Here is a 57,671-nt window from a genome sequence, read left to right on the forward strand (position 1 = left end):
AGAAGTCCAAGTTTTAAGCATAAAATATTCCTCCTAAAAAATGTATTTTCAGGAGCATGACCGCAAATTTTTATACGTGTGTCAAGTATTTTATGCAAAAAAAATGGGGGAATTAATAAAAATTTTGATTAATAAAAGAGAGTAATCACAGGGGATAAAGAGTTTCCGTGAGAGCTCTATGAATGAAAGGGGGAAATAAGAATGCGCATTTCAAAAAAGATAGTTGTATTACTTGTTATAACTTTTATGACAGTAGGTGCAATGATCAGTATACTAGAGTGGAAGAAAGAAAAGGTTGATTTAAACATGGACACAAGATTGATCATTGAGGATCAGGAAATAGCTGGTTATGAAGAACCTTATGTGGATGATACGGGAATATATCTTCCTTATAATGTTGTAGTAGACCATTTATATCAAAACATGACGTTAGATAAAAAAAGTGAAAATATTTTTATCAACTTAGAGAATCAAGACATCCTATTAGAAGATCCTACATTGACAGATTTCATAAAAGATAATAAAATTGCTATCAATGTACCGACAAAAGTAAAAGATGGACAGGCTTATGTACCTGTAAGCTTATTAAATAAATTATTTGAGATAGATATTTGTTATGTGGATGATACGAAAGCTGTAATCATAGATCATTTTTCTTCTAAAATTATGGTTGGCGAGATCACAGAAAAGAAAGCAAAAATAAAATCAAAATCTTTCTCTTTAATCAATCCAAAGCTTAAAAAAGGAGATCAAGTACGTGTATATGGAGAAGAAGAAAATGATTATATCGTAAGAAGTGATGAAGGAATCATTGGAACTATTGAAAAAAAATATGTGCGTGTTATTGAGGAAGAAAGAAAAATAGACAAACAGCTAAATGAAAAAAGAGAGCTGTTTAATAGTAAAAACCAGAAGATTAATATTGTATGGGAATATGTGAATAAAAAATCACCCGATTTATCAAAGGAGATAAAAATAGAATCTTTAGATGTGATTGTGCCAACATGGTTTAGTATTGCAAATGATAAAGGAACTGTGATGAATAATGGAGATAGAAACTATGTTGAGGAAGCACATGAAAAGGGGTATAAGGTATGGGGGCTTGTAAATAATAGTTTCGATCCTGCGATTACTGCAAGTATATTAAAGGATGAAAAATTAAGAAAAAAAGTAATAGGACAATTAGTTATTTATGCGAGTTTATACGATTTAGATGGAATCAATATTGACTTTGAAAATGTATATTATGAAGATCAAAAAGCTTTGGTAAAGTTTGTTGAAGAAATAAAATATTATACGAAAAAACAAAATTTAGTACTTTCTATGGACATTACTGTACCATCTAGTAGTAAACAGTGGTCCAAGGTTTATGATCGAAGGGCGCTCGGCAAACTTGTAGATTATATGGCTGTGATGACGTATGATGAACATTGGGCATCTAGTCCTGTGAGTGGCTCTGTAGCATCCGTCGGATGGGTTGAAAAAGGCATTTTAAATACTTTAAAATCGATTCCGGAAGAAAAGATCTTATTAGGATTACCTTTTTATACAAGACGTTGGAAAGAATCTAAGGATGCATCTGGAAAAGTAAAGGTGGAATCAAAGGCGATTTCAATGACATGGGCAAAAAAAATCATTGATGAGAAAAATGCACCTGTTATTTGGAATGAAGAAGTAGGACAATATTATGCCCAGTACAATGAAGACGATGCAGTATACAAAATATGGTTAGAAGATCCGCGTTCTATTGCCCTCAAGGTAGATTTAGTAGAAAAACATAATCTTGCTGGTACAGCTGCATGGAGAAGAGGATATGAAGATGTACAGGTTTGGGCAGTTCTACAAAAAATTATAAAAAATGGAAAGACGTATACAGAATTAGGGTTTAATAATTAATAAAAAGGAGTTTTCTCTCATAATAAAACTAAGGAAGCTCCTTTTGTATTATGCATCCTATAAAAATAAAGAAAAGTAAGGTGATCGCGTGTACTTTGCCTATATGGTTAGGTGTAATGATAATTCTTTGTATAGTGGATATACAAAAGGCGATAGTCCAAGGAAGCGAGTAGACGCACACAACGGAGGAGCCGCTAGCAAATATACGAGGACTAGATTACCCGTTAAATTAGTGTATTATGAAGAATTTGAAAGTAAAAGTGAAGCGATGAAAAGGGAGTGTGCATTTAAAAAACTAAACAAAGCACAAAAAGAGAAATTAGTAGAAGCATTTGAAACATCTGACTAGATGAAGGTTGGATGTTGTTCCCGAAATATTCATAGCTTTAGATTTTAATAAGCATATTCCTAAATATAGAATTATAATCTAAAGCTTTTTTATTTTTGTGTTTGTATTTTGTAGTAGCATAGTATCAGTCTATTTTCCTATGATTATTTTCCAATATACTCCTTTATGCTTTAGAGTGTAAACTAGTCATCAAAATGACCTCCTATATTTGGATTGTTTTGTTTTGACACTTTACAATATTAGATTTGAGGCTATTTCCATATATTTTTCTATATGGGTTTGTTTATATTCTCTCTCAAGTAAGCATCGCTTTAAGTGGATACCATTTTAAGAAAAGTAGAAAGAATATAGGGGGGAAGTTATGAAAGTGTTAATTGTTACAGAAAGGTTAAATATTTGTTTAGCGAAAGAGCAAGACATTCATACGATCATTGAGATTGAGAATCATGATGATAATAAAAGGTTTATTTGGCAAGGTACATATCAAGAACACTTAGATGAAATTAATGATGATATGGCATTGTTACTTACATTTAGAGAAAAAGATGACAATAAAATTGTTGGCTATGCATTAGCTAAGATTAATTTTAAATTTGATGTTTTTGAATTACGTCGAATTGCAATTTCAAAAAAAGGTTGTGGTTATGGCAAGGAATCCATTTTAGGAATAATAAAATATAGCTTTGAGCAGTTAAACACAAACAGATTTTGGCTAGATGTATATCCTAATAATGAAATTGGGATTAACCTATATAAGGGTATTGGTATGCATCTAGATGGTATATTGCGTCAATCCTATAAAGATGAAAGAGGATATCTTGATCAAATGATTTTTTCAATTCTTAGAGAAGCGTATCTTGTAGATAAAAAATGTAATGCAGAAGAGTATATAGGCAATTATTAATATTAAATATTGATGATTTGTAATTAATGGGGGGCATTTGTAATAGATGTGTATAGAAGAAGAAAGGAGATTGAGTATGGTTACATTTGATGATTTTTTGAAGTTAGATATTAGGGTTGGAGAAATAGTCCAAGTTGAAGTTTTTAAAAAGGCAAAAAAGCCTGCATATAAATTATGGATTGATTTTGGAGATGAACTTGGTATAAAGAAATCTAGTGCTCAAATTACTGAATGTTATAGAATAGAAGAACTGATTGGCAAACAAGTTTTAGGGGTAGTAAATTTTCCTCCAAGGCAAATTGCTGATTTTATGTCAGAAGTATTGATATTGGGAATATATGCTGAACAAGGCGTTGTATTAATTCAACCAGAACAACCAGTAAGAAACGGAGACCGATTAGGATAATACGTTGTTGTAAGTTAAAAGATGAAAAACTACCCTACTTTTAATTATACGCATAATTAAAACACAGCTAAAGAATTAAATAAGCAATATAGTTCGTAATATTCTTATATTGTGGTGTGTGCTTTACGTAGGAGCAATACCTGGATAGGGTAAAAATGGCTTTAGAAAGTTAAGCCTCTTTATAGTATAAGATTATTTGTAAGTAAATTCTGCATTGGGATTACCTATCCAAAAATAATTGATAACAGGAGATAAGATGAAATGCTACTACAGATAACAAACAATTCATACTATCCTACAAAAATCGTGTAGGACACCGTGAACGATGAGACCGTTAGCTGAAATCAGACGCATGAATGCGCGAAGTAGTCTATACAGGGCGAAAATTATATAGTACAGTTTTCCAAAGGAGAAATGATAATCAATGAAAATTATTCGTAAAAAGGTATTATCTGTAGCAGTTATAATTATTCTTATACTGTTTATACCTTTGATTATTAATAGAATTAGTATTCTAATAAACTCCAAAATTATAGATGACTTGAGTGGAGAAATATATTATACAAAGAGGGTTGATGAGAGTTTGGCTTTATACAAATCAGATGCAAATATGAAAAATGAAAAGTTAATATATAATAATAAAGGAAATGGCAAGCTCAAATCTGGTGAAAGCAATGATAATATAGGAGATTTTGGATTTTTTCCTGAAATAGGAAAAATTGAATTTGAAGCGGTATACAATGGTAAATGGAGTATTCTTGGTATTAAAGAAGGTGAAACCAAGCCTATATATATTAGAGAATCAAAAGAAGTAAAAGTTCTAGATAATTATCGAGTAGTTGAAATTGATACAGATTATATTCGTTGTAAGAATGCCAATTTAGAGATATATGAGAAACAAGGGTCTCTGTATATGAAAAAAAATGGGCAAGAAAAATGCATCAAAAGGTTTATAGGTATGTATTCTGAAAAGTTTACAGGCTATAGACCCGTTGGATTGTCTCCTGATGGTAAATATCTAGTTTACAGCAATTTAGGTGCATTTTTAGGAACCATAATTCATGAAAAAAAACAATATATCATGGACTTAAAAACAGGGAAAAGTACTGAGTATATTAGTTTTTCTTCAGATATTCAATGGGTGCTGCAATGATATAACGTTTGCAATAAAAAATAATTATTTTTTAAATTATTTGAAGGAGCATACATTAGTAGCTAACATGCTAGTATTAAATGATTATGAAAACTTTAGGGAGAACCAACGACGACATCGAGTCCAAAAACGTTAGTGACGCCAAGAAAAGCTTGGTATTACTGGTGACAGTAAAGGTAAGATTCTGGAGGGGTCTGTAGGGGTCAAAGAATGTGGTATGTATAAAAAGTAATGTCAGGAACTTGAGAGGTCTCATTGCCACTTGAGAATAATAAACCGAAAAACAAGATGTTGTAAAGGCAGTGAGAATTTGAAAACAGATCCGTGTCCCTTATTTTGAAAAATATTTACCCCTACAGCCAAAAATTTTGCAATAGAGTAAAATATTGATTATAATAATAGAGATAGGAATATTTTTGTATGAAAAGTATGTATATTGTTAAAAATATCGAGCAAGTGACTTGCTCGATATTTTTACGAAAAGTAAATGTATTTGAATTGGAGTGTTAGGATGAGTAAAGCATTATTTATAACGGAGAAACCAAGTGTTGCAATAGAGTTTGCAAAAGTGTTAAATATTAAAGGCGGTAGTAAGCGGGATGGATTTATAGAATCAGAGAAGGCAGTTGTTACATGGTGTGTTGGACATTTAGTGAATATGAGCTATCCTGAAGTCTATGATCCTAAATATAAAAAATGGATATTAAACGATCTGCCGTTTTTGCCAAAAAAATATAAATATGAAGTCATAAAGAATGTAAAAAAACAATTTGATATTGTAAAAAAACAGATGAAAAGAGGAGATATATCTACGATATATGTATGTACAGACTCGGGGCGAGAAGGGGAGTATATCTACAGATTAGTAGATGAAATGGTTGATGTAAAAGATAAAATAAAAAAAAGAGTTTGGATTGATTCACAAACGGAAGAAGAAATCCGAAAAGGTGTAAAAAATGCAAAGCTATTGTCAGAATATGACCGTTTATCGGATTCCGCTTATTTAAGAGCAAAAGAAGATTACTTGATAGGGATCAATTTTTCAAGATTATTAACATTGAGTTATGGAAGAATGATTAGTAATGCATTAGGGAAAAAATATGTAGTGATTGCAGTAGGGCGTGTGATGACTTGTGTATTGGGTATGATCGTAGGGAGAGAACAAGAAATTAATAAATTTGTAAAAACCCCTTATTATAAAATTATTTCAACATTTCAGCTTGAAGAATCACTAGATTATGCTGGGGAATGGAAAGCTGTAGAGGGTTCTAATTATTATTTATCGAATTTATTATTTAAAGATATTGGATTTAAAGAAAAAGAAAAGGCACAAAAATTTATTGATGACTTAAAAAAAGATAATCCTGAAATGATAGCAACCATTGAAGAAGTAAGCAGAAAGAAAGAAAATAAAAATCCACCGCTATTATATAATCTAGCAGAGCTACAAAATGAATGTGCTAAAAAATTCAAATTAAGCCCAGATCAGACTTTAGAGATTGTGCAAGGCATGTATGAAAAGAAAATGCTTACATATCCTAGAACCGATGCAAGAGTACTATCAAAAGCTGTAACAAAAGAAATCCACAAAAATATAAAAGGACTTTCAAATATGAGTAAAATATGCAATTTGGACCAACAAGATCAAGCGATCGATGGTTTTGTTCAAAAAATTGTAGATGAGGGATTGTTTAAAGGCTTAGAAAAGACAAAGTATGTAAACGATAAAGCCATTACAGATCACTATGCCATTATTCCTACAGGCCAAGGGCTTGGGAGTTTTAATAAATTATCCGATGATGGCAAAAAAATATTTGTACTAATTGTAAGACGGTTTCTGGCAATTTTTTATCCGCCAGCTATTTTTAGTAAGTTATCGATTATCACAAAAATTGAATCAGAACCTTTTTTTACTTCTTCAAAAGTATGTGTCCAAGAAGGGTACTTGCGTGTACTGAATGATGGACAAAAGAATCAAGATACAAAAGAGACGGATGCAGAAATACTAAAGAAACTAAAAAAAGGTCAAAAATTAAAAATTCATCATTTGATTATCAAAGAAAGTGAAACAACACCACCGAAAAGGTATAATTCAGGGGCTATGATTTTAGCAATGGAGAATGCTGGGAAATTGATTGAAGATGAAGAACTAAGAGAACAAATTAAAGGTAGTGGTATTGGAACCAGCGCTACAAGGGCTGAAATATTAAAAAAACTACAAAAAATTGGGTATATCAAATTAAATAAAAAAACACAAATATTAACACCTGCGCCAATGGGAGAGATGATTTATGATGTAGTAAATAAGTCCGTTGCGTCCTTACTTAATCCAGCACTTACGGCTAGTTGGGAAAAAGGTTTAATGATGATTGCTAATGGAGAAATCAAAACAGATGAATATATGGAAAAATTAGAAGCATACATAAGAAAAAATACACAAAAAGTATTGAAACTAAACAATCATTCTAATTTAAGCAATACTTTTGCGCCTATTCCAAGTAGTAATGGGAATATAGAGAGAAACCAAGAAGAAGGAAAAAGAAAAGGGAATCATGCATTAGGAGTGTGCATTACTTGCAATTATGGAAAAATTTTGGAAAATAGGAAAGCTTTTTATTGTAGTAATTGGAAGAATGGATGTAAATTTACTGTTTGGAAAAATAGCTTAGATATGTATGGACAGAAAGTTACAGCAAAACTGATTGAGGAGCTTCTTGAAAAAGGGAGCATAAAAGATATGCAGATTATTTTACCACAGACACACGAGAAATGCAGTGCATCCCTTGAATTTAGAAATGATAAAAGTGGTGCCTTAGAATTGAAGAATGTTAAGCGTATCGAAGAAAAGGAATCAAAAGACGAACGAACGATTGATTAATAAATAGAGAGATCTTCAGATTTAAAAAGCAATTTCAAGGATAGAACAGAGAAAACGATTTCACAGCATTATATTGAAAAATCTGAAAATTGTAACATGACTTAAATTGTTATATACTATAATAGCATAGGTCATTAATTGTGCTTTCAAAGACAGGATGTGGCAATAATATTAAGGAGGGGAGAAAAAAATATGGAAAAAAGAGAAAATTGGGGATCGAAGATTGGCTTTATAATGGCTGCAGCTGGTTCTGCAGTAGGACTAGGAAATATATGGAAATTCCCGTTTACTGCAGGTGACAACGGGGGCGGGGCATTTGTTTTAGTTTATTTAATTTTTGTTGCACTTATTGGTTTTAGTGTTATGCTTACAGAATTTACAGTAGGTAGAAGAAAACAATTAGCTGCTGTTGGTGCGTTTAAATCAGTGGATAGGCGTTGGACATTTGCAGGAGTTTTGGGTGTTTTAAGTGGTTTTTTAATTATGGGATTTTATCCTGTAGTTGGAGGATGGGCGCTCGCATATGTATTTAAAGTAATGGGGGGATTGTTAAATAATCCTGCTACTATTGGGGATGCTTTTGGTACGTTTATTACAAATCCTACTATACCCCTTATTTGGATGGTATTATACCTTATTTTAAACATTGTAATTGTTGCAAAAGGTGTATCTTCCGGAATTGAAAAAGCCGGAAAAATATTAATGCCATTACTATTTTGTATTTTAATTGTTATTGCAATCAAGGGTTTAACACTACCTGGTGCAATGGAGGGTATGGAATTCTTATTTAAACCTGATTTTAGTAAAATCAATGGTAGTGTCGTGCTCGCAGCTTTAGGGCAAGCGTTTTTCTCATTATCATTAGGTATGGGATGTATGATTACTTATGGTTCATACCTATCTAAGAAAGAAAATCTAGTGCAAAATGCAGCGATCGTTACTGCAATGGATACAGCGGTTGCATTATTAGCTGGTATTGCAATGTTCCCAGCAATGTTTGCATTTGGTATGGAGCCAGCTGCAGGACCTGGATTAGTTTTCGTCGTTGTACCTACATTGTTCGCAGAGATGGGAGCTATGGGACCAATGTTTGCAGTTATGTTCTTTATAGCACTTACAGTAGCTGCTTTAACGTCATCCGTTTCATTATTAGAAGTGGTTGTTGCATTTTTAATAGATGAAAAGAAGTTTACTAGGAAGAAAGCTGTATTTTCTTCAGCATCAATTATGGCGTTACTTTGTGTGTTAGCTTCTTTATCACTAGGAGGTATAGGGCCAAAATTATTTGGAACAGGTGCATTTGATGTATTTGATTTATTAACAGATAAGATCTTCTTGGCAATCGGCGGAATGTTATTATGTATTTTTGCAGGTTGGAGATTAAAGAAAGAAGATTTATATGATGAAATTACAAGCAATGGCACAGTAAAGTTCAATTTGTTTGGGTTATGGTATGCATTGGTTAAATTTATTATTCCAATTACAATTTTGATTGTGGCTGTGAATGGAATTCGTCAAGGATTTGAAAGTGGTTCTGGCCCAGTTATGGTAGTAGGAATAGCTATAATTGCAATCTTTGCAGCGATATCTAAAAAGCTTTAGTATTGGTTAGAAAATAGGCTTTTGTCAAAGTTTGTTGGTGAAGCGTAAACCATAATATTAAATATAAAAACATCTTAAGGCAATCATGTCTTAAGCTGTTTTTATCTTGGGTCCAAGCAATGGTACAATCTAACGGTTGAAAGTTTCCTACGAAATAGCATAGATAATCCAAGTAGCTGTTTTGTAGTTGTATTGAAATTTATGTTGACATTTCGATATAAAGATGTTAATATTTTACTATAATTAAAAAGCGTTAGGTACCATTTTGGTTTAATAGGGAAGTACGGTAAAAATCCGTCACAGCCCCCGCTACTGTAAATGATGACGAAACCTCATAATGCCACTGTGAAAACGGGAAGGTAGAGGAAGTAGAGTGATTCATAAGTCAGGAGACCTGCCTATTGTTTGAGTGATTACTATCTTCGGTGGGAAGATCAGGCATAAATTAGTTTTATATTAAGCTAATAAACCCTGTCTTCGGACAGGGTTTTATTATATGTGTTTTCAAGAAAATCTATCTGTTAATTTTAGCAAAGGTCTAGTTAGATTTTTCGAAAATTTTTCCTCAATTCTTGAATCTCTCGGTAAAGAGAGATTCTTTTTTTTACTTTTTTTTTACCGGCCTACAAACATTTGTGTATACATTTTGCTATATTGACCCCCGTTTTTTATACCGATACCAATATGTGTAAAATTAGGATTTAAGATATTTTTTCTATGTCCTTCTGAATTCATGAGCGCTGTATGAGCGTCTTGTACAGATGGATTTCCTGCAATATTCTCACCTGCATAAATGTATTTGATATCAAACTTTTTCATCATGTCAAAAGGACTGCCGTAAGTAGGAGAATTATGACTAAAGTAGTTATTGTCAATCATATCTTGTGCTTTTAGTCTTGCTACCTTTGTGATTGCCATATCAACTTTTAACGGATTTAGTCCATTTTTTGACCGTTCGCCATTAAGGAGACGAAGCATATCTTCTTCATTTGGGGTAAGCTTTGCAACATTTTCTTCTTGAGTGTCTAATTTGGGTTTTTCAATGTATGGCTGGCTATCAGAAGGATTTACGCAGCCTACTTTGCCATCTTTTGTTTGTACTACGTATTGATCTCCAAGTTGACCTACCACGTCATACACATCATTTTTCGGCAACTGCTTGATTACAGCATCGTTTTGATTTTGACCTGCACGACATGTTGCATTGTCTTTTGTGATTTTAATTTGTTCTACTTTACCTTTTTCAAAAATGGATGACGCCTTAGGGCCTATTTTTGGCTTTTGTTGTGGCGTGGTACAAGCGGAACATAAAAACACTGCTAAAATTAATATAGATAATAATTTTTTCATCTATTCATCACCTCAGTAATATTATTGCCTATATAATCAAAATCATTTATGATAAAAGATGAGAAAGTAAAGTAAATACTGGAAAAATAAAAAAAATAAAAAATGTATAAAAGAATAAATAATGGGAAGAATTTTATATAGAAACAAATTCTTATTCCCACCCACAACGCATCATAAGAAAAAGGCAACTGGATAGTTGCCTTTTTCTTATTTTCAAATGTTTTCTTTGAACATGCACACATGTGAACATCACATAGTGTACTTGAAGCAATAATTGTAATAAAGCGAATTATATGGTACAATTTGATAAAAATATGCATTGTGGAGGTGCTTATATGAAAACGGATATACAAATCGCGCAAGATGCGAAAATGATGCCGATTCTAGAAATAGGAAAACAATTGGGATTAGAGGAAGATGATTTAGAGTTATATGGTAAATACAAAGGAAAAATCGCTTTAGATGTATATGATAAATTAAAGGATAAACCAGATGGAAAGCTTGTTTTAGTAACAGCAATCAATCCCACAGCAGCTGGAGAAGGAAAGACCACAACGAATGTTGGATTGAGTATGGGGTTAAATAAGATCGGGAAAAAAACCATTACAGCGCTCAGAGAACCTTCATTAGGACCATCATTTGGTGTAAAAGGAGGGGCAGCTGGTGGTGGATATGCACAAGTGGTGCCTATGGATGATATTAATCTTCATTTTACAGGAGATATCCATGCGATTACAACAGCAAATAATTTACTGGCAGCGCTCTTAGATAATCATCTTCAGCAGGGGAATCAATTAAATGTTGATCCTAGAAGAATTACATGGAAAAGATGTTTAGATATGAATGATCGTGCTTTAAGAAATGTTGTTGTAGGGCTTGGTGGTAGAGCTAATGGGGTTCCAAGAGAAGATGGATTTGATATTTCTGTAGCATCCGAGATTATGGCAATACTTTGTTTATCAAATGATATGAATGATTTAAAGAATAGATTGTCTAGGATGATCGTAGGATTTACATATGAAAATGAACCTGTAACAGCAGAACAATTAGAAGCAACGGGTGCTTTGGCATTATTGTTGAAGGATGCGATAAAGCCAAACTTGGTGCAAACCTTAGAGAATACACCTGCAATTATACATGGGGGGCCCTTTGCCAATATTGCTCATGGATGCAATAGCGTCATGGCAACAAAAATAGGGCTTAAGCTTGCAGATTATGTGATTACGGAGGCAGGATTTGGAGCAGATTTAGGAGCAGAAAAGTTTTTTGATATTAAATGTAGATTTGCTCAGTTAAAGCCAGATGCTACGGTTATTGTTGCAACGGCTAGAGCGCTTAAGAATCATGGAGGCGTTCCTAAAGCTAAGTTAAATGAAGAAAATATTGAAGCACTTGATAAAGGATTTGGAAATTTAGAAAAGCAAATTGAAAATGTTAGAAAATTTGGTGTTCCAGTAGTTGTAGCTATTAACAAATTTCCTACAGATACAGATGGAGAAATTAAGCTTATTGAACAAAAATGCAAAGATTTGGGGGTTGCTGTGATTCTATCAGATGTTTGGGCAAAAGGCGGAGAAGGTGCTATAGAACTTGCGCATAAAGTAGTAGAATTATGTGAATCCGGAGAAGCAAATTTTAAACCCCTATATGATGTAAGTCTTTCTATTAAAGAAAAAATTAAAATGATTGCAAAAGAAATATATGGTGCAGATGGCGTGGAATTTACATCTACAGCTGAAAAAGAAATTCAAAAATATGAAAAGTTAAATTTAGATAAAATGCCTATATGTATTGCAAAAACACAATATTCGCTTTCAGATAATCCAAAGCTATTAGGGAAACCCGCTGGATTTAATATTACTATAAAAAATATTAGAATTTCAGCTGGAGCAGGGTTTTTGTTAGCATTAGCAGGGGATATTATGACGATGCCAGGTTTGCCAAAAGTACCTGCTGCGAACAATATGGATATTCTAGAAGATGGAGAAATTGTAGGATTATTCTAAAACGATGGAGGGTTAGGTATGAAGACACTTGTATTGAATGTAAATGAAATAAAGTGGGAAAAGCATCCTACATTTCCAGGTGTATATATGAAGGATATAGTCACAAAAGAACACAATATGGATGTGATCAATAAATATATTAAGATTGAGTCGAAAGGAGAGATTGCTGTACATACCCATGATGTAACGGAAGCTATTTACTTAGTAGAAGGGATTGCATCCGTATTAGTAAATGGGAACAGAATTTCTTTAAAGGCGGGGAATATGATTGCTACACCTGAGGGTGTATTACATGGCATAAAGAATAACACAGATGAAGAAGTAATATTGCTTGCTACTTTTGGGGTAAAATAAGAGGAGAATTGAGGTGAATCCATGAGTGTTATAGTAAATGAGAATAACAAGATATATGATGCTGATGAATTGATGAAATTAATCCACCAAACAACAGGGTTTGATGTACTAAAGGATATTTCTTCAAGAACCAAGAGAGAAGATGTGTTTGCTTTTATTTTGCAGTGTGATGTAGATCCTTTAAAACAGGACCTAGAAGAATTAGGATTAAGTATAAATATAGAAGAAAATGAAGATGAATATATATCAGAATTAATGAATAAAGCGGATGAATATGCTGTTGAAATTGAAGAAAATTTACCTGAAGATTTAATTGGTTATTATTATGCTTATGAATATGATGAAGATGAAGAGATTATAAAAACCATATTGGTGGTAGCTTTTGATAGACTAGGACAGAAAAAGCTTAAAGAAGTAGGAAATAGACTGATTACGGTTATAGGAGATTGATTTTTAAAAGGATGAACTTTAAGTTCATCCTTTTAATCTAAGTGTGAAGGGTGGGAATCATTGTTATAAGCTATGTTTCTTGAAGTATTTTCTATTTACTTCTTTGTCATTATGCCAGCAAGTTTACTACCCATTTGTTATATCTTTTGAGGCATTTTCTATTAATCTTTTTGTCATTGCGCCACCAAGTTTACCACCCATTTGTCCTGCTTGTCTTGAAGTAATATCGCTGGATAAATTGGTGTTTGGCATAGAAACGCCTAGTTCTTGTGCAATTTCTTCTTTAAATTGGTTTAATGCTTGTCTTGCTTCTTTTACTAAAGGTTTTTTTGACATGTTTATACACCTCTTTCTTTACATCTTAATATTATTATCTACAAAGAGACAATATAATATATAAGGAAAAAAACACCATAAAGAATTTGGATTATTTATTGTGTGAAATAAAGCCTTATGCTAAAATAGTACTGGATAGTATCGTAAGAACTATACCTATTCATAAAATGTGTAAAAAAAATATAGATCTGCTTTGAGCCTTTGGGACAGAGACAGTTGAGTATACTAAAAAATACCATGCATTGCTGTGGCATACTCAGCAATGCATTTTTTATTATCCTGACGATATCCACCTATTGGCGCATGGTTAAATTAGGGAGGGAATAAAATGTTTATAGTAGAAAATATTAAAGAAATAAGAGAAGTTATCAAGAAAGAGAAGAAAGATGGAAAAACTATCGGATTTGTTCCGACTATGGGATATCTTCATGAAGGACACTTATCATTGATTCGAAAAGCGAAAGCTGAAAATGATTTTGTTGTGGTAAGTGTGTTTGTAAATCCTACACAGTTTGGTGTTGGAGAAGATTATGAAACCTATCCTCGTGAAATAGAAAAGGACAGTGAACTTGCAAAAAGTGCAGGTGCAGATAGGGTTTTCCATCCAGCTGTAGAAGAGATGTATCCAGCGACATATCAGACAGATGTAGAAGTGAAAAAAATAACACAGAAGTTGTGTGGATCTTCACGACCAGGACATTTTAAAGGGGTTACCACTGTGGTTTGTAAATTATTCCATATTGTAAACCCTGATAGGGCATATTTTGGGCAGAAAGATGCCCAACAAGTAACTGTCATACAGCAGATGGTGAGGGATTTACATATGGATTTGGAAGTTATTCCATGTCCTATTGTAAGAGAAACAGATGGACTTGCTTTAAGTTCAAGGAACACATATCTTAATGAAGAAGAAAGAAAAGCTGGTTTGATTTTATCGAAGTCTCTTTTTTTAGCAGAGGATCTGATTAAAAATGGAGAGCGAGATGCTATGAAAATAAAAAACTTGATCAGAGAAAATATTACGAAAGAGCCTTTAGCGAATATTGATTATATAGAAGTTGTAAATGCGAATAATTTAGCGCAACTGCATGAACTACAAGACGAGGTACTCATTGCGATAGCTGTAAAAATAGGAAAGACGCGATTGATTGATAATATACGCATAAAAGTTTTATAGGACATCATAACAATATATACCCCTTAGATTTGTAGATTTAAAATAGTACAAATCTAGGGGGATTTTTTTATTTAAATTTTATTTAGTAAGTATTTTTTGTGCAATAGCTACGGATTCCCTTGCATCTTTTGCATAAAAATCAGCACCAATCATATCTGCATACGATTTAGTCAATACAGCACCACCCACAAAAATTTTACAATCTATATGATTTTCTCGAAGGGCTTTAATGGTTTCTTCCATATTTTTTACGGTAGTAGTCATAAGTGCACTTAATCCTATAAGTTTTATATTATGCTCCTTTGCTTTTTCTACAACGGTCTGTATCGGTACATCTTTTCCAAGATCAACCACATAAAATCCATAATTTTCTAGAAGTACTTTGACAATATTTTTCCCAATGTCATGAATGTCTCCTTGTACAGTAGCAAGAATGATTTTTCCATTGGATAGACTACCCTTTCCATTTTTAAGTAAATAAGATTGAATGACTTCAAAAGAAGCTTTTACTGTTTCTGCTGAACGAATAAGTTGTGGTAAAAAGAGTTCTTCCTTTTCATATTGATCACCTACAAAATCAAGGGCTGGAATTAAATACGTGTTGACAATTTCTAATGGATCCATAGCTGTTAAAAGCTCTTTTGTCTTTTTTGAAGCATCTGATTTTATACCATCAATAATGATTTGTTTTAAATTTTTATGGATTTCTATATTTGGAGAAATTTCTTTTTGGTTATCATTTTTATAAGTTGCGATATATTTTTCTGAACCTTCATCATGATTAGAAAGTACGTTGAAAGTATGAAAGGCTTCCATATTACTCTCAAGTAGGGGATCTGTAATGGGTGCATCTAGTCCAAAGGCTAAGGCCATTGCAAGAAAAGTTCTATTAAGTAACTTTCTTTGAGGAAGACCAAAGGATACATTGCTTACGCCAAGGACTGTTTTTACACCATACTTTTCCTTTACCAACTGAATCGCTTTCAATGTTTCCATGACTTCTTTTTGTTGGGCAGATGCAGTTAATACCAAACAGTCTATTAGAATATTTTCCTTTGGGATGCCATAAGATACAGCTGTATCTATAATTTTTCCTGCAATCTTAACGCGTTCTTCCGCTGTATTTGGAATACCTTTTTCATCTAATGTAAGACCAATCACACAAGCACCATATTTTTTAGCAATAGGTAAAATGGTTTTCATACTTTCAATTTTACCATTTACAGAATTGATCATTGGTTTTCCATTATAAATTCTTACACCTGCTTCAATAACATCCCCATTGGGGCTGTCGATTTGTAGCGGAATATCAATAATTCCTTGGATTTCTTTGATAACCTTTATCATAATTTCTTTTTCATTGAGTTCAGGAAGGCCTATATTTACATCAAGAATATGTGCACCGGCTTCTTTTTGGCGGATTGCTTCTGATAATACATAGTCTAAATCATTTTCTTTTAAGGCAGCCTTTAATTTTTTCTTGCCAGTAGGATTGATTCTTTCACCAATTATTTTGGGTTCTTGGCCAATGATAATTGTTTTTGTGGAAGAACATGCTGTTGTCAATTTTTGAGGAGTGATTTTCACAGGAGATAAACTTTTAAAAGCTGCTTTTGTGGCTTTTATAAAATCTGGATTTGTTCCACAACACCCTCCTATAATCGAAACACCACTTTGTGCCATAGTTCTTATTTCCCGGGAAAATTCTTCTGGTGTTAAATCAAATACAGTTTCGCCGTTCTTTGATCTAGGTAATCCTGCATTTGGTTGAATCATAACAGGTACAGAAGCATAATTTGTTATTTTATCTACAAGAGGGCGAATTTCTTTAGGACCTAAAGAACAATTGACTCCTAATGCATCTACACCTAATCCTTCAAGGACATGGACCATTGTCAGGGGATCAGTTCCAGTTAAGGTTCTGCCATTTTGCTGAAAGGTCAGGGTGCAAAAAACAGGAAGATTACAATTTTCCTTTGCAGCAAGTATAGCTGCTTTTGCTTCATATAGATCGGATAGGGTTTCAATTAGAATAAGGTCTGCACCAGATGCTGCTCCTACCGTCACTTGTTCTTTGAAAACTTCATAAGATTCATCGAAGCTGAGAGTACCTATAGGCTCAAGGAGTTGCCCGATTGGTCCAATATCTAAGGCAACAAGTTTTTCACAGGCAGCTTTCTTTGCAATAGAGACCGCGTTACGGATGATTTGCTCTACATCATAGGATGAATTTTTAAGCTTAAGTGTATTGGCACCAAAGGTATTTGTAGTAATAATATCTGCACCTGCATCAATATATTTTTTATGGATATCATAAACAATCTCAGGATGAAGGATATTATAACTCTCAGGGAGATCACCGATAGGTAGACCTGCTTGTTGAAGCATGGTGCCCATAGCACCATCGAAGAAAATAAATTTATTATCAATTATTTTTTTGAATTCCACAAGAATCACCATCTTTCTTATAAGTACAAGTAGCATTTTGATTGCAATTTTCACATGCATTTTGTTTTAAGGTAGCAGGATTATTTTGTAGACCAATCACTGCAGTGACAGATTTTCTAGGAGTTAGAATGAAATTATCTGTAACGGCTAAGCCTATTTTACGTTGTGTATCTAAAGTTTGAATGATTTTTGGTTGAATGGAGAGTGGAAAATCTCCATAACCTGGACTATATCGGTAAGTTGTATGAAAATCATGTGTTTCTGCAAATTCGATTATTTCTTCTTCTACCTTATTGCAGAAAGATTCTACGAATGTAGTAGCAACTGCATCGAAAATAAGACTTTTTGTCAAATCAATTTTACTATAATATCTTATTTTCTGATCAATAAAATTACCAAGGGTTACAGCCATAATTGCACATTTTTTAGCATATAGAAGATGATTAGTTATGTCATTTCCTTCAAAAACTAAAGAAGTTCCTTTAAGAAAGACTTTATGATTTGATTTTTCAATATCAAATATATTATACACATAATTTACATTTGTAGTTTTTTTTACTTCTTCTATGGATGCATCAATGAGTTGATTTGTTAAATAGTCAATTTTTTCGCTATGATACCCTAAATAACGCAGTACTTCTTTTTTATGAATATCCATAATTTATGCCTCTGTTAATACATTTCTTATAGTTGAAATACTTTCAACTATTTTCCGAGTCGTTTTTGGGCGGTTCATGGTATAGATATGAATGCCATCAACACCCCATGAAAGTAGATCTATAATTTGTTCTACAGCATAAGCAATACCTGCTTCTTTTAGGGCTTCAGGTTTATCCGCATATTTTTCAATAATTCGAATAAATTTCTTTGGCATATGACAGCCACAAAGAGATACGATATGATCGATTTGTTTTTTATTAATCACTGGAAGAATCCCTGCTGAAATGGGTATATGACTATTTTGTACATTTAATTTTTCTTTGAAACTATAAAAAATTTCATTATCGAAAAAAAGTTGTGAAATTAAAAAATCAGCGCCGGTATTTATTTTTGTGTTTAGATGAAAAAGGTCTTTATCTAAACAATCACACCCAATATGTCCTTCTGGATAACATGCTGCACCGATACTAAAATTATTCTTTGACTGTATATGTGTAACAAGATCTTTTGCATATTGATAATGAAGAGGATCAGGAAACTTAAAATTTGGATCTTTCGGAAAATCTCCTCGAAGTGCAAGTATATTTTCTACATTCATGTGCTTTAACTGGCTCAAAATATTTTCTATTTCTTCTTTTGTAGAAGTAACACAGGTAAGATGTGCTAAAGATTCAATATGATATATATTTTTAATGATAGAAGCAATTTCAACTGTTTTATTGACCGTATTTCCCCCTGCACCATAAGTAACACTAATAAAATCCGGTTTTAAATCTTTTAATGCATCGATTGTATGATAGATGGTATCTATAGGTCCATCTTTTTTAGGGGGAAATATTTCAAAAGAAATCACTGGCTTTTTATTTTTATATAAATTTTTTATTTGCATTTATAACACTCCTTAATAGAATATATTTAATTTTTATGGTTGGACGAATGTAATATTTCCCCAAGTTCCCATTTTATCATCAATAATGATGAGAAGTCCTTCTATTCCTTCTATTGATTTTCCATATGCAATGCCTTTATGGATATCTTCAGATGTAACAATCATATTACCTATAGCTGTTGCTACCCCATCTGCAAGAAGGGTATCTTTTGATAAAACAACAATTGCATCTGCGCGTCCAAAGCTAAGAGAGTGCCCTACCTTTCCAGCTGAGGTACATATACCCAAAGGGGTATCTTCAGGAGAGATAGATAAAGCAATTTTATTTGAAAAGGGGGAGTTACCCGCATAAACTAATATCTTCTTTTTATGAGTTGTTTTTATAAAAATATCTCCCCCGTTTTCAATAATGATTTCATCTGTGTATTGTAGTAGCGATAAACCAACATACTGGGATATGGCACCAGCAACTGTAGCCATAGGGCCAACTTTCGCGAAAGAAGATGCTTGGATCATATGTTTTATCAGTTCTGTAGCATTTTTTGAAGATTCTAAAGGTATTAAACTCGTATAAAAATCTTTATGGAGGGATGCATAATCTTTAATTTCTTCTCTATATTTGAGCAAGTATTGTTTTGCTTCTTTATCTAGATTACATTTTGCAGATATGTGCAAATCAGATTCTTGCTCTATTACAGTAAAATTAATAAAATCATTTGGTTTCATATATTCTCGATAAAATCTTTTTTCATACATAAAAATCACCTATAAACCATTAGTTATAATTTTTAAAGGACACGCTTTTATACAAAGATTACATCCTAAACATTTTTCAGCATTGAAAGATAATCGCCAACTGTTTGTATCGAGATTTAAGGCATCTGAAGGACAAACAGCTGTACAAACCCCACAATGTACACAAGCTTTTTCATCCCAATATATTGTTGTATGAATGCGGTCAATGTGAATGCCAATACTTTCAAGATAGTTGATTCCTGATAATATATTAGATTCATCCCCTTCAAGTTCTAATAAAAGGGTACCTTTTGTATTGTAATTGATCGCAGCACTTAATATATTTGTTTTCAAATCATATTTTTTGATTAGGTTATAGGTAATAGGTTGGTCTGTTAAATGGGGTGGGAAGATTAAAAAAATCTTTTTTTTCATGACTTATTCCTCCTCGTTATCAATGATCTCAAGAGAATTTAAACGGTTATTTTGTGGAAATGCTTCAATAGGCTGTTGAAGGAAAAACTTACCTTCTTCAATCTGTTTTTTCAACGCTTGAGCAATCTTTCTTGATTTATATAAACTTGTAATCGGTGCGGTTTTAATTATTTTCCCATTCAAATTGATAGAACCACTTCTAAGTTGTGCATAACTTACTCTGCCTAGTGTTGGTTTATCTCTTTTAGGAACACTATAATCTACGATACTTGTATAAAGATCTGCATCTTTAATAGAGACACATTTCATCATTTCTTCGTCAAGTATTGGGATAGGTATACCAATGCCAACAAACATTGAAACGCCATACCCCTCGAAAACTGCTGGTTTTATATATTCTGTACTCATTTTCTTTAAATCACCAATAACTGCCAAGGTTGCTGCTGGAGATATAGGAATACCATTTTCATCTCTTTCACGACCAGAATGAAATTGTGTTCCTTGCCATGAAATATATCCTGCTGTTCCTGCAAGAAAGATTCTTGTGCCGATACCAATGGTTCGGTACAAGGGGTCATTGAAAAGAGGACTTAATTGTCCAGCAGTACAATAGTTGATATTTCCCATATATGGCTGTAGCACACCCATATAAGTATAGATGGGATTTTGGGATGTATTGATTGCAGCACTATAATTTTGATAAGCATTCCTTGGATTGAATAAATAGGCTTCATTAATGGAATCTTTTGTGATATAGGTATCTGTTTCTACTCTTGGATAACAATCAGTTCCTGGAGAAGTTGCTTGTAGATGGACTTTTTTTCCATCTATCAAATCACAAATGACATGGGCACCTCCATATGCAATTCCTTTACTTTTTGAAATTTCTGTAGCACCAATATAAGAATCCACAGCAGCAAGACCAGCATATGCGGGTACATCATTTAATAAGACATTAGTCATTCTAATGGGCGGGTCGGTATGACCAAAGTTTAAAAATGCTCCTGTTGAACACATAGGTCCAAAAGTTGCAGTTGTGACTACATCCACATATTTTGTCGCTTCTTTGATTCCTTTCTCCTTTACAAGATCAATAACTTCTTCAGCGCTAACTACAATAGCATTACCATTTTTAATTTTTTCGTTGATTTCCTCGTAAGTCTTCTTTGTAGACATATTGCACCTTCCTTTCATATTAAAAAAACTTCTTTCGAGAGTGAAAGAAGTTTTTTATTCTAACAATCTCATCTGTCGGTAATATACCGTTGGAATTAGCACCGTTGCATATAATATGCCGGTTGCCGGGTTTCATAGGGCCAAATCCCTCCACCACTCTTAATAAGAGATAGATATTTAGTTTTTATTAATTTAATAGTAAGTTTATATGAATATTTCTTTTATGTCAATGCTATTTTTTGAATTTTTATTAATTTTCGATAAATTGATGTAGAGGTATGGATGAACAACTTAAAAATAAAATAAAAAAAAAAGTGTTTTTTAATTCGAATTTAGAGTATTTTTTACAAAATGTTTAAAAAGTAAAGTTCAGGCCAATTAAGTGGAAACAGGTATTTTTACCTATTTCTAAATGAAAGTAATGAAAAACATTATGAATTGTGATAAAATATGAATTGTGATAAAATATGGATGTGAAAAAATTTAAATGACTAAGGTGGGGGGCATCTTGTGGATCATAAAAATACAATAACAGGCATCATAGTATTTTTTGTGTTTATTATGTTTGGAGGATTTGTAGGAATATTTGCTGGATATTTTCTTGTTGGACAGGCAGAAGCAGAAGGATTTCCAGTAGTTCAAAAAGAAAAAGAGATAGATAATGAGCAAATAGAAGAACAAGAAGAACCACAAATAGAAGAAGTATTAGAAGAATTACCTCCTATTGAAATTTCAAAATTAAATGATCTATACCATGTTTTAGATATTTGGAAAGAGATTATTCAAAGAACTGCCAATGAGCAGCTTACCCATAAGGAAGCAGGAAAATTAATTTATACAATATCAAGTGAAATGTACAAAAGAAATATACCTGAGGAATTTAGTTTATTTCGATTAAAAAATATTATTGTAGATAATGGAAAAGGTCAATTAAAGGAATTAAATTATTCAAATTTTACATATGATAGTGAAAAGATTATTTATGTAGATGCTATAGAAACTTATGAAAATGATACATTTACATATAAACTGAAATTTGTAAATGAAAATGAAAACTGGTATTTTGCAGCGCAACTAGATAAGTAAGAGCTCTATGGAGCTCTTTTTCTTTAGAAGTTATTAAAATAAAGAAAAATATTGAAAAGAGGAAATACTATGAAAAAGTTACTCATCCTATTAGGGATCCTATATATGCTTAGTACGATTGTTTATGCAAATGATAGTATAATAGGGGAAATTGGGAATACAATATATCCGATATCTGATACATCTGTTCAAATGGTGGCAGAGACAGTAGAAATTAAAATGAAAGAGGATAGGATCTATGTTCGTTGTGAATTTGTATTAAAAAAAAGCGAAGAAAAAGAAAAAATCATGGTCGGATTTCCTGCTTATAGCAGTTTGTTTGATTTTCAAACGTATATAAATGGGAAAAAATCTGCGGTTACGATAAAAAAAGGATTAAAAGAAGAAGCATATCCGAATGAGTATGTATGGGAAATGACATTTGATGAAGAAGATGTATATAAAGTAGTAAATACTTACTGGATGGATCGTGTTTATGATGAGAAAGGATGGGAATTGATCAAATATATTGTAAAGAGTGGTGCTACCTGGAATGAACCGATCCACTATGGAAAAGTTACTATAGAATATGATAAAGCATTTGACCCAGAGAACTTGGAATTGATAGATTATGATATTTATAAAAACAATGAAGATGTTAAAGTTAAAGTTCTACCTGAAGAAAAGAAAATTATTTGGGAATTTTATGAGTTAGATCCAGATTTTGATATTATTGTTTATGATAAAGATTATATAAAAATAAAACAAAAAGAATTATTAGAAAAGCCCTATGATAAAAGTGAGAAAGAAAAAGGGAAGATACAAAATTTAGCAAAGAAAGTATATGATGATTATTTACAAGGGAATTATGATGTAGCATGGGAGAATATGAATAAAGTAGAGCAATATAAGAATCATGCAGACAAACAGGTATCTAAATATGCATTAAAGGTCATTAATTTACTAGATTATTATCGTGCAATGATTTTGATGGAAAAAGGAAAATATAAAGAATCAGCTTATTATTTTAAAACCAATGGCATCTTTGACGAAAGAAATTTGTACAAGTTGGCTACATTATATAAAATGAGTGGAGATACAGATCAATATATACAAGTATTAAACAAAATCATAAAATTACAAAATGACAATCAAGGGATTGTGGTGTGGGCAGAACAAGAAATAAACCATTTACCTACTACAATAAAAGAAAAATATGAAATCAAAGAAAAAAATCTAACAATGCATAAAGAAAAAACTATAAACCAAGAAAATAAAGAAAAAAAGAAAGACCGTTTTTCATATAGATCTTTTATACTAGTAAATAGTGGCATCTTTATTTTATTCTTTGTGGTGTACTGGAATATAAAGAAAGAATAATAAGAAAACCCTTGTGCATGGACACAAGGGTTTTCTTATTATTTCGTTAATGATATGCGCTGTTGTATAGCAATAAGCGAATTTTATAAAACAATTTGTGCAAGAATTCCTGCTGTTAAGAATGAGATGACAAAACTACCTACCCAAATAATAACAGATTCTTGCCAACTTCTTTCTTTAAAAACGACCATAATGGCTGCAATACAAGGCACAAACAAAGTAATGGCAACAAGAGAAACGACTACTTGTAATGGATTGAGTAGACCTTGTTCAGCTAAAATATTTAGTCCTGCGGCACCAAAATCACGTCTTATAATACCCATAATAAAAGTCTGCGTAGTTTCTTTAGGAAGTTTTAAAAAGCCTACAGTAATAGGTGCTAAAGCATCCGAAATGATTTCAAGTGTACCGCTATATTGCAATAGTGTTATGATGGCAGCCCCCAAAACAAATAATGGACCTGCTTCTAATATAAACATTTTTGATTTAATATATGTCTTTTTAAGTACATTTTTTAAAATAGGAATCCGAATAGGCGGAAGATCTATTAATAAATCTGTAGATGCTCCAGGCATAATTTTATTTAAAAGTGTTCCAGTTAATGTAAATACAATAAAAATAGTAATAGTGTATAATAAAAGCATTTTTCCACCTAGTGGGGCGATCAGCCCTATGATTACACCAAGTTGTGCAGAACAAGGGATGGCTAGACCTAAAAGCATGGTTGCAATAAACCGCTCTCGTTTAGAACCTAATAAACGCGTTGTGATGGTTGCCATCGTTACACAACCAAAGCCAAGAATAATAGGAATAATAGCGCGACCGTTTAAACCAAGGCCTGTAAGAAGACGATCCACTAAAGCAGCTATTCTAGGCAAATATCCAGAATCCTCCATTAGCGAAAGAATGAAATAAAATCCAGCTACCAAAGGAAGTAACAAACCAAATAAGTAAATAGGTGCCATGGTGAGTATGCCAAATTCTCCGATAAGTAGTTGTCCTATGAAGTTTCCCTCATTCACAAAATTTGTCATGATTCCCATGATAAAATTATAATAATATTGTCCCATAATTACTTCTTCTGTGATACCTACTATCGTTTGAGCTACAAAGACACCAATTAATTCATAAGTTAAGAAAAGCATTAAAAACAAAATAGGAATAGCAGTTAGGGGTCTCAACATCCATCTTCCTAGCTTTGTTTTGAAAGATGCACCTTTATTGGTCTCTACAATAATCGTATCTATGATCGCATCTATATGATTTCTTCTTATTTTATAAATATATTCTCTTTGTTCATAATTATTGTCAAGATTATGTCGGTCTAACACATTTTCATCTTCTTCAAGTACAAGAAGTGCTTCTGCAGGAACATGTACTTTGTCAACAACGCTATCCATCAATGACTTTATTTCAGAGATGGGATTGCCAATCTTTGCGCGATCAAGCGCTGCGTGGATTTTGTCTAAGCCCTCTTTCTTGGTGATAGTTGTAGGGATTACCTCTACACCTAGTTCTTTAGATAATTTTTCTATATCAATTATTAATCCATTTCTTTTGACTTCATCCATCATATTCAAAGCAATAACAACAGGGATACCCATATCAATAATTTGTTGGGTTAAGAATAAATCCCTTTCAAGATGGACTGCATCAACAACATTTAATATTACATCTGCATAAAGAATAACATCTCTTGCAACTCTTTCCTCATCATTAAAAGAAGATACGCCATAAACACCAGGAGTATCCATAACTACAGCATCTTTGTATTTTCCCACACTAATATCAACGGTTGTGCCAGGGAAGTTTGAAACATCTACATATAAACCAGTTAATGCGTTAAAGAATACAGATTTTCCAACATTAGGATTACCTGCTAGAACGATTTTTTTTGAACCTTGTGGTATAGATAGATCAGCGATTGGATTATGACAACTCATTGAAAAACCTCCGTTTAAAAGCTTATGATATGGATTTGATAGCTATTTTTTTTGCTAAATTTCTTCCGATAGCAATCTCTTGCATTCTATTCTGAAGAATAACAGGACCGGCAGGTAATTTTTCAGAACATACTAATTTGGCGCCTTCGTAGATACCTAAACGAATAGCTTGTGCGCGAATAGATGCATCAGGAATGTGTATGACTTCTAGTTTTTGACCTTTATCAATTAAATCAAGTGTCATAAGATTACCTCCTTAAGGTAAAAGTGATAATTATATAATTACAAAATAAAAATCATTATTATGTGATTGCGATAGATTACCTTCATATGATAGCATTAGTATACAATAGGTGAGAATGATTGTCAATTTATTTCAAAAAAATATATAAATAGGTAGTAATAGGAAAATATCTGTAAATTTATTGCTAAAACAAAAAAATGATGAAATTATGATATAATGGGGGTATTAATGAGTATTTTTGGAGGATTGAGGAGGCATAGCCGATGAAAGTAAAGGACTATACCACATATAGTGAATTATTTCTTACAGGAAACGCACAGATAGAAGAGGCTGTATCTTTATTAAAGGATCATTTTTTAGAATTTATCCCTATTGTAGATGGAAGGCGCCATGTTCAAAATGTTATTTCGAAAAATAACTTATGTGATTTTATATTGGATCAAGAACTTTCCTTTGGAAGTATTGATGAACTCATAAAAAATAAATTTGTTATGGTTAAAGAAAATGATGAAATTGAAAAAATCTTTTCAATAATTGATCAACATATTGTTGTTGTAGATAAAGAACAATGTTTCAAAGGTTTTCTTCGAAAAGATAAAATTATTAAAACGTATTTTCAGAGACAGCAATATCTTGACAATGAGTTTCATGCAATATTAGACTCTACTTATAATGGCATTATTGCGATTAATCAAAATGAAAAGGTGATTGTTTATAATCATTCGGCAGAGAAAATATTAGGAATGGAGTCAGAAAAGGCGATAGGCAAATCCATATATGAAGTACTTGTGGATTCGAGACTTCCAGAAGTATTAAAAACTGGAGACGGGGAGTTAGGGAAAAAACAGATTTTTAATGGTAGACCCTTAATTATTAATAGAACGCCCATTATTAAGGATCATGAAATTGTAGGAGCAGTAGCGATTTTTCAAGATATTACAGACTTAAGAAGAGTTACTCAAGAATTAGAAAATGAAAAAAATGCTTCTGAAATTTTAAGAACTATTATTGATAATGCATATGAAGGAATCATCGTGGTAGATGAAAAAGGATATATTATTATGATCAATGACCCCTATGCGAAATTTTTGGCAAGAGATAAAAAAAATATTATAGGGAAGCATGCCACAGAAATTATTGATACAACTAGACTACATATTGTTGTAAAGACTGGAAAAGAAGAGATTGGTGAAGTGCAAAAAGTAAAGGGAAAAAATATCGTGGTTATGAGAACGCCCATATATAAAGAAGGCAAAGTAGTAGGGGCGATAGGAAAGATTATGTTTAAAGATGTACAAGAAGTAAATGTTTTAGCTTCTAAAATAAACCAAATAGAAAACGAACTAAAATATTATAAAGCTGCATTAAAAGAAGTGAGTGGTGCAAAATATAGCTTTGAAAATATAATTGGGAGAAGTGATAAACTGCAAGATACAAAATATTTGGCTGAAAAGGTTACCCATACAAATTCTAATGTACTGATTCGAGGGGAGAGTGGAACGGGTAAAGAACTATTTGCGCATGCTATTCATGCAGCGAGTAATCGAGCTATGGGGTCATTTATAAAAGTAAATTGTGCGGCAATACCTTCTGATCTTTTAGAATCTGAACTTTTTGGATATGAAGAAGGTGCTTTTACAGGAGCAAAACGGGGAGGAAAGATTGGTAAATTTGAGTTAGCCAATGGAGGAAGTATTTTTCTTGATGAAATTGGCGATATGCCACATAATATGCAGGCAAAACTTTTACGCGTGTTACAGGAAAAAGAAGTTGAGCGAGTAGGAGGAAGTAAAAGCATATCTTTGGATGTAAGAATTATTACTGCCACCAATCGAAATCTTGAAGAAATGGTGGAAAAGGGAGAATTTAGAGAAGATTTATATTATCGTTTAAATGTCATGACCATTCATATACCATCGTTGAGGGAACGTATGGATGATTTAGAACCACTTATTCAGCATTTATTAATAAAAATATCAGAAGAAGTTGGAAACTATGCAACAAAAATTTCTACAGAAGCTATAAAGTATTTAAAAAGCTATGATTGGCCAGGAAATGTAAGGGAATTAGAGAATGTTTTAGAGAGGGCCATAAATTTAGTTGATTATGGCAAAGAAATACAAGTTAGTCACCTGCCTATGCATATAAGAAAAACAGAGGTAAGTATAAAGACTCAAGGAGATCGGGAATTAAAGAACATATTAGAAGATGTAGAGAAAGAAGCAATACTAGATTGTCTAAAGCGTGTAAATGAAAATAGAACAAAGGCTGCAAAGATTCTTAATATTAGTAGATCAAGTTTATATGAGAAACTGTGGAAATATGGAATTGAATAAATCTATAGAAATGGGCACCAAAGGGTGCCCAAATTTTTTTGATCCTATTTTAAACCTTGTTTTCTTTTTTTATTGGTTACTATTTTTTCAATAGATGCTGAATCAGAAACATGTTCTTCAGTAAAACTTATACCAACGCCCACATCTTCTCTATGATTGGTTGTAGGCAATTTTTTGCCTACAATGCCACGCATTGTTTTTTGGGTCATAAAAATCCTCCTTCATAGAATAACTTTATACCAATATAGTATTATTGTGTGCAAAGTAAAAGAAAACATACATCAAAAAATCTTTATATTTGTATCTAAGCTATATATGACATCTTTTCTTTCAACAATAATGGCAATCTTTTTTTTCATTTTTTCATCTTCAAAAATATTTTGCAACAATTCCTTTGTTGGATTAATCGCAATGGGATGACCAACCATCTGGAACATAGAGAAATCACCATTTGTATCCCCATAGGCATAACTATTTTCCATGGAAATATTATATTTTTCTTTAAAGGAAAGCATGGATTTTTGTTTGTTTTCAGCATCCCACATTTGTATAATTTCACCAGTAAAGAAACCATCTTTGTCAGTAATATATTCTGTTCCTTTAAAATCTAGCACATTGTATTTATGGGCCATTTTTTCTACAAGATAAGATGGGCTGCCAGAAATAAAAATAATTTTATGATTATGCTTTTTATGCCAATGAATACGTTCACGGGTGTAGCGATAGACGCGATCCCCTTTTAGCTGGATTACTTGATTTGAAATAAAATCCATCTGTTTTGCATTGAGTCCTTTCATAGAATCTATATAAATCTGGGCGATTTCAAGGAGATAATCATCATAATTTCCTTGTCGTTTGTCCCAATTGTTATAAGTGTTTTTTGCATGGTTATGCCATAAGGATGCATCGAGTACTTCGTATTTCACAAGCTTTTTAAAGTGTTCAACCATTAAAGAATTACGGTACAAGGTACCATCAATATCAAAGAAAGCAGCGATTGTCATTACATTTTCCTCCTTGTCACATTATTATATTTTCTAATATGCTTACATCATATGCAGATATCATGAAAAGGTCTACACCTTTAAAATAGAGAGTGGAATTATCTAAGTGTAGAAAAATATACCATACATTGCTTTTATATGTGATTATATGTGATATAATGAAAAATGTAAAATTTCAGGAAAGATAGAGAAATAAGGAGAGGTGAATGATGCTAACAACAGAGCAAAAGCTATTATGTGGTATAGCCCATTTAGGATGGATGGTAGGATTTCCTGTACTCGCGCCAATTGTTATTATGTTATTAACGGGGGACATCTTTATAAGAAACCAAGCAAAAGAAGCATTGATATTTCAAATAGGAATGATTGTTCTGGGTGCTATTTTTGGTGTTTTAAGTTTTGTGTTAATTGGGATACCATTCTTAATTTTAATTTGGGGGGCTGGATTAATTTTCCCTATTATTGCAGTAATTAGAATATGTGATGGGATAGATTATTCTTATCCAATTACGGGTAAGTTTGTAAGATAAAATAAATGCAATGTTTTCCCCACAAGCAGTATGTTTGTGGGGTTTTTAAATATTTTTTGCAAAAGCTTTGCAAAATTTAATACAATTATTTAGCGTTTCCTTAGAGGGACTAAATTTTTTTTATGGATCTTTTCTCCTTTATAAAATAAACTTATAGGTAGTATCTGGAATATATATTAGAATCATAAATAAAAATTTCATTTAAATACACTTTAATGGTTTGAAAAGATTGATTCGTAAATGAAATAGATATACAATGATACTTGTAAAATACAAAAGTTACATAGTGAAAGGAGTACGTATGTTAAAATTAGAGATACCTGGGAGAGCAGGTGTAGAAATTGAAAATGTTGTGTTTGACTATAATGGTACGCTTGCAGTAGATGGAGAGATGTCACAATCTATAAAAGAAATGCTTATGAAAATCAAAAATAATTTTAATGTATATATACTCACAGCTGATACATATGGTACTGTCAAAGAAGCATGTAAAGATCTTGATGTGAATATAAAAACTTTTCCACATGAAAATGTAGGTATATGTAAAAGTGAGATTGTAAAGAATCTAGGTAAAGAGAAAACCATTTGTGTCGGGAATGGATATAATGATATCATCATGATTCAAGAGAGTGTAATCTCTATGGGTATTATTGGAAAAGAAGGATGTTGTGGAAAGCTTCTTTGCCATTGTGATATTGTGGTAAATGCGATAGAAGATGTGTTTGACCTTCTTTTACATCCTAATAGAATCAAAGCAACCCTTAGGAATTAATAAATCTATAAATAAATAGGTAAATTTGAGTAAAAAATAAGCTTTGAATAATAAACGTAAAGGTGGAAATAGACTATGATAGAAATTGGTAAGTTTCATGCATTGGAAATTGCAAATATTGTACCGATAGGGGCATATTTAGATGGAGGAACAGATAATCCAAGCGATAATATTCTCCTTCCAAATAATCAATTGCCAAAAGATGCGCAAGAAGGAGATACTTTAGAAGTCTTTATCTATAGGGATTCTGAGGATCGTTTGATTGCAACAATGAAGAAACCGCTTGCACAAGTGGGGGAATTGGCTTATCTAGAAGTTACGCAAACTACAGAGATAGGGGCATTTTTAGATTGGGGATTAGAGAAAGATTTATTTTTGCCTTTTGCAGAACAACGATACAAGGTGCAAGTAGGAAGAAGTTATTTGATTTTTGTTTACATAGATAAAAGTGATCGATTAAGTGTTACGACGAATATTGAAAAATATTTAAAAACAGGAGGGCCTTATAATAAAGGCGATCAAGTCCAAGGAACCGTTTATCTGGTCAAAAAAGATATGGGTGCTTTCGTAGCAGTAGACAACGAATATATTGGATTAATCCCTAAAAATGAATACTTTCATGAAATAAAAAATGGAGATCAGATAGAGGTACGGATTGTAGAGATTAGAGAAGATGGAAAGCTAAATTTATCTCCTAGAAAGAGTGCGTATCAGCAGATGGACGTGGATGCAGAGAAAATTTTAAAAGAAATAAACGAAAAAGGTGGATTTCTTTCACTACATGATAAGAGTAATCCAGAAACAATCAAATACCATTTGAAAATGAGCAAATCTGCTTTTAAAAGGGCCGTTGGAAGATTACTAAAGGAAAATAAGGTAGAACAAACGGAAGATGGATTAAGATTAAAATAGCACATAAATAAAAATTTATTTTCAAAATAATTGTTGACAAAATTCAGAATTAATATTATAATCTTAAAAAAAGTATTTAATAAATAAATTCGATGATTGGGAAAAGTAGGTAATACATGAAAGCGCAGCGAGTCGGGAATGGTGGAAGCCTGATGTGGATTGTTTACTGAATGGTTCCATGAGAAGCAGTGTGAAATCCTAGGAGAGTAGCATTTGCCGTAAGTCTTACGTTACAGAGACAGGGTATCGAAATAATTTTATTTATTTCTGTACTTATAAGAGTGAGATAGGTAGACTATCTAAAAATAGGTGGCAACGCGGAATATAAACATTTCGTCCTAGGATATAGGATTGAGATGTTTTTTTGTTTTGTTATATATTTTAAGATAGGATTTTATCTAATCAGGGTGGCAACACGGAATGTATAACATTTCGTCCCTAAATATAGGGATGAAGTGTTTTTTTATTACCTAAATGAGGAGGGAATATATGATTTATCCAAAATATCAAAATTTTATAGAAATGAGCAAAGGACAGAAAATGATACCTATCTCCATGGAAATAGGAGGAGATATGGATACACCCATTACTTTATTTAAGAAACTATGTAAAGACAAAAATAGTTATCTCTTAGAAAGTGTTGAGGGAGGAAATAAGTGGGGGAGGTATTCATATATAGGGAGAAAACCTTTTATGCGTATTAAGAGCTATGGAGATCAAGTATTGGTGGAAAAAGAAGATGAGGTAATTCATAAAAATGGGAATATTATAGAGATTTTAAAAAACATAATGGGCGATTATAAAATACCTCAAATAGATGAGAAGGATGATTTTGTTGGTGGAGCAGTAGGCTATATAGGCTATGATGTGATAAGAAATTATGAGGATTTAAAGCATATTAATTTTGACGATATGAAAATGCCAGATGTACATCTACTATTGGCGGAGGAAGTGATTGTCTATGATCATTTAAAACAAAGAATAAAGATCATAGTAAATCTGTCAATAGGAAGCAAAATGAAAGCGCTATATAAAGATGGGGTGAAGAGATTAGAAGAAATAAAGCGAGAAATATTAGAAAATGATTTTGATTTAGAAGATGAAAAAGAAAATCATTTAGAAAAAGTAAATTATTTGAGTAATGAAACAAAAGAAGCCTATATAAAAAAAGTTTTGCGTGCAAAAGAATATATAGAGAATGGAGATATATTTCAGGTTGTATTATCTCAACGGTTGAAGGTGAAAACAGAAGTGAATCCATTTAAAGCATATAGAACATTACGAACATTAAATCCTTCACCTTATATGTTTTATATAGATTTTGGAGAATATCATCTGGTAGGATCATCACCAGAGCTGTTAGTAAAGGTAAAGGGAGATACAATTGAAACATGCCCTATAGCAGGAACAAGACCAAGGGGAAAAACAATAGAAGAAGATGAAAAATATGCGACCGAATTATTAAAAGATGAGAAGGAACGAGCTGAACACTTGATGCTTGTAGACTTATCAAGAAATGATATTGGAAAAATATCAAAATTTGGATCCGTTGAAGTAAATCAATTTATGGAAATACAAAAATATTCTCATGTCATGCATATTGTATCAAATGTAATTGGAGAAAAGATGAAAGACTATGATATGTATGACGGCTTAATAGCTTGTTTACCTGCTGGAACGGTATCAGGAGCGCCAAAGGTGAGGGCGATGGAAATTATTGATGAACTTGAAAATAATAAAAGAGGTGTATATGCAGGGGCTGTTGGATACGTTGGATTTAATGGGAATATGGATACATGCATTGCTATAAGAACCATTGTTTTTAAGGACGGATTTGCTTATATACAGGCAGGTGCGGGAATTGTTGCAGATTCAAATCCAGAAAGTGAATATGAGGAGACAATTAGGAAAGCAAAAGCACTGATAGAGACAATCAGAAAAGCAGAGGGGGAGAAAGTTTGATCGTAATAATAGATAATTATGATTCGTTTACCTATAATTTGTATCAATATGTAGGAGAAATCAATCCAGATATTAAAGTTATTAGAAATGATGCAGTGATCATTGAAGATTTAGAGAAAATGGAAATTTCCCATATTATTATTTCTCCTGGATCAGGGTTTCCAAAAGAAGCAGGTATCTCTATTGAGGTAATTGAAAAACTAGGAAAAAGCATACCAATCCTTGGTGTATGCTTAGGACATCAGGCAATAGGTGAAGCATTTGGAGGAAAGGTTGTACATGCTAAAAATAGGATTCATGGGAAAACTTCAGAGATTACACATAATGGTATAGATTTGTTTGAAGGTATCGAAAATCCATTAATAGTAACAAGGTATCATTCTTTGATTGTAGAGAAAGAATCTTTACCACAAGAATTAACCATTACAGCTAGAAGTCTTGAAGGTGAAATTATGGGATTGAAGCATAAAAAATATCCTATACATGGGGTGCAGTTTCACCCAGAATCCATCGCTACGCAATATGGGAAGGAAATACTTAAAAATTTTATCGCTTTATAAGGGGAGGTAAGGAATATGATAAAGTTTGCAATAGAAAAGCTTATAAAAAACAAAAACCTTACAGAGCATGAGATGATAGAGACGATGAACATGATTATGGAGGGGAAAGCAACCTCATCACAAATAGGCAGTTTTTTGACAGCACTTCGAATGAAAGGTGAAACAATAGAGGAGATTGTTGGTGCTGCTAAGGTCATGATTGATAAGGCTTATAAAATCAATACAAATACAGAGTATACAATAGATACATGTGGAACAGGTGGAGATGGCGGAAATACATTTAATGTTTCAACAGTAGTAGCGTTTGTTGCAGCAGGGGCAGGAGTTAGTGTACTGAAGCATGGAAATCGAAGTGTTTCAAGTAAATGTGGTAGTGCGGATGTTTTAGAAAATTTAGGGGTAAATATTGATCTTAATCCGAAAGAGGTAAAAAAATGTGCAGATGAACTAAATATAGGCTTTATGTTTGCACCAAATTTTCACAAGGCTATGAAGCATGCAATAGGGCCAAGAAAAGAGCTAGGAATTAGAACGATATTTAATATCCTTGGCCCATTAACAAATCCAGCAAGGGCTAAGGGCCAGGTCCTTGGTGTATTTGATGAGAAACTAACCATTGTACTAGCAAGAGTATTAAAAGAATTAGGTATTGAGAGAGCGATGGTTGTACATGGATTAGATGGTTTGGATGAGATCACAATTACTACAAGAACAAAGGTAAGTGAATTAAAAAATGGGGAAATAAGAAACTATTATGTAGATCCAACAGATTTTCATATACCATTGGCTAGCAGTGAAGAAATTGCAGGAGGAGAACCAAAAGAGAATGCAGAGATTCTATTAAATGTACTAAAAGGAGAAAGTGGATCAAAGAGAAATATGGTATTACTAAATGCAGCAGCAGCCATATATGTTGGAAAGAAAGCAGATTCTTTAGAAGAAGGATTAATTAAGGCAACAGAAGTTATAGATAAAGGGCTTGCTTTAGAAAAATTAAATCAATTAGTAAAGCTTAGTCAGGGGATGAGACAATGATTTTAGATAGAATCGTAAATTATAAAAGGAAAAAAGTAGAAGAAGAAAAGATATATATCCCTATGGCCTTTATTATGGATCAAATAGAATTATCTGATGAAACAAGAGATTTTAAGAAAGCGATAAAAGGAAATAAGCAACTCAGTATTATTGCTGAAGTAAAAAAGGCATCTCCTTCTAAGGGCATTATAAAAGAAAAGTTTGATCCATTTGAGATTGCAAGAATTTATGACGAAAATAAGGTTGACGCGATATCGATACTTACAGAGGAAAAATTTTTCCAAGGTAAAAATGAATATTTAAAAGAGGTAAGAAGACAAATAGATACCCCTATATTAAGAAAGGATTTTATTATTGATCCTTACCAAATCTATCAATCTAAGGCATTAGGAGCAGATGCGATTCTCTTGATTACAGCTATTTTATCAAAAGATGAATTGATTGATTTTCAAGATATAGCAAACAAGATAGGACTACAGTGTTTAGTAGAAGTTCATAATCAATTGGAATTATCGGTAGTGTTAGATACACAAGCAGAAATTATTGGTATTAATAATAGAAATTTAAAGTCCTTTGAAACAAGGATTGAAACAACACAAAACCTTATAAAACATATCCCAAAATCTAAGACAATCATTAGTGAAAGTGGTATTAATACAAAAAAAGATATGGATTTTCTTAAAAATTTAGGGGTAGATGGTGTACTTATAGGAGAAAGTCTAATGAGAGCAAAATCTATCGATGAAAAGTTAAGAGAGCTTAGGGGGAATTCTATTGGCTAAGATAAAGATTTGTGGCTTAAAAAGAGAAGAAGATATCTTATATGCCAATGCGCTAAAACCAGACTATGTGGGGTTTGTATTTGCAAAGAGTACGAGACAGATTGATATGGATACAGCAAAAGAATTAATAAGTAAATTAGATAAAAGTATAAAAACAGTAGGCGTATTTTTAAATCATTCTGTTTACGAAGTCAATAAAATTGAAAAGTTTTGTAATTTAGATATACTTCAGTTTCATGGAGAAGAGCCTCCAGAATTTTGCCATTCTTATGAAAAAGAAGTATGGAAGGCATTTAGAATAAAAGATGAAAATAGTTTAAAGGCATTAGAAGCATACAAAATAGATGGATGTTTATTAGATACGTTTGTAAAAGGAGCACATGGTGGAACTGGAAAAATTTTTAACTGGGAAATGATTGCAAATATAAGTAAAAATAAATTCATTATATTAGCTGGAGGATTAACACCTGATAATGTAGAGGATGCAATTAAAATTGTTAAACCGCAGATTGTAGATGTAAGTAGTGGTGTTGAAGTAGAGGGGACAAAGAACTTTGAAAAAATGAAAAAATTGATTGAGAAGGTGAGGGGTTGTAATGAATAATCAAAATATACCTAAAAGATTTGGGAGATTTGGTGGTCAATTTGTACCTGAGACGCTAATGAATGCGTTAATAGAGCTAGAGGAAGAATTTATTAAGATAAAGAATGATAAAAGCTTCAATGATAAATATAAATATTATGTGAAGGAATATTCGGGAAGACCTACACCACTATATTATGCAGAGAATTTAACAAAGAAGCTTGGCGGGGGAAAGATTTATTTAAAGAGAGAAGATTTAAATCATACAGGAGCACATAAGATCAATAATGTAATCGGCCAAGTGCTTCTTGCAAAGAGAATGGGAAAGAAGCGGATTATTGCAGAGACGGGCGCGGGACAACATGGTGTTGCAACGGCTACTATATGTGCTATGTTTGAATTAACCTGTGAAATTTATATGGGAGAAGAGGATATAGAAAGACAAGCATTAAATGTGTTTAAGATGAAAATGTTAGGCGCAAAGGTAAATTCCGTATCATCCGGAACAGGAACACTAAAGGATGCTACAAATGAGGCGATAAGAGATTGGGTTACAAATGTAGAAGATACATTTTATGTAATAGGTTCGGTGGTAGGACCGCATCCTTATCCTACAATGGTAAGAGATTTTCAGAGAATTATTGGAGATGAAGTAAAGGAACAGATCATGCAAAAGGAAGGAAGGCATCCAGATTATTTAATTGCTTGTGTAGGCGGCGGAAGTAATGCAATGGGATTGTTTTATCCATTTATTCAAGATGAAAAAATAAAGATCTATGGCGTTGAGGCAGGAGGACTTGGTGTGCATACAGATAAGCATGCGGCAACTATTACGAAGGGTTCTATAGGCGTGATTCACGGCATGATGACGTATCTACTTCAGGATGAATATGGACAGATTATGCCCGTACACTCTATATCGGCAGGATTAGATTATCCAGGAATAGGGCCAGAACATGCTTATTACCATGCTAGTGGGAAGGTGAATTATGTAGTCATTAATGATGATGAAGCGGTGAATGCATTTTCATATTTAACAAAAGTGGAAGGACTTATACCAGCCCTTGAAAGTGCACATGCTATTGCTTATTTGATGAAGCTAGCACCTAACACAAATAAAGAGGACATTATCGTATTGAACTTATCGGGTAGGGGAGACAAGGATATGCATACCGTATCGAAGCTTATAGGAGGGATTATGAATGAACAGTAGAATAACAGAAAAATTTAGAGGACTAAAAGAAAAAAATAAAAAAGCACTGATAACATATATAACAAGTGGTGACCCTAATTTAGATACAACCCTGCGCTTAGTTCTTACAATGGAGAAGGCAGGGGCCGATATTATTGAACTTGGTATACCCTATTCAGATCCTCTAGCAGATGGACCTATTATTCAAAATGCATCTGAAAGGGCTTTAAAGGCAGGGACAAATATTGATAATGTTTTTGATATGGTTTCAAAAGTAAGAGAAAAGACACAAATCCCTCTTGTATTTTTAGTTTATTTTAACTCTATTTTCCGATATGGAATTAAAAGGTTTTTGGAAAACTGCAAAAGTTGTGGTGTGGATGGATTGATTATTCCAGATCTTCCTTTAGAAGAAAGAAAAGAATTAACGGATAAGATGAAAGATTATCCTATAGACTTAATTCCTTTGGTTGCGCCTACATCAGAGAATCGTATAAAAGAAATTGTACAAGATGCAAAGGGGTTTGTTTATTGTATTTCATCAACAGGGGTAACCGGAACTAGAACATTTTTTAAAGAAAATTTATTAAACTTCATGGATCAAGTAAAGAAATATACGAATGTTCCTTTAGCCATTGGATTTGGTATATCTAATGAAGAAGCAATAAAAAATTTAAAAGGAATATCTGATGGATTGATTGTTGGAAGTGCTATTATTAAAAAGATAGAAACGGGAATAAAAGAAGGTGATATTGAAGAACGTGTTTTTGATTTTGTAAGAAGATTGCATGAAGCAATAGAATAGAGTAGTAGGAATAAAGTGGCAAATATTAAAAACAAATAATCATTCAAAAATATTTTGAATGATTATTTGTTCATTATGAAATAACAAAAGAATTAGTCTACAGACTTATGATAGATTAAATCTGTATAAAGTGTGCCTTTATAGTCTTCGTATCTTAAACCAGAAAGGTTATATTTTTGTTTTTTTCTAAAAGAAAGAGATGCGAAATTAGGGGTAGGACTGATGATTGTTTCTGAAAAAATATGATTAATATTTTTTGACTTTAAGTCTTTTATCAAGCCTTCATATAGAATGCTACCAATGCCATTACCTGTTAGATTAGCTAATATTGCTGTTTTATCTATAACTACAAAGTTATCTAATTTGGTTTTATCAAAATTTGGACGCCAACAAATTTCTTCAATCCAATGAGGATTATATTTTAACCATTGTTCTTTCGTATAGGCCATTAAAAATCCAACAATTTGATTATTTTCTGCAATGTAAAAATGTTCAAGTTCAAGAAGCTTTTCCATAAAAAAATTTTGAAAATATTTTGGATTTGATGCGTAGTTATCCATTAAAAAACCGTCTTCAGACGTTTTGTTTTTTTTCCCCACAGAGCAAGCAATACTATATATGTGGGCTAAGTCATTCTTTGAGGCTCTCCTCGTATTAACTATGCTTAACTTTTTAATACGATTGCTTTTAGCTTGGGTTTTGTAAACATTTACTACATCCATTTTACTTCATCCTCCTTTAAAATTGTATATAAACAAATAGTGAAAGGAAAATGTTTTTATCTCATTTTCCTCTTTCTACGCTTGCGAGGTTAGCTGACGGGTTAGGGTCGAAAGAAGATAACCCTTTTCAAAAGAAATTCACCCCAAAAAATTGGTTTCCCCGCTTCTTCCATGAAAGAATTCAGCGATATTACATGGAATATTTAAAAACTATAAAAGAAAAATTTAAGACATAGGTAGATAGTTTAGATAGAAATTTATCATTTTTTAGAAAATGATAGAATAAGAAAATAAACTAGCAATGTGATGCTAGAGATTAGGTATCAATTTCTTTGTTCCTGTTTATGGCTTCAGGTGATGCGTTAGGATCAAAAGAAGATGATAATTCTCAAAAGGAGATCAAATTCGAAAGAATAGGTATTACATTTTTTATACAAATATGAAACATTACAAATTGTAATGTATAAGCGATAAGTAAAAATCTATTTATAGTATAGCATAGAATATTAAAAAATGCAAATATTCAGAAAATTTTAGTGAGCCATAAAATTATGGAGAGAATTAAATGCGTTCTAGTATTTTTACTTGTATAAATATGCCGAACAACCCTATGATTTAAATATAAGTATGATTACACTAAAAATTTGAAAAAATAAAAATTTTATTGACATTTGAATTTTTTCTGATATAATTTCAAACAATAAACAAATAATAACATAATATTTTGGAGGCGAATAAAATGGATCAACTTATTAGAAAGGGAAATGTAGAACAATTTAATTATTTTAGTGTTTACTTTATCTGGGGCTATTTTTATTTTAGCGCTAGCTATTGGTTCTACAAAAAAATAAAAAATTTCTATTCTAATGAGCGATTTCAAGATTTATATATTTCTGTATAAGAGGCTAGGTATACTATAAATGGATAGTATACGTTTCGTTTATACAAGGAAGACTCATTAGGTGGGTCTTCTTTTTTTATATAAAAAATTAGGAGGGGTATAAATGGTTATTGTAATGAGACCAAACACACAAAAGAAAGAAATAGAAAAAATAAGAAGAAAAATGGAAAGTTTAGGATGTTCTATTCATGCGTCTCAAGGGGAAAGTTTTTATTTATTAGGTTTAGTAGGAGACACCAGTAAAATTGATCCTGATCAAATAAAAGCCAATAGAAATGTAGAAAAATTAATATTTGTACAAGAGCCTTATAAAAAAGTAAATAGACTTTTTCAACCATTAGATTCTGTTATATCGGTTAGAGATCAAAGTGTTGGAGGGAAAAAACTAGCAATAATGGCAGGACCATGTTCTGTAGAAAGTGAAGAACAGATTATAACGATTGCAGAGCAAATTAAAGAGTCAGGAGCTAGTTTCTTAAGAGGTGGGGCATTTAAGCCAAGAACATCCCCCTATAGTTTTCAAGGATTAAAAGAAGATGGTCTTGAATTATTAAAATTAGCAAGAGAAAAGACAGGGCTACCTATTGTTACAGAACTTATGTCAGCAGAATATGTTGAAAAGTTTGTAGAAGATGTGGATGTTATTCAAATTGGCGCAAGAAACATGCAAAATTTTGATTTGCTAAAAGAGGTGGGAAAAACAAACATCCCTATACTACTTAAGAGAGGGATGTCTGCTACAATAGAAGAACTATTAATGGCTGCAGAATATATCATGTCAGAAGGAAATGAAAAGGTAATACTTTGTGAACGCGGGGTAAGAACTTTTGAACAATATACAAGAAATACACTAGATTTAAGTGCAATACCTGTAATAAAGAAATTGAGCCATCTACCAGTAATTGTCGATCCAAGCCATGCAGGTGGATTATGGTGGTTAGTAGAACCTCTTGCAAAAGCTGCAATTGCAGTGGGTGCTGATGGATTAATGATAGAAGTACACAATGACCCTGCAAATGCCAAATGCGATGGACAACAATCGATCACACCGGAGAGATTTAAGTCACTCATGGATACCTTAAAAGCAATCGCAAATATTGAGAACAGAGAGCTATAGTAGAATGATATAATGAAATGGGAATTTACAAAAAACTAATAAAGATTCAAAGAAAATTGTAAATATTCCATATTTGATTGACATATGAAAATATTCTGATATAATCGTATAAAATATATGATTAAAAAAATTGGAGGAAAAGAAGATGAACAAACTTATTAGAAAGGAAAATGTAGAACAATTTAATTTTTTTAGTTTTTACTTTAGCTGGGGCTATTTTTATTTTAGCGCAAGCACTTTGTTCTACAAAAAAATAAAAATTTTCTATTCTAATGAGGGGTTTCAAGGGCTATATATTTCTGTATAAGAGATTAGGTGTACTATAAAGTTATAGTATGCGTTTATACAAGGAAGACTCATTAGTTGAGTCTTCTTTTTTATATAAAAGACAAAAAAACTAGGAGGAATAAAAATGATTATTGTAATGAAACCAAAAACAGAACAACAAGATATTGAAAAAATTAAACGAAAAATGGAAAGCCTAGGATGTGAAGTACATGAAACAGTAGGAGAAAATCGTCATATATTAGGATTGGTAGGAGATACGAGTAAAATTGATCCGAGTCAAATAAAAGCAAATAGAAATGTAGAAAAATTAATGTATGTACAGGAACCTTATAAAAAAGCAAATAGACTGTTTCATCCAGAAAATTCTGTTATCTCTGTGAGAGATAGAAGCATTGGTGGGCAAAAACTAGCGATTATAGCAGGACCATGTTCTGTAGAAAGTGAAGAACAGATTATAAGCATTAGCGAACAAATAAAAGAATCAGGGGCTGGATTTTTAAGAGGTGGGGCATTTAAACCAAGAACATCTCCATATAGCTTCCAAGGATTAAGAGAAGGAGGACTTGAATTACTAAAGCGAGCAAGAGAAAAAACGGGACTTCCTATTGTTACAGAACTGATGTCTGCTGATTTAATAGAAAAGTTTGTAGAAGATGTAGACGTGATACAAATTGGCGCAAGAAATATGCAAAACTTTGATTTATTAAAAGAGGTTGGAAAAACAGATAAACCAATACTACTTAAGAGAGGAATGTCTGCTACAATAGAAGAGTTGTTAATGGCTGCAGAATATATTATGTCGGAGGGAAATGAAAATGTAATCCTTTGTGAACGAGGGGTAAGAACTTTTGAACAATATACAAGAAATACACTAGATTTAAGTGCAATACCTGTAATAAAAAAATTGAGCCATCTGCCTGTAGTTGTTGATCCAAGCCATGCGGCAGGATTATGGTGGTTAGTAGAACCGCTTGCTAAGGCTGCAATCGCAGTAGGTGCAGATGGATTAATGATAGAAGTACACAATGATCCTGCAAATGCTAAGTGTGATGGACAACAATCTATTACACCGGAAAGATTTAAAACACTAATGAATTCTTTAAAACAAATTGCAAATATCGAGAATCGAACGCTATAGTGAGGTGGTAGATTTGGAAGATTTTGATTTTAACATAACGATTGTAGGGCTCGGATTAATTGGTGGTTCTTATGCAATGGCATTAAAAGATCTGAATCCTAAAAATATATGGGCAGTGGATATAGATAAAAATGCCCTAAAAACTGCACAAGAATTAGGAATTATTGATCAAGGGTATGTAGATCCTGAAATACCACTAAAAAATTCTGATATTGTTATTTTGTGCATATATCCAAATTTGGCTATAGAGTTTATAAAAGAGCAGATGGATCATTTTAAAACAGGCGCGATTATCACTGATACAGCAGGTATAAAAGAAAAATTGCTCAGCAAAATAAATGGATTTGTTCGAACGGATATTGACTTTATCGGAGGCCATCCAATGGCAGGCAGAGAATATAAAGGATTATCTTTTGCATCAAAAGATATATTTGATGGCGCCAATTATATTCTTACACCGATTGAACAAAATAAAAAAGAAAATATTCAAAGGATAGAATACATGATAAAAGGCATAGGGTGTAAAAATATTATAAAGATAGATCCTAAAAAACATGATGAAATCATTGCTTTTACAAGTCAATTGCCACATATTGTAGCAGCAGCACTTATGAATGGTGCGAAGGAAGAAAATACACATCTATTTGTAGCTGGCAGTTTTAAAGATGCTACAAGGGTAGCGCGTATGAATACAAAGTTGTGGTCAGAACTTTTAATAGAGAACAGAGAAAATACGATAGAACAAATAGAGCGATTTGAGAAGTACATGACAGAAATAAAAAATACGATCATCAATAATGATCAAGTGACTTTAGAAGAATTATTTGAAAATGCAAGGGGTAAGAGGGAGGAATTTATTGAAAAATGTATGAAATAGATATTAATCTTCCACAAAAAAGCTATCCAATTATGATAAAAAATGGACTAATGGATCATATGGGAGAGGAAATAAAAAAAATATATAAGCATAAAAAGATTGCGCTGATCACCGATAAAAATGTTGAAAAATTATATGGAAAAAAGATCATAGCAGATCTAGGAAAAAATGGTTTTGAAATAAAAATGATTGTGATAAATCCAGGAGAACAAAGCAAATCTTTAGATGTCTTAGCTAATATTTATGATGAACTTTTGAATTTTGGGATCACAAGAGGAGATTTAGTCATTGCATTTGGTGGTGGCGTTGTTGGTGATTTAACTGGATTTGCAACAGCTACATTGCTTAGAGGAATCCCTTTTATACAAATACCGACATCTCTTTTAGCACAAATTGATAGCAGTGTGGGTGGAAAAGTAGCCGTTAATTTACCGAAAGGGAAAAATTTAGTGGGAAACTTTTACCATCCAAAGGCGGTTTTTATAGATCCAGAACTTCTAAAGACGCTTGATAAAAGATTTTTACATGATGGTATGGCAGAAGTGATCAAATATGGGTGCATAAAAGATAAAGACTTATTTTATCGTTTGCTTAAACTGAATAGTGAAGAAGAATTATTTGATCATATAGAGGAAATTATTTATCAGTGTTGTAAAATAAAGAAAGAAGTAGTAGAAAAGGATGAATTAGATACAGGTGAGAGAATGTTATTAAACTTTGGACACACTTTAGGCCATGCAATAGAAAAATATTTTAATTATGAATGGTATACCCATGGAGAAGCTGTAGCAATTGGGATGTATCATATCACAAAAAAGAGTGAAGTGATGGGGATAACAAAGAGGGGCACAGCAGATTTAATAAAAGAAATATTAAAAAAATATGGATTATCCTATATATTACCCAAAATGGATCAAAGAAAAAATATAGAAACAATTGGGTTAGATAAGAAAAATAAAGGAAAAGATATCAATCTTATTTTGTTGAAAGAAATTGGAGAAAGTTTCATAAAGCAGATGGATAGAGAAAATATAGATGCTTATATAGGGAGGGAAAATGACGATGAAGAGTGTTAAAATTATACCATCTTTACTGAATGGACAAGTTCGTATACCCCCGTCAAAAAGCATGAGTCATAGAGCCATCATTGGTGCAGGGCTTTCAGAGGGAACAAGTCATATAGACAATATTGCATTTTCTGATGATATTATTGCTACACTAGAGGGAATAAAAGCTTTTGGCGTGATGACAAATCATTTAGATCAAGACTTAGAACATGAACCAAAGCGTATTGCCATAACAGGAAATGGAAAAATGGAGCTTATACATGAAACAATAAACTGTAAAGAATCGGGTTCTACATTAAGGTTTTTGATTCCAATGGCAGGATTAATTGAAGAAAAAGTAACTTTTATAGGCAAAGGAAAGCTAGTAGAGCGTCCTCTTAATACGTATTATGAAATATTTAAAGAACAAAATATCGCATATACAAACAATGAAGGAAAACTGCCTTTAAGTATAATAGGAAGATTAAAACCGGGGATATTTAAAATCAAGGGAAATGTAAGTTCTCAATTCATAACAGGGCTTTTGTTTGTATTGCCACTACTTGATGGAGACTCTAAAATGATCATTACAACACCATTAGAATCTAAGGGATATGTAGATTTAACCCTTTCTATTTTAGAAAGATTTTCTATAAAGATAGAAAATAATAATGATCATGAGTTTATAATCAAAGGAAATCAAAAGTATAGAGCACAGGATTATCGTGTAGAAGGAGATTTTTCGCAAGCTGCTTTTTGGATTGTAGCAGGTTTATTAGGCGGAAATATACAATGTAGTGACTTAAATATGCATTCTCTTCAAGGAGATAAAGCGATTTTAGATATTGTGAAAAAAATGGGGGCGAATTTATCCATTGACCAAGATACCATTCAAATAGAAAAATCAGATACAAAAGGAATCACCATTGATGCTTCACAATGCCCAGATCTTGTACCTATACTTGCTACTTTAGGGGCACTGAGTAAAGGCACTACAAAAATAATCAATGCAGCTAGGCTTCGTATAAAAGAATCAGATCGATTAAAAGCGATGGCTACAGAGTTAAACAAATTAGGCGCAGATGTGAAAGAATTAGAAGAAGGACTTGAGATTCATGGAAAAGAAAAATTAAAGGGTGGGACTGTTGATAGTTGGAATGATCATCGTATTGCTATGGCGCTAGCTATGGCTTCTATAAAGTGCAGTGAACCTGTAATTATAACGAATAGCCATGCTGTAAGTAAATCTTATCCAACATTCTGGCAGGATTTTGAAAAAACAGGAGGAAAAATAGATGAGTGGCATATGGGGGAATAATATAAAACTTTCCATCTTTGGAGAATCTCATGGAAAAGGTATTGGCATTGTGATGGATGGATTGCCAGCAGGCATACCATTGGATCTTGATGGAATCAAGAAAGAAATGCAAAGAAGAGCACCTGGAAGGAATGAAATATCTACCCCAAGGAAAGAAAAAGATGACTTTGATCTATTAAGTGGCTATTTTAATAATAAAACAACTGGAACACCTCTTTGTTGTATCATCTATAATACAAACCAGCAGTCTAAAGATTATGCAGCCATAAAGGATACGATGCGTCCAGGACATGCAGACTATACAGGGTATGCAAAATATTTTGGATCGAATGATTATAGAGGAGGCGGACATTTTTCAGGAAGAATTACAGCACCCTTGGTTTTTGCAGGGGCAGTTGCAAAACAAATACTAGAAAAAAAGAATATTATCATTGGGAGCCATATAAAAAATATAGGGAATATAAATGATCATGCTTTTGATCCGTTAAATATAAAAGGAGACGTTTTAAAGAAAATGATAGATAAAACTTTTCCAGTTATAGATGCGGACAAAGGACTAAAAATGAAGGAAATGATTTTAAAGGCCAAGGAAGAAATGGACTCGGTAGGAGGAATCATTGAGACGGCTGTAGTCAATTTTCCAGTAGGTGTAGGATCACCTTTTTTCGATTCAATTGAAAGTAAGCTCGCGCATATATTATTTTCCATTCCAGCTGTAAAGGGTGTAGAATTTGGAGTAGGGTTTGATATTGCTAAAATGAAAGGTTCTGTTTCAAACGATGCATACTTTATAGAGAAAGATCAAATCAAGACGTATACCAACCATAATGGCGGTATTCTTGGTGGCATTAGTAATGGGATGCCTATTCTGTTTAGAACAGCATTTAAGCCAACACCTTCAATAGGAAAAATACAAAAAACCATTGATATAAAAAAACGAGAGAATATAGAAACACAAGTAAAGGGACGTCATGATCCGTGTATTGTACCTAGAGCAGTACCCGTAGTAGAAGGCGCGGCCGCTATAGGACTATTAGATTTGATGATAGAAAAGGATGGGATTGGATGGATGCTTTAGGGAGTATGAGGAAGGAAATTGATCAGATAGATAAAGAAATGGTGAAATTATTTGAAAAAAGAATGGAGACTGCTTTGAAAATTGCGGAATATAAAAAAAACAATGATATTCCTGTATTTAATGGCAATAGAGAAGAACAAGTGATAAAGAAAAATATCTTGCATATAAAGAATAAAAATCTCCAAAAATCTGCAGAAGTATTTTTAAATAGCATGATGGCAATCAGTAGAAAAATCCAAGAAAGCATGATTGTTAGATGTATACAAGAAGAAAAAGATTGTAAGACATCTATTTCAGAAAAATGCCCACGAATAGGATTTCAGGGTGTAGGGGGGTCATTTAGCGAACAAGCATTAATGGAATATTTTGGGGATTCTATAATTACGAAAAATGTAAATCAATTTAAAGATGTATTTGAAGCTCTTAAAAATAATGAAATAGATTATGGGGTATTGCCTATAGAAAATTCTTCAACGGGTGGAATTTCCCAAGTATATGATTTGCTAAGAAAGTATGGGTGTTATATCGTAGGAGAGCGTTGTATAAAAGTAGAACATCAACTATTAGGGATAAAAGGTACAAAACTAGAAGATATCATAGAAGTATATTCACATCCGCAGGCTTTTGAGCAGAGTAGTGAATTTTTTAGAACACATAGAGATTGGAAAATTATTCCTTATAGCAATACAGCCATGAGTGCAAAGTTTATAAAAGATGAAAATATTAAAACAAAAGCTGCTGTAGCAAGTATTAAGGCAGCTAAGTTATATGGTTTGGATATTATTCAATCGAACATAAATGATAATAAAAGTAATTATACAAGATTTATTGTAATCGGAAAAAATTTGGAAATTCATCCTACTGTGGATAAGATTAGTGTAGTCGTTGCTACGCCCCATAAGGCAGGCGCGTTATATAGTATTTTAAGATATTTTTCGGAAAATAATTTAAACATGCTAAAAATAGAATCAAGACCTATGATTGATCGGTCGTGGGAGTATTTCTTTTATATAGATTTTGAAGGGAATTTAAATGAAGAAGTTGTAAAAGAAGCAATTGAGTTAATTAAGGAAAATAGTAGTTTTTTTCAATTACTGGGTAATTATAAAGGACACAAGAGATAGGGGAGAGGTTGTGAATGGGAATTTATGGACTTATAGGAGAAAAATTAAGCCATAGTTTTTCTCCTATTATACATAAAATGATTTTTGAAGAATTAAGGATGGAGGGACACTATCATTTATTTGAATTAAAAAAACAATATTTAAGAGACGGATTATATGGATTAAAAGCATTAAGTGCAAAAGGTGTAAATGTAACGATTCCTTATAAGATGGAGTTGATGAAATATTTAGATCATATTTCAGATGAAGCAAGACAGATTGGGGCAATCAACACCATCTGTTTTAAAGATAATCAAACGATTGGATATAATACAGACTACTATGGTTTTGGCATGATGCTTGAAAAAAATCAGGTTGATTTACAGGGTAAAAAGGCTGTCATATTAGGAACGGGTGGTGCTTCAAAGGCGGTGCTTCAGTATCTGATAGATCATGAAATAGAACAAGTTACTTTTGTCAGTAGAGATATTGAAAAAACAAAAAAAATATATATAGCATTTGAATGTATATCCTATGATCAAGTGAAAGACCTACGAGGATATGATTTGATGATCAATTGTACACCTGTTGGGATGTATCCAAATATAAAACATGCACCAGTATCAAAAGAAACGGTTAAAAAGTTTAAAACGATCATTGACTTAATATACAATCCAAAAGAGACCTTATTCTTAGAATATGCAAAAGAAGAAGGATTAAAAAGTATAAATGGGCTGTATATGTTGGTAGGACAGGCAATAAAGGCACAGGAATTATGGAATGATATAAAAATAGATAGATATATTTGTGATAGGATTTATGAAAAAATTTGTGCGATAAGGAATGAATAAAAATGTTGAGCATGGATATTTAGCAAATGATTAATAATCATTTGTAAGTAAATCGTTATAGGGTGAGGTGATGATTATATTGAAAAATATTGTCTTGATAGGGATGCCTGGCTGTGGAAAAACGACAATAGGGAAACTTTTAGCAGAAAGATTGAATATGAAATTTTGTGATATAGATGAATATATTGAAGAAAAGACAGAGAAAAGGATTTGTGAAATTTTTCAGGATGGAGAAGAAGCTTTTAGAAAAATAGAAAGAAAAGCTGTAAAAGAAGTAAGTGAAAATTTATCGATGGTGATCTCTACAGGTGGAGGGGTTGTAAAATCTGAAAGGAATATAGAAATACTTAAAAAAAAAGGAATGATTATATTTATTAATCGGTCAGTAGAGAAGATTATCTCAGATATTGATACAAAGGAACGTCCTTTATTAAAAGATGGAAAAGAAAAAATTTATAAATTATATCAAGAAAGATATGTTTTATATAAAAAGTATGGAGACTATGAAATCATCAATGATACAACATTAGAGGGTGTAGTTGATCGTATTATGAATATTTTATAGATGAAAAAATTTATACAGGGATTAACTATGCGCGTATTACTTTTTTAAAGAATAAAAAATAAGTATTTTAATATTTGCGAATAAAGTATTTCTAAATAGATATCAGAAGAAAACGCATAGTGAAGTGACTTTGTTTTGGATATTCCTCGGGATGATTGCACTTTAAAAAAAATAGACAAATAAAATGGACGGCTCTTTGTATGGGATCAATACAAGGAACCGTCTATTAATTTATTCTACAGGGGATATGTCATTCGGATCAATTTCATTAAAAGTATGTGTAGTACTGACAGGTTCAGCGCGATCATGCTCATGATCACTATTATCTTCATCATCGCCCTCGTCTCCATCAAATAAAGACATGAGTTTCACCATTTGAGCCATTTTTTTGAAATCATTCACTTTTGTCACATATTTTGCTGGTAGTATTGGCGCAACTGCATCAATGATGTTATTAATTTGAGCAGATAGATCTCCATCTCCAGATTGTACAGCTTTCTTTATATTTAAAATATTTTTTATGTCTTTTCCCTTTTCTAATAACGAAAGAACGGTACTGATGTTTTGTATACTAGATTTACTATTTTCGTTTATATTATCACTAAAAACATTAAGTAATTCTTTTACAAAGTGAATATTTCGATTACCTAAGCCGCCAGATTGAGATATGTTTTTTCGTAAATCATTAAGGGTCGTTGCTTTTTTTACGTTTTCTAATAAATGAGACATCTTATCTAATGAATTGCTATCAATCGTTGGGCCTTTAGGGCGTTCATCGGTTTTTGAACTTATTTCTTGTAATGTGTTGCTATTTCTAAAAAAGAAAAAAAGACATATGGGGATGATGAAAATAAAGATGCTATTATTTGAAAATGACAACCTAGCAATACCTAATTCATCTACAGGTAAGGAAATATCATTTTGATCTATAGGGATAAGCGTATTCATATTCTTCCTCCTAAATTTAAATAAATCTTTGCTTTATCATATGCTATATAAAAAATTGTGTTACGACAATCTATGAAGATTTGAAGGGAATAAATCGTTAAAAATGATCATAGATTTAAGTGAGCGATGATTAAATGATAATGGAGGTGAACCTGTGGAGAAAGTCGATAAGAAAAAATTAGAGAATTTGATGAAATCTATGGGCGGCATAGAGCCTACAGATGATCAGAAAAAGATGATAGAACAAATGAATGGAAATTATGGAGATAAGAGTGAAGAAGAAATTATGAAAGAATTAAAGAAATTAAAGGGAAGTATGATGCAAAATACGAAAAAGTATAAAAAGCAGATGCAAGCATTAGATCAACTAAAAGGTTTTTTGGATGAAAATCAGAGAAAGAAATTAGAAAAGATTATGAAATTTTTAAATGAAGAGGATTAAAAAATAGGCTAAAGATTTTAGCCTATTTTTTTTTGCCTACAATAGTATAGATTACATCATCTAAAGTACTACCCGCTTGTATATCAAAAGTACCAGATTTTAATTTTGACGCCATCTTTAGTTCTTCTACTCTAGCAATAAATTTAGCAGTATCTTCAATAAGTCCTTTCTCTTTTAATATCTTAGCAATACCTGTGCCTGCTGTACCGCTAGGAATCTCTACATGAATAATGGTAGGAGGTTGCTGCGTAGGCTCAGGTTCAACAGGAACGGTTTCTTTAGGAACTATTTCTTTAGGAATTTGTTCATTTGGAGTGATGGAAGGAGCATCACTAGATGAATCCGTTTCTTCCTGATTGATAGGGAGGGGTGTTTCTTGATTTACTACCTCATTTTTTGTTGTTTCATTCAGGCTATCCACTTTTTCTTTGGAGTAAGCTAATGAATCTGTAACTTGCCATGTAATAACCGTAGACATAAAGAGTATGATGACGACGGCTAAAAGGATATCACTTACTTCATATAATACATCTTTCAGTTTTTCCCACATAGTTAATTTCCTCCCTTTTATGATACATGTTTATATATAAAGAATAGCACAACCTATCCTATAGTTTCAATATGGAAATATTGTTTTTAGAATGATACATTAGACATGGGGGAAAATAATTAGCATGAAAAGATGCGTTGAGTATGGCATAATATAATAGAGGTGAAAGAATATGAGAGAAATATGTATAGGAAAGAATGAAGAAAATCAAAGAATAGATAAATTTCTTAGAAAATATATGTCAAAAGCTTCATTAAGTTTTGTTTATAAAATGATCCGAAAAAAAAACATTAAAGTGAATCAAAAAAGAGTAAGTAGCGATTATATATTAAAAGAGGGAGACAATATTCAACTGTATTTAAGTGAAGATACAATTCTAGGATTTATTGAAAAAAAGAATATTAAGGAAGTCAAGAGAGAGTTTGGAATTGTTTATGAGGATCAAAATATTTTATTGGTAGAAAAACCTCAAGGACTTTTGGTGCATGAAGATATAAATGAAAGTGAAAATACATTGGTAAATCAAGTGATAAAATATTTATATGATAAGTCAGAATACAATCCAGAAGTAGAGAAGACATTTGTTCCGGCAAGTGTAAATCGATTAGATCGAAATACGAGTGGAATTGTTATTATTGGAAAAAACAATCAATCATTGCAGAATCTAAATGAAATGATTCGAAAAAAAAATTATGTAAAAAAATATTATCTAACTATTGTAAAGGGAACCTTAAAGGATAAAAAAGCGTTAAAAGGATATTTATTAAAGGATCAAAAATCAAACAAGGTGGAAATTATTGAGAAAAAACACCCTGATGCAAAAGAAATACATACAATATATAGACCTATCAATACATATGGAGATTATAGCCTAGTAGAAGTTGAGCTACTAACAGGCAGAACCCATCAAATTCGCGCACATTTATCAAGTATAGGCCATCCGCTTATTGGAGATGGTAAATATGGAAATTTGGAAATGAATAGAAGTTTTCAGAATCAATTTAAATTGAGATATCAATTTTTGCATGCTTATAAGATTCATTTTGATAAATGCTTAGGAAATTTAAAATATTTAGAAGGAAAAAGTTTTTATTCATCCCTGCCAAAAGAATTAGAGAAGATAAAAATTGCATTATTTCCATAATCCTTGTACAATTATGTATTAAGGGTTATTTTAAAGGGGGAGGATTCGTGGATCATAGCAACTATATAATACTGGAATCGCTTATTAGGAGATATGACTATGCTGGAGCGATAGAGTTAATAGGAAAGATAGAAGATGTAAATAAAAATGTTATAAAATTACTATATTCTTGTAAATATGCAATAAACTTTGATTTTCAATCAGCTTATTATGTAGTGTCAGATTTATTAGATATAGAAGATGCAAACGTTCATAAAAGGGTAACATCTTTAAAAGATAATTTAAAAGAATTGATAGATGGAAGGCCAGATGCGATTTTTTCAGAGTTGTTAGAAAATACAAAAATACAATTGGATAATCGTAGGTATATAGATTTTTTAAGTAGAGTATATAGGATAAAGGAAGCAATATTAAAATATATTTTTGCAAAAAATCATGTGGATAAAAATAGATTTTCATTTAGAACAGAAGTCGTATCGAAAAGAATGATTATAAAAATATTAAGGAAAAAATACAAAATATTTAATCCGAATTTAAGCTTTGCCATTAGTAGCTATATAACGAAGTATTTAAATAAAGATAAACGTTATAATACGGCTTTAGATGTTTTAAATTCAAATAAGATGAATGAAATGATTGAGTTAAGACATGAATGTATTGCAGGCCATGGTTTTAAAGGGGTAAATAGAAAGGAACTTGTTAAAATTTATGGCAATCCATATGCAGTTATAGATGATTTTTATATGGTTTTAGAAAAGATCGGTGTAAATATTCGTGAAAATAAATATGATAAAATAAATGGTTACATTTTAGAACTTTTGTAATATATGGGAATTTCAGGATTGTTGAAAAAGAAAATAAGTGATAAAATGTATTTAGTTTGTAATAAGGAGAGGTTCGTATGAAGAAAGAGATTGTTGAATGGATTAAAACTATTGTTATATCGGTTGTTATTGCACTGGTGATCACGACATTTATTAGACCAACCTTAGTGAAGGGATACTCTATGTACCCAACTTTAAATGAATATGATTATTTAATTATTAATAAAATCCCTTATATGATGCATGAACCAGAAAGAGGGGATATTGTTGTTTTTAAATCACATTTAAAGACAGAAGACGGAAAAGAAAAGGATTTGATTAAAAGAGTGATTGGTATTCCTGAAGATCACATTAAGATAACAGGTGGAGAAGTGTTTGTCAACGGAGAAAAACTGGATGAGCGGTATATCAATGGTGATTATACGTCAGGGGAGATTGATATTGAAGTACCTGAAAATAAAATATTTGCTATGGGTGATAATAGAGAAAACAGTTTGGACAGTAGAGATGAACGTGTAGGCCCTGTTGGAATAGATACAGTGAGAGGAAAAGTTTTGGTACGCCTCTATCCATTTAATAAAATAGGCAAAGTTCGATAAAAAAATTAGATAAAAAGGTTGTGTAAATGTAAACAATACCTCGATAAAAGGTGGGATACTAATGTCAAGGAATGATGTTTTCATTGTGAATGATTCAAAATTTGAGAGTATCGTTTTAAAGGATATATTAATAAAATCTGGAATGAATGCAATCATTTCTGATGAACATATGATTATGAAGGATTTAAGAAATATAAAACCTGCTATGGTGATTGTGAACTATATTATGAAGGATATGACAGGAGACAAAGTCATTGAAGCAATTAAAAAAAGATTTCCAGAGATCATATGTATCTTAGCATCTAGTAGTGATCTTTCAAAAAATCAATTTATAGGTTATCGCATTGATGAAATTATTAAGATCCCTGTTGAACCCAATCATATTAAAAAAATGGTCGAAAAATATACTTCTACACAAAAAAGACTATGTATGCATTGTAAAATGGAAATAGAAGAAACTTTTTATATATGCCCCTACTGTGGAGAAAAATTAAAAAATAGAGCGTAATGCTCTTTTTTTGTGTTTATTTTTAGTAGAAATTGCACATGATAAATAATGAAAAAAGTAAAAGGAGGTATATTGTATGAAAGTTAGAGAGTTAATGACGAAAGAAGTGTCTACTGCAAATCCAGATACATCTTTAAGCCAGATTGCAGCAAAGATGAAAGATTTAGATGTAGGATCTATTCCGGTTTGTGATCATAATGATCGTGCGTTAGGGATTGTTACAGATAGGGATATTGTTATTCGTGGGGTAACAACAGGAAATATCAATGTGGGTGCACAAGATATTATGTCAGGCCATTTAATTTATGCAACACCAGATATGCATGCCCATGAAGCAGCAAATTTGATGGCAGAGAATCAAATAAGAAGATTGCCTGTAGTAGACAATGGAAAACTTATAGGTATGGTATCTATAGGAGATCTTGCTACGGTGAATGTATATGTAAATGAAGCAGGAGATGCACTTAGTGATATATCAAAGCCAAGTAACCCTAGAATGTAAATTTAAGAAAGTTCCTGTTTTTTTAGGAACTTTCTTAAATTTTTAGACGTGAATATACATAATATAGGGTATAATAGAATAAAATAGCAAGTATATATGTATGACCAATAGGGGGATTGCAAAATGAATCACGAACAGAAAAAAATAAAAATCGTTATAAATAACCAAAAAGAGATAGAAGTAAATGAAGGAATTTTTATCAAAGAAATTAGTGAAGGATTTGAAAATGGAGCTACCATTGTTGCAGCAAAGGTTAATAATGAATTGAGAGAATTAAATTATCAAATACATAAGGATTGTACTATTGAATTTGTTGATTTAACAACGTCGGATGGTATTAGAATTTATCAGAGAGGTTTAGCCTTTGTGTTTATAAGGGCGGCTATGGAAATATTATCTGGATGCAAGGTGACAGTAGAACACTCATTAAGTAAAGGCTTGTATTGCGAAATACATTATAAAAGATCTATTGCAAAAGAAGATGTAGTAAGAATCGAATCTAGGATGAGAGAGATTATTGAAGAAGATGTATCCTTCAAAAAAGAAAGTGTTTCTATAGAAGGAGCGAAAAGAATATTTAAAGAATTAGGTATGGAAGCAAAAACAGAACTTTTGGATTTTAGAAAAAGTCTGGAAATAAATATGTATGGCTGTGGATGGCTTAAGAACTATTTTTACGGCTATATGGTACCAAGCACAGGTTATTTAAAGTTATTCCAATTAAAGCATTATGGTGCAGGGATTATCATACAATATCCTGAAAAAGATAATCCAAATGAAATACCAGTATTTGAAGAACAGAAGAAACTGGCTAGTATATTCAGAGAAGCAGAAAAATGGGGAAGAATTTTAGAGGTTGGTTATGTTGCAAGTTTAAATAAAATTATTGCAAAAAAAGAGCATCCAGAGATTATTCGAATAGCAGAAGCACTTCATGAAAAAAAGATTGCCCAAATAGCCGATATGATTTCAGAGAAGAAGAAAAGAATTATATTGATAGCAGGGCCCTCTTCTTCGGGGAAAACAACCTTTGCACAAAGGTTGTCCATTCAGCTTAAGGTTAATGGATTAAAACCGGTAGCTTTATCTATAGATGATTATTTTGTCAATCGAGAACATACCCCGAGAGATGAAAATGGTGAGTATGATTTTGAAGCAATAGAAGCGGTGGATATAGATTTATTCAACGAACATCTTACAGCACTATTAAGAGGAGAAAGAATAGAGATTCCTACATTCAATTTTCATAAAGGAGAGAGAGAATATAGAGGGAAATTTATGAAAATTACAGAAGAACATCCAATTATCATTGAAGGAATTCATGGACTAAACGATCAATTGACTATGGATATATCGCATGATAAAAAGTTTAAGATCTATATTAGCGCACTTACCCAATTAAACATTGATGATCACAATAGAATTCCTACTACAGATACAAGGCTCGTTAGAAGAATTGTAAGAGATAGTAAATATAGAGGACACTCCGCATTGACAACACTAAAATTATGGGATTCTGTTAGAAGGGGAGAAAAAAGAAATATTTTCCCATTCCAAGAAGAGGCAGACGTTATGTTTAATTCTGCAATGGTATATGAATTAGCTATTTTGAAAAAATATGCAGAACCACTGCTAAATCAAATATCAAAAGAACAAAAAGAATATACAGAAGCAAACAGATTACTTAAATTTCTAAGCTACTTTTCTTCTATAGAAGAAGATCACTTTGTGCCACAAACTTCTATTATGAAGGAATTTATTGGAGGAAGTTGTTTTACTGAGTAAATTTGGTCTTTGGAAAGTTGTAAAATAAAATCACAAAAAGCAGTGCAATAGCACTGCTTTTTACAATTATTTAATCCAATAAGGAATAGGGATTGGATAGGGTATAGGTGGCGTTTTTTGTAAATGTCTTAAAATTTTATTGTATCGATCTTCACACACTTCCCAATCAATATTTTGCATAAATACATTTAGATATTTATTTCTGTCAATCCCAAAATCGATCATATAAGCATGCTCATATACATCTAAGACTAAAATAGGTAAACTATTCCAAATTCCGCCTTGATCATGGGCATCACATAAGTAGTTTCGTATTTGCCCATCTATAAGATCAAAGGCTACTACAACCCATCCTCTAGATGATTTTCCAGCATCTAAAAAATCTTGTCTCCAATTTTCAAAGCTTTCAAAATCTTTTTTTATTTTTTCAAGTAAGTTTCCATAAGCTTTATTTTTATCGCCACCTAAGTTTCCAAAATATAATTCATGCAATTTTACACCGTTTAATGCATAACTTTCTCCTAATTTTAAACAACGATAAGGACTATAAGTTGTATTAGGCTTTGTAAATTTTTCTTCTTTTAATTTTCTCCATATTAAATTGATTTTTTCAACATAGCCTTTATATAATTGATAATGCTGAGTAAGTTGATTTTTTGAGATGCCTTCTACTGATTGGAAATTAAACTTTTGGGGAACAATTATACGCATTATGATTTTCCTCCTGTTAATGAAATATTTCATGCTATACTATAATATGTGGGGTATAGAAAAAATGTTCATAAACTTATTAAAGTAGAGGTCTATGGAAGTAGTATATAAGGTATAGTATATCTTCAAGAGATACTTTTAGTGATATAAGTCGGTATATTATATAATTGAAAAGGAGTGGTTTTTTGCTAATATTTGTAATTGTTCTAATGGTTATTGGCTTAATAGGTATTTTTGTACCAGGACTTCCTGGAAATGGATTGATTTTTTTATCAACCCTTGGATATGGCATGGTTACAAAATTTGATGAAATAAGTGTAAATTGGATTGTATTTTTCGGAGTAC

At 32.0% G+C, this 57,671-nt stretch carries 58 protein-coding genes, 3 riboswitches and 1 other annotated feature (1 of these 62 running past the window's edge); of the genes, 42 read left to right on the forward strand and 16 right to left on the reverse strand.

Annotated features, from left to right (window positions below; all coding sequences use genetic code 11):
- Positions 1–201: 201 nt before the first annotated feature.
- The 7 genes from EV214_RS10720 to EV214_RS10750 all read left to right on the forward strand — a co-directional run bounded on the left by EV214_RS10720 (position 202) and on the right by EV214_RS10750 (position 9,188).
- A complete protein-coding gene (locus tag EV214_RS10720; RefSeq protein WP_132245607.1) occupies positions 202–1,896 on the forward strand; it encodes a glycosyl hydrolase family 18 protein in 1,695 nt (564 codons plus the stop codon).
- 103 nt (positions 1,897–1,999) lie between these two features.
- Positions 2,000–2,245 (forward strand): GIY-YIG nuclease family protein, encoded by a 246-nt coding sequence (locus tag EV214_RS10725; protein WP_132245609.1) that lies wholly within the window; start codon positions 2,000–2,002, stop codon positions 2,243–2,245.
- Positions 2,246–2,606: 361 nt separating this feature from the next.
- Complete coding sequence (locus tag EV214_RS10730; RefSeq protein ID WP_132245611.1) at positions 2,607–3,149, forward strand: GNAT family N-acetyltransferase; 543 nt, start codon at positions 2,607–2,609, stop codon at positions 3,147–3,149.
- A gap of 46 nt (positions 3,150–3,195) precedes the next feature.
- Complete coding sequence (locus EV214_RS10735; protein WP_330571298.1) at positions 3,196–3,555, forward strand: tRNA-binding protein; 360 nt, start codon at positions 3,196–3,198, stop codon at positions 3,553–3,555.
- Between the two features lie 424 nt (positions 3,556–3,979).
- The gene (locus EV214_RS10740) at positions 3,980–4,708 is read left to right on the forward strand and encodes a hypothetical protein (protein WP_132245613.1); all 729 of its coding nucleotides are present in this window, start codon (positions 3,980–3,982) and stop codon (positions 4,706–4,708) included.
- Between the two features lie 511 nt (positions 4,709–5,219).
- Positions 5,220–7,586 (forward strand): DNA topoisomerase, encoded by a 2,367-nt coding sequence (locus EV214_RS10745; protein ID WP_132245615.1) that lies wholly within the window; start codon positions 5,220–5,222, stop codon positions 7,584–7,586.
- Positions 7,587–7,778: 192 nt separating this feature from the next.
- Positions 7,779–9,188: a sodium-dependent transporter gene (locus EV214_RS10750; RefSeq protein WP_132245617.1), complete on the forward strand. Its 1,410-nt coding sequence runs from the start codon at positions 7,779–7,781 to the stop codon at positions 9,186–9,188.
- 238 nt (positions 9,189–9,426) lie between these two features.
- Positions 9,427–9,604, forward strand: a riboswitch (cobalamin riboswitch).
- Positions 9,605–9,803: 199 nt separating this feature from the next.
- On the opposite strand, the gene EV214_RS10755 is transcribed toward EV214_RS10750, so the two are convergent.
- The gene (locus EV214_RS10755) at positions 9,804–10,538 is read right to left on the reverse strand and encodes a CAP domain-containing protein (protein ID WP_132245619.1); all 735 of its coding nucleotides are present in this window, start codon (positions 10,536–10,538) and stop codon (positions 9,804–9,806) included.
- A gap of 335 nt (positions 10,539–10,873) precedes the next feature.
- Here EV214_RS10755 and EV214_RS10760 point away from each other — a divergent pair, with 335 nt between their 5' ends.
- The 3 genes from EV214_RS10760 to EV214_RS10770 are packed head-to-tail and all read left to right on the forward strand — an operon-like array spanning position 10,874 to position 13,348.
- Complete coding sequence (locus EV214_RS10760; RefSeq protein WP_132245621.1) at positions 10,874–12,544, forward strand: formate--tetrahydrofolate ligase; 1,671 nt, start codon at positions 10,874–10,876, stop codon at positions 12,542–12,544.
- 18 nt (positions 12,545–12,562) lie between these two features.
- Positions 12,563–12,898, forward strand: a complete 336-nt coding sequence (locus EV214_RS10765; protein WP_132245623.1) for a cupin domain-containing protein — start codon at positions 12,563–12,565, stop codon at positions 12,896–12,898.
- 21 nt (positions 12,899–12,919) lie between these two features.
- Positions 12,920–13,348, forward strand: coding sequence for a hypothetical protein (locus EV214_RS10770; RefSeq protein WP_132245625.1), 429 nt, complete (start codon positions 12,920–12,922; stop codon positions 13,346–13,348).
- Positions 13,349–13,474: 126 nt separating this feature from the next.
- Here the strand turns inward: EV214_RS10770 and EV214_RS10775 are convergent, their stop codons facing one another.
- Entirely contained in the window at positions 13,475–13,684 is a 210-nt protein-coding gene (locus EV214_RS10775; protein ID WP_132245627.1) for an alpha/beta-type small acid-soluble spore protein, read from the reverse strand.
- Between the two features lie 328 nt (positions 13,685–14,012).
- Here EV214_RS10775 and panC point away from each other — a divergent pair, with 328 nt between their 5' ends.
- On the forward strand, positions 14,013–14,861 hold the full coding sequence (panC, locus tag EV214_RS10780) for a pantoate--beta-alanine ligase (RefSeq protein WP_132245629.1): 849 nt from the start codon (positions 14,013–14,015) through the stop codon (positions 14,859–14,861).
- Positions 14,862–14,939: 78 nt separating this feature from the next.
- On the opposite strand, the gene EV214_RS10785 is transcribed toward panC, so the two are convergent.
- The 6 genes from EV214_RS10785 to EV214_RS10810 are packed head-to-tail and all read right to left on the reverse strand — an operon-like array spanning position 14,940 to position 21,204.
- A complete protein-coding gene (locus EV214_RS10785; protein ID WP_330571299.1) occupies positions 14,940–17,309 on the reverse strand; it encodes a homocysteine S-methyltransferase family protein in 2,370 nt (789 codons plus the stop codon).
- Positions 17,287–17,967: a vitamin B12 dependent-methionine synthase activation domain-containing protein gene (locus EV214_RS10790; RefSeq protein ID WP_132245633.1), complete on the reverse strand. Its 681-nt coding sequence runs from the start codon at positions 17,965–17,967 to the stop codon at positions 17,287–17,289. Before EV214_RS10790 ends, EV214_RS10785 begins: the two co-directional genes overlap by 23 nt.
- Before the next feature lie 3 nt (positions 17,968–17,970).
- Positions 17,971–18,858, reverse strand: a complete 888-nt coding sequence (gene metF, locus EV214_RS10795; protein ID WP_132245635.1) for a methylenetetrahydrofolate reductase [NAD(P)H] — start codon at positions 18,856–18,858, stop codon at positions 17,971–17,973.
- Positions 18,859–18,891: 33 nt separating this feature from the next.
- Complete coding sequence (locus EV214_RS10800) at positions 18,892–19,614, reverse strand: UPF0280 family protein (RefSeq protein WP_132245637.1); 723 nt, start codon at positions 19,612–19,614, stop codon at positions 18,892–18,894.
- 9 nt (positions 19,615–19,623) lie between these two features.
- Positions 19,624–20,028, reverse strand: a complete 405-nt coding sequence (locus EV214_RS10805; protein ID WP_132245639.1) for an NIL domain-containing protein — start codon at positions 20,026–20,028, stop codon at positions 19,624–19,626.
- A 3-nt stretch (positions 20,029–20,031) separates the two neighbouring features.
- On the reverse strand, positions 20,032–21,204 hold the full coding sequence (locus EV214_RS10810) for a homocysteine biosynthesis protein (protein ID WP_132245641.1): 1,173 nt from the start codon (positions 21,202–21,204) through the stop codon (positions 20,032–20,034).
- 65 nt (positions 21,205–21,269) lie between these two features.
- A riboswitch (SAM riboswitch) is annotated at positions 21,270–21,373 on the reverse strand.
- 341 nt (positions 21,374–21,714) lie between these two features.
- Here EV214_RS10810 and EV214_RS10815 point away from each other — a divergent pair.
- Both EV214_RS10815 and EV214_RS10820 read left to right on the forward strand, forming a co-directional pair.
- Positions 21,715–22,290: a hypothetical protein gene (locus EV214_RS10815; RefSeq protein ID WP_132245643.1), complete on the forward strand. Its 576-nt coding sequence runs from the start codon at positions 21,715–21,717 to the stop codon at positions 22,288–22,290.
- 69 nt (positions 22,291–22,359) lie between these two features.
- Entirely contained in the window at positions 22,360–23,649 is a 1,290-nt protein-coding gene (locus tag EV214_RS10820; protein ID WP_132245645.1) for a tetratricopeptide repeat protein, read from the forward strand.
- Between the two features lie 83 nt (positions 23,650–23,732).
- Here EV214_RS10820 and feoB read toward each other — a convergent pair whose 3' ends face one another.
- Together feoB and EV214_RS10830 are read right to left on the reverse strand one after the other, a co-directional pair.
- A complete protein-coding gene (gene feoB / locus EV214_RS10825) occupies positions 23,733–25,592 on the reverse strand; it encodes a ferrous iron transport protein B (RefSeq protein WP_132245647.1) in 1,860 nt (619 codons plus the stop codon).
- A gap of 22 nt (positions 25,593–25,614) precedes the next feature.
- Positions 25,615–25,836: a FeoA family protein gene (locus EV214_RS10830; protein ID WP_132245650.1), complete on the reverse strand. Its 222-nt coding sequence runs from the start codon at positions 25,834–25,836 to the stop codon at positions 25,615–25,617.
- Positions 25,837–26,099: 263 nt separating this feature from the next.
- Between EV214_RS10830 and EV214_RS10835 the strand changes: the two genes are divergently transcribed.
- The gene (locus EV214_RS10835; protein WP_132245652.1) at positions 26,100–28,172 is read left to right on the forward strand and encodes a sigma 54-interacting transcriptional regulator; all 2,073 of its coding nucleotides are present in this window, start codon (positions 26,100–26,102) and stop codon (positions 28,170–28,172) included.
- A gap of 44 nt (positions 28,173–28,216) precedes the next feature.
- On the opposite strand, the gene EV214_RS18740 is transcribed toward EV214_RS10835, so the two are convergent.
- Positions 28,217–28,381, reverse strand: a complete 165-nt coding sequence (locus EV214_RS18740) for a hypothetical protein (protein ID WP_165916335.1) — start codon at positions 28,379–28,381, stop codon at positions 28,217–28,219.
- A 72-nt stretch (positions 28,382–28,453) separates the two neighbouring features.
- A complete protein-coding gene (locus EV214_RS10840; protein ID WP_132245654.1) occupies positions 28,454–29,176 on the reverse strand; it encodes an HAD family hydrolase in 723 nt (240 codons plus the stop codon).
- A gap of 209 nt (positions 29,177–29,385) precedes the next feature.
- Between EV214_RS10840 and EV214_RS10845 the strand changes: the two genes are divergently transcribed.
- The 10 genes from EV214_RS10845 (at position 29,386) to trpA (ending at position 38,309) form a co-directional block, all read left to right on the forward strand.
- Complete coding sequence (locus tag EV214_RS10845; RefSeq protein WP_132245656.1) at positions 29,386–29,706, forward strand: DUF4870 domain-containing protein; 321 nt, start codon at positions 29,386–29,388, stop codon at positions 29,704–29,706.
- Positions 29,707–30,007: 301 nt separating this feature from the next.
- Positions 30,008–30,478 carry an HAD family hydrolase gene (locus EV214_RS10850; RefSeq protein ID WP_132245658.1) on the forward strand — a complete coding sequence of 157 codons (471 nt, stop codon included), beginning with the start codon at positions 30,008–30,010 and terminating at the stop codon, positions 30,476–30,478.
- A gap of 75 nt (positions 30,479–30,553) precedes the next feature.
- Entirely contained in the window at positions 30,554–31,390 is an 837-nt protein-coding gene (locus EV214_RS10855; RefSeq protein WP_132245660.1) for a CvfB family protein, read from the forward strand.
- An 83-nt stretch (positions 31,391–31,473) separates the two neighbouring features.
- Positions 31,474–31,734: a binding site (T-box leader), on the forward strand.
- 145 nt (positions 31,735–31,879) lie between these two features.
- Positions 31,880–33,352 (forward strand): anthranilate synthase component I, encoded by a 1,473-nt coding sequence (gene trpE, locus EV214_RS10860; protein ID WP_132245662.1) that lies wholly within the window; start codon positions 31,880–31,882, stop codon positions 33,350–33,352.
- Positions 33,349–33,912: an anthranilate synthase component II gene (locus EV214_RS10865; RefSeq protein WP_132245664.1), complete on the forward strand. Its 564-nt coding sequence runs from the start codon at positions 33,349–33,351 to the stop codon at positions 33,910–33,912. Before trpE ends, EV214_RS10865 begins: the two co-directional genes overlap by 4 nt.
- A gap of 15 nt (positions 33,913–33,927) precedes the next feature.
- Positions 33,928–34,947 carry an anthranilate phosphoribosyltransferase gene (gene trpD / locus EV214_RS10870; RefSeq protein ID WP_132245666.1) on the forward strand — a complete coding sequence of 340 codons (1,020 nt, stop codon included), beginning with the start codon at positions 33,928–33,930 and terminating at the stop codon, positions 34,945–34,947.
- On the forward strand, positions 34,944–35,729 hold the full coding sequence (trpC, locus tag EV214_RS10875; RefSeq protein ID WP_132245668.1) for an indole-3-glycerol phosphate synthase TrpC: 786 nt from the start codon (positions 34,944–34,946) through the stop codon (positions 35,727–35,729). The genes trpD and trpC overlap by 4 nt, the downstream gene beginning before the upstream one ends.
- On the forward strand, positions 35,722–36,333 hold the full coding sequence (locus tag EV214_RS10880; protein WP_132245670.1) for a phosphoribosylanthranilate isomerase: 612 nt from the start codon (positions 35,722–35,724) through the stop codon (positions 36,331–36,333). The genes trpC and EV214_RS10880 overlap by 8 nt, the downstream gene beginning before the upstream one ends.
- Positions 36,326–37,525, forward strand: a complete 1,200-nt coding sequence (gene trpB / locus EV214_RS10885) for a tryptophan synthase subunit beta (protein ID WP_207669676.1) — start codon at positions 36,326–36,328, stop codon at positions 37,523–37,525. Before EV214_RS10880 ends, trpB begins: the two co-directional genes overlap by 8 nt.
- Positions 37,515–38,309, forward strand: coding sequence for a tryptophan synthase subunit alpha (gene trpA / locus EV214_RS10890; protein ID WP_132245672.1), 795 nt, complete (start codon positions 37,515–37,517; stop codon positions 38,307–38,309). Before trpB ends, trpA begins: the two co-directional genes overlap by 11 nt.
- A gap of 92 nt (positions 38,310–38,401) precedes the next feature.
- On the opposite strand, the gene EV214_RS10895 is transcribed toward trpA, so the two are convergent.
- Positions 38,402–39,031 (reverse strand): GNAT family N-acetyltransferase, encoded by a 630-nt coding sequence (locus tag EV214_RS10895; RefSeq protein WP_132245674.1) that lies wholly within the window; start codon positions 39,029–39,031, stop codon positions 38,402–38,404.
- Positions 39,032–39,095: 64 nt separating this feature from the next.
- Positions 39,096–39,228: riboswitch (cyclic di-AMP (ydaO/yuaA leader) on the reverse strand.
- A 542-nt stretch (positions 39,229–39,770) separates the two neighbouring features.
- Here EV214_RS10895 and EV214_RS18745 point away from each other — a divergent pair.
- From EV214_RS18745 to EV214_RS10940, 10 genes are all read left to right on the forward strand, one after another.
- Positions 39,771–39,932, forward strand: coding sequence for a hypothetical protein (locus EV214_RS18745; protein ID WP_165916336.1), 162 nt, complete (start codon positions 39,771–39,773; stop codon positions 39,930–39,932).
- Between the two features lie 103 nt (positions 39,933–40,035).
- On the forward strand, positions 40,036–41,049 hold the full coding sequence (gene aroF, locus EV214_RS10900) for a 3-deoxy-7-phosphoheptulonate synthase (protein ID WP_132245676.1): 1,014 nt from the start codon (positions 40,036–40,038) through the stop codon (positions 41,047–41,049).
- Positions 41,050–41,461: 412 nt separating this feature from the next.
- The gene (gene aroF / locus EV214_RS10905) at positions 41,462–42,475 is read left to right on the forward strand and encodes a 3-deoxy-7-phosphoheptulonate synthase (protein WP_132245678.1); all 1,014 of its coding nucleotides are present in this window, start codon (positions 41,462–41,464) and stop codon (positions 42,473–42,475) included.
- Positions 42,476–42,488: 13 nt separating this feature from the next.
- A complete protein-coding gene (locus tag EV214_RS10910) occupies positions 42,489–43,352 on the forward strand; it encodes a prephenate dehydrogenase (protein ID WP_132245680.1) in 864 nt (287 codons plus the stop codon).
- Positions 43,340–44,428: a 3-dehydroquinate synthase gene (aroB, locus tag EV214_RS10915; protein ID WP_132245682.1), complete on the forward strand. Its 1,089-nt coding sequence runs from the start codon at positions 43,340–43,342 to the stop codon at positions 44,426–44,428. The genes EV214_RS10910 and aroB overlap by 13 nt, the downstream gene beginning before the upstream one ends.
- Positions 44,415–45,716 (forward strand): 3-phosphoshikimate 1-carboxyvinyltransferase, encoded by a 1,302-nt coding sequence (gene aroA / locus EV214_RS10920; protein ID WP_132245684.1) that lies wholly within the window; start codon positions 44,415–44,417, stop codon positions 45,714–45,716. Before aroB ends, aroA begins: the two co-directional genes overlap by 14 nt.
- Positions 45,694–46,794 (forward strand): chorismate synthase, encoded by a 1,101-nt coding sequence (gene aroC, locus EV214_RS10925; protein ID WP_132245686.1) that lies wholly within the window; start codon positions 45,694–45,696, stop codon positions 46,792–46,794. The genes aroA and aroC overlap by 23 nt, the downstream gene beginning before the upstream one ends.
- Positions 46,782–47,918, forward strand: coding sequence for a chorismate mutase (locus EV214_RS10930; protein WP_132245688.1), 1,137 nt, complete (start codon positions 46,782–46,784; stop codon positions 47,916–47,918). Before aroC ends, EV214_RS10930 begins: the two co-directional genes overlap by 13 nt.
- 14 nt (positions 47,919–47,932) lie before the next feature.
- Entirely contained in the window at positions 47,933–48,748 is an 816-nt protein-coding gene (gene aroE, locus EV214_RS10935) for a shikimate dehydrogenase (protein WP_132245690.1), read from the forward strand.
- Positions 48,749–48,818: 70 nt separating this feature from the next.
- Positions 48,819–49,313 (forward strand): shikimate kinase, encoded by a 495-nt coding sequence (locus EV214_RS10940; RefSeq protein ID WP_330571300.1) that lies wholly within the window; start codon positions 48,819–48,821, stop codon positions 49,311–49,313.
- Between the two features lie 231 nt (positions 49,314–49,544).
- On the opposite strand, the gene EV214_RS10945 is transcribed toward EV214_RS10940, so the two are convergent.
- On the reverse strand, positions 49,545–50,261 hold the full coding sequence (locus EV214_RS10945) for a hypothetical protein (RefSeq protein ID WP_132245694.1): 717 nt from the start codon (positions 50,259–50,261) through the stop codon (positions 49,545–49,547).
- Between the two features lie 154 nt (positions 50,262–50,415).
- On the opposite strand from EV214_RS10945, the gene EV214_RS10950 reads away from it, so the two are divergent.
- On the forward strand, positions 50,416–50,703 hold the full coding sequence (locus EV214_RS10950) for a hypothetical protein (RefSeq protein ID WP_132245696.1): 288 nt from the start codon (positions 50,416–50,418) through the stop codon (positions 50,701–50,703).
- 22 nt (positions 50,704–50,725) lie between these two features.
- On the opposite strand, the gene EV214_RS10955 is transcribed toward EV214_RS10950, so the two are convergent.
- Entirely contained in the window at positions 50,726–51,253 is a 528-nt protein-coding gene (locus EV214_RS10955; RefSeq protein WP_132245698.1) for an MltG/YceG/YrrL family protein, read from the reverse strand.
- A 172-nt stretch (positions 51,254–51,425) separates the two neighbouring features.
- On the opposite strand from EV214_RS10955, the gene EV214_RS10960 reads away from it, so the two are divergent.
- The 6 genes from EV214_RS10960 (at position 51,426) to EV214_RS10985 (ending at position 56,615) form a co-directional block, all read left to right on the forward strand.
- Positions 51,426–52,397 carry an RluA family pseudouridine synthase gene (locus EV214_RS10960; protein ID WP_132245700.1) on the forward strand — a complete coding sequence of 324 codons (972 nt, stop codon included), beginning with the start codon at positions 51,426–51,428 and terminating at the stop codon, positions 52,395–52,397.
- Between the two features lie 47 nt (positions 52,398–52,444).
- The gene (locus tag EV214_RS10965) at positions 52,445–53,221 is read left to right on the forward strand and encodes a hypothetical protein (RefSeq protein WP_132245702.1); all 777 of its coding nucleotides are present in this window, start codon (positions 52,445–52,447) and stop codon (positions 53,219–53,221) included.
- A 77-nt stretch (positions 53,222–53,298) separates the two neighbouring features.
- A complete protein-coding gene (gene lepB / locus EV214_RS10970) occupies positions 53,299–53,820 on the forward strand; it encodes a signal peptidase I (protein WP_132245704.1) in 522 nt (173 codons plus the stop codon).
- 61 nt (positions 53,821–53,881) lie between these two features.
- A complete protein-coding gene (locus EV214_RS10975; RefSeq protein ID WP_132245706.1) occupies positions 53,882–54,328 on the forward strand; it encodes a response regulator in 447 nt (148 codons plus the stop codon).
- Between the two features lie 76 nt (positions 54,329–54,404).
- Positions 54,405–54,830 (forward strand): CBS domain-containing protein, encoded by a 426-nt coding sequence (locus EV214_RS10980; RefSeq protein ID WP_132245708.1) that lies wholly within the window; start codon positions 54,405–54,407, stop codon positions 54,828–54,830.
- Positions 54,831–54,953: 123 nt separating this feature from the next.
- Positions 54,954–56,615, forward strand: a complete 1,662-nt coding sequence (locus EV214_RS10985) for a nucleoside kinase (protein WP_132245710.1) — start codon at positions 54,954–54,956, stop codon at positions 56,613–56,615.
- 66 nt (positions 56,616–56,681) lie between these two features.
- On the opposite strand, the gene EV214_RS10990 is transcribed toward EV214_RS10985, so the two are convergent.
- Positions 56,682–57,326 carry a superoxide dismutase gene (locus EV214_RS10990; protein WP_132245712.1) on the reverse strand — a complete coding sequence of 215 codons (645 nt, stop codon included), beginning with the start codon at positions 57,324–57,326 and terminating at the stop codon, positions 56,682–56,684.
- 185 nt (positions 57,327–57,511) lie between these two features.
- On the opposite strand from EV214_RS10990, the gene EV214_RS10995 reads away from it, so the two are divergent.
- A protein-coding gene (locus EV214_RS10995; RefSeq protein WP_132245714.1) for a DUF456 domain-containing protein crosses the window boundary here: on the forward strand, positions 57,512–57,671 show its start. It continues 311 nt past the right edge of the window; 160 of the gene's 471 nt are visible here — the first part of the coding sequence; its start codon is at positions 57,512–57,514; its stop codon lies beyond the right edge, outside the window.

It is taken from the genome of Marinisporobacter balticus (assembly GCF_004345705.1).
GTDB lineage: Bacteria > Bacillota > Clostridia > Peptostreptococcales > Thermotaleaceae > Marinisporobacter > Marinisporobacter balticus.

Excerpts from the sequence above, each read along its gene's own strand:
- EV214_RS10720 (WP_132245607.1), top strand. The coding sequence starts at position 202 with ATGCGCATTTCAAAAAAGATAGTTGTATTACTTGTTATAACTTTTATG.
- EV214_RS10725 (WP_132245609.1), top strand. The coding sequence starts at position 2,000 with ATGGTTAGGTGTAATGATAATTCTTTGTATAGTGGATATACAAAAGGC.
- EV214_RS10730 (WP_132245611.1), top strand. The coding sequence starts at position 2,607 with ATGAAAGTGTTAATTGTTACAGAAAGGTTAAATATTTGTTTAGCGAAA.
- EV214_RS10735 (WP_330571298.1), top strand. The coding sequence starts at position 3,196 with ATGTGTATAGAAGAAGAAAGGAGATTGAGTATGGTTACATTTGATGAT.
- EV214_RS10740 (WP_132245613.1), top strand. The coding sequence starts at position 3,980 with ATGAAAATTATTCGTAAAAAGGTATTATCTGTAGCAGTTATAATTATT.
- EV214_RS10745 (WP_132245615.1), top strand. The coding sequence starts at position 5,220 with ATGAGTAAAGCATTATTTATAACGGAGAAACCAAGTGTTGCAATAGAG.
- EV214_RS10750 (WP_132245617.1), top strand. The coding sequence starts at position 7,779 with ATGGAAAAAAGAGAAAATTGGGGATCGAAGATTGGCTTTATAATGGCT.
- EV214_RS10755 (WP_132245619.1), bottom strand. The coding sequence starts at position 10,538 with ATGAAAAAATTATTATCTATATTAATTTTAGCAGTGTTTTTATGTTCC.
- EV214_RS10760 (WP_132245621.1), top strand. The coding sequence starts at position 10,874 with ATGAAAACGGATATACAAATCGCGCAAGATGCGAAAATGATGCCGATT.
- EV214_RS10765 (WP_132245623.1), top strand. The coding sequence starts at position 12,563 with ATGAAGACACTTGTATTGAATGTAAATGAAATAAAGTGGGAAAAGCAT.
- EV214_RS10770 (WP_132245625.1), top strand. The coding sequence starts at position 12,920 with ATGAGTGTTATAGTAAATGAGAATAACAAGATATATGATGCTGATGAA.
- EV214_RS10775 (WP_132245627.1), bottom strand. The coding sequence starts at position 13,684 with ATGTCAAAAAAACCTTTAGTAAAAGAAGCAAGACAAGCATTAAACCAA.
- panC (WP_132245629.1), top strand. The coding sequence starts at position 14,013 with ATGTTTATAGTAGAAAATATTAAAGAAATAAGAGAAGTTATCAAGAAA.
- EV214_RS10790 (WP_132245633.1), bottom strand. The coding sequence starts at position 17,967 with ATGGATATTCATAAAAAAGAAGTACTGCGTTATTTAGGGTATCATAGC.
- metF (WP_132245635.1), bottom strand. The coding sequence starts at position 18,858 with ATGCAAATAAAAAATTTATATAAAAATAAAAAGCCAGTGATTTCTTTT.
- EV214_RS10800 (WP_132245637.1), bottom strand. The coding sequence starts at position 19,614 with ATGTATGAAAAAAGATTTTATCGAGAATATATGAAACCAAATGATTTT.
- EV214_RS10805 (WP_132245639.1), bottom strand. The coding sequence starts at position 20,028 with ATGAAAAAAAAGATTTTTTTAATCTTCCCACCCCATTTAACAGACCAA.
- EV214_RS10810 (WP_132245641.1), bottom strand. The coding sequence starts at position 21,204 with ATGTCTACAAAGAAGACTTACGAGGAAATCAACGAAAAAATTAAAAAT.
- EV214_RS10820 (WP_132245645.1), top strand. The coding sequence starts at position 22,360 with ATGAAAAAGTTACTCATCCTATTAGGGATCCTATATATGCTTAGTACG.
- feoB (WP_132245647.1), bottom strand. The coding sequence starts at position 25,592 with ATGAGTTGTCATAATCCAATCGCTGATCTATCTATACCACAAGGTTCA.
- EV214_RS10830 (WP_132245650.1), bottom strand. The coding sequence starts at position 25,836 with ATGACACTTGATTTAATTGATAAAGGTCAAAAACTAGAAGTCATACAC.
- EV214_RS10835 (WP_132245652.1), top strand. The coding sequence starts at position 26,100 with ATGAAAGTAAAGGACTATACCACATATAGTGAATTATTTCTTACAGGA.
- EV214_RS18740 (WP_165916335.1), bottom strand. The coding sequence starts at position 28,381 with ATGACCCAAAAAACAATGCGTGGCATTGTAGGCAAAAAATTGCCTACA.
- EV214_RS10840 (WP_132245654.1), bottom strand. The coding sequence starts at position 29,176 with ATGACAATCGCTGCTTTCTTTGATATTGATGGTACCTTGTACCGTAAT.
- EV214_RS10845 (WP_132245656.1), top strand. The coding sequence starts at position 29,386 with ATGCTAACAACAGAGCAAAAGCTATTATGTGGTATAGCCCATTTAGGA.
- EV214_RS10850 (WP_132245658.1), top strand. The coding sequence starts at position 30,008 with ATGTTAAAATTAGAGATACCTGGGAGAGCAGGTGTAGAAATTGAAAAT.
- EV214_RS10855 (WP_132245660.1), top strand. The coding sequence starts at position 30,554 with ATGATAGAAATTGGTAAGTTTCATGCATTGGAAATTGCAAATATTGTA.
- trpE (WP_132245662.1), top strand. The coding sequence starts at position 31,880 with ATGATTTATCCAAAATATCAAAATTTTATAGAAATGAGCAAAGGACAG.
- trpD (WP_132245666.1), top strand. The coding sequence starts at position 33,928 with ATGATAAAGTTTGCAATAGAAAAGCTTATAAAAAACAAAAACCTTACA.
- trpC (WP_132245668.1), top strand. The coding sequence starts at position 34,944 with ATGATTTTAGATAGAATCGTAAATTATAAAAGGAAAAAAGTAGAAGAA.
- trpB (WP_207669676.1), top strand. The coding sequence starts at position 36,326 with ATGAATAATCAAAATATACCTAAAAGATTTGGGAGATTTGGTGGTCAA.
- trpA (WP_132245672.1), top strand. The coding sequence starts at position 37,515 with ATGAACAGTAGAATAACAGAAAAATTTAGAGGACTAAAAGAAAAAAAT.
- EV214_RS10895 (WP_132245674.1), bottom strand. The coding sequence starts at position 39,031 with ATGGATGTAGTAAATGTTTACAAAACCCAAGCTAAAAGCAATCGTATT.
- EV214_RS18745 (WP_165916336.1), top strand. The coding sequence starts at position 39,771 with ATGGATCAACTTATTAGAAAGGGAAATGTAGAACAATTTAATTATTTT.
- aroF (WP_132245676.1), top strand. The coding sequence starts at position 40,036 with ATGGTTATTGTAATGAGACCAAACACACAAAAGAAAGAAATAGAAAAA.
- aroF (WP_132245678.1), top strand. The coding sequence starts at position 41,462 with ATGATTATTGTAATGAAACCAAAAACAGAACAACAAGATATTGAAAAA.
- aroB (WP_132245682.1), top strand. The coding sequence starts at position 43,340 with ATGTATGAAATAGATATTAATCTTCCACAAAAAAGCTATCCAATTATG.
- aroA (WP_132245684.1), top strand. The coding sequence starts at position 44,415 with ATGAAGAGTGTTAAAATTATACCATCTTTACTGAATGGACAAGTTCGT.
- aroC (WP_132245686.1), top strand. The coding sequence starts at position 45,694 with ATGAGTGGCATATGGGGGAATAATATAAAACTTTCCATCTTTGGAGAA.
- EV214_RS10930 (WP_132245688.1), top strand. The coding sequence starts at position 46,782 with ATGGATGCTTTAGGGAGTATGAGGAAGGAAATTGATCAGATAGATAAA.
- aroE (WP_132245690.1), top strand. The coding sequence starts at position 47,933 with ATGGGAATTTATGGACTTATAGGAGAAAAATTAAGCCATAGTTTTTCT.
- EV214_RS10940 (WP_330571300.1), top strand. The coding sequence starts at position 48,819 with ATGATTATATTGAAAAATATTGTCTTGATAGGGATGCCTGGCTGTGGA.
- EV214_RS10945 (WP_132245694.1), bottom strand. The coding sequence starts at position 50,261 with ATGAATACGCTTATCCCTATAGATCAAAATGATATTTCCTTACCTGTA.
- EV214_RS10955 (WP_132245698.1), bottom strand. The coding sequence starts at position 51,253 with ATGTGGGAAAAACTGAAAGATGTATTATATGAAGTAAGTGATATCCTT.
- EV214_RS10960 (WP_132245700.1), top strand. The coding sequence starts at position 51,426 with ATGAGAGAAATATGTATAGGAAAGAATGAAGAAAATCAAAGAATAGAT.
- lepB (WP_132245704.1), top strand. The coding sequence starts at position 53,299 with ATGAAGAAAGAGATTGTTGAATGGATTAAAACTATTGTTATATCGGTT.
- EV214_RS10975 (WP_132245706.1), top strand. The coding sequence starts at position 53,882 with ATGTCAAGGAATGATGTTTTCATTGTGAATGATTCAAAATTTGAGAGT.
- EV214_RS10980 (WP_132245708.1), top strand. The coding sequence starts at position 54,405 with ATGAAAGTTAGAGAGTTAATGACGAAAGAAGTGTCTACTGCAAATCCA.
- EV214_RS10985 (WP_132245710.1), top strand. The coding sequence starts at position 54,954 with ATGAATCACGAACAGAAAAAAATAAAAATCGTTATAAATAACCAAAAA.
- EV214_RS10990 (WP_132245712.1), bottom strand. The coding sequence starts at position 57,326 with ATGCGTATAATTGTTCCCCAAAAGTTTAATTTCCAATCAGTAGAAGGC.